This is a genomic window from Mycobacterium sp. SM3041 (assembly GCF_039668335.1).
Classification (GTDB): Bacteria; Actinomycetota; Actinomycetes; order Mycobacteriales; family Mycobacteriaceae; genus Mycobacterium.
This window is the reverse complement of sequence record NZ_JAYXBQ010000055.1, coordinates 112,401-169,839: the sequence shown is the minus strand read 5'-3', so window position 1 is coordinate 169,839 and position 57,439 is coordinate 112,401. Positions and strand designations below refer to the sequence as shown.

Annotated in this window: 53 protein-coding genes and 1 riboswitch (2 of these 54 only partly in view); of the genes, 30 read left to right on the top strand and 23 right to left on the bottom strand. The window is 68.3% G+C overall.

Annotated features, from left to right (window positions below; all coding sequences use genetic code 11):
* Window positions 1-279, top strand: partial view of a SigB/SigF/SigG family RNA polymerase sigma factor gene (locus VXD91_RS20620; RefSeq protein ID WP_346416246.1) — the end only. It extends 657 nt beyond the left edge of the window; 279 of the gene's 936 nt are visible here — the last part of the coding sequence; its start codon lies off the left edge, out of view; the stop codon is at window positions 277-279.
* Window positions 280-390: 111 nt separating this feature from the next.
* On the opposite strand, the gene VXD91_RS20615 is transcribed toward VXD91_RS20620, so the two are convergent.
* Window positions 391-741 (bottom strand): PE-PGRS family protein, encoded by a 351-nt coding sequence (locus VXD91_RS20615; RefSeq protein WP_212814784.1) that lies wholly within the window; start codon window positions 739-741, stop codon window positions 391-393.
* A gap of 248 nt (window positions 742-989) precedes the next feature.
* Here VXD91_RS20615 and VXD91_RS20610 point away from each other — a divergent pair, with 248 nt between their 5' ends.
* From VXD91_RS20610 to VXD91_RS20600, 3 genes are read left to right on the top strand one after another with little or no spacing between them, the layout of a single operon-like run.
* Window positions 990-2,180: a globin domain-containing protein gene (locus tag VXD91_RS20610; RefSeq protein ID WP_346416245.1), complete on the top strand. Its 1,191-nt coding sequence runs from the start codon at window positions 990-992 to the stop codon at window positions 2,178-2,180.
* Between the two features lie 11 nt (window positions 2,181-2,191).
* Entirely contained in the window at window positions 2,192-2,611 is a 420-nt protein-coding gene (locus tag VXD91_RS20605) for a hypothetical protein (RefSeq protein WP_318984934.1), read from the top strand.
* A gap of 45 nt (window positions 2,612-2,656) precedes the next feature.
* Window positions 2,657-3,085, top strand: coding sequence for a VOC family protein (locus VXD91_RS20600; RefSeq protein WP_318984935.1), 429 nt, complete (start codon window positions 2,657-2,659; stop codon window positions 3,083-3,085).
* Window positions 3,086-3,091: 6 nt separating this feature from the next.
* Here VXD91_RS20600 and VXD91_RS20595 read toward each other — a convergent pair whose 3' ends face one another.
* Together VXD91_RS20595 and VXD91_RS20590 are read right to left on the bottom strand one after the other, a co-directional pair.
* Window positions 3,092-5,050: a YhgE/Pip domain-containing protein gene (locus tag VXD91_RS20595; RefSeq protein WP_318984936.1), complete on the bottom strand. Its 1,959-nt coding sequence runs from the start codon at window positions 5,048-5,050 to the stop codon at window positions 3,092-3,094.
* Window positions 5,051-5,052: 2 nt separating this feature from the next.
* Entirely contained in the window at window positions 5,053-5,745 is a 693-nt protein-coding gene (locus VXD91_RS20590) for a hypothetical protein (protein WP_318984937.1), read from the bottom strand.
* Window positions 5,746-6,011: 266 nt separating this feature from the next.
* Here VXD91_RS20590 and VXD91_RS20585 point away from each other — a divergent pair, with 266 nt between their 5' ends.
* A complete protein-coding gene (locus VXD91_RS20585; RefSeq protein ID WP_318984938.1) occupies window positions 6,012-7,298 on the top strand; it encodes a lipase family protein in 1,287 nt (428 codons plus the stop codon).
* A 9-nt stretch (window positions 7,299-7,307) separates the two neighbouring features.
* Here VXD91_RS20585 and VXD91_RS20580 read toward each other — a convergent pair whose 3' ends face one another.
* On the bottom strand, window positions 7,308-8,474 hold the full coding sequence (locus tag VXD91_RS20580) for a GGDEF domain-containing protein (protein ID WP_212814327.1): 1,167 nt from the start codon (window positions 8,472-8,474) through the stop codon (window positions 7,308-7,310).
* 113 nt (window positions 8,475-8,587) lie between these two features.
* Here VXD91_RS20580 and VXD91_RS20575 point away from each other — a divergent pair, with 113 nt between their 5' ends.
* Window positions 8,588-11,029 carry a Tex family protein gene (locus VXD91_RS20575; protein WP_212814329.1) on the top strand — a complete coding sequence of 814 codons (2,442 nt, stop codon included), beginning with the start codon at window positions 8,588-8,590 and terminating at the stop codon, window positions 11,027-11,029.
* A 127-nt stretch (window positions 11,030-11,156) separates the two neighbouring features.
* Window positions 11,157-13,532: an excinuclease ABC subunit UvrA gene (locus VXD91_RS20570; RefSeq protein WP_346416244.1), complete on the top strand. Its 2,376-nt coding sequence runs from the start codon at window positions 11,157-11,159 to the stop codon at window positions 13,530-13,532.
* Between the two features lie 65 nt (window positions 13,533-13,597).
* Here the strand turns inward: VXD91_RS20570 and VXD91_RS20565 are convergent, their stop codons facing one another.
* A complete protein-coding gene (locus VXD91_RS20565; RefSeq protein WP_212814333.1) occupies window positions 13,598-14,167 on the bottom strand; it encodes a peptidoglycan endopeptidase in 570 nt (189 codons plus the stop codon).
* Window positions 14,168-14,517: 350 nt separating this feature from the next.
* On the opposite strand from VXD91_RS20565, the gene VXD91_RS20560 reads away from it, so the two are divergent.
* Both VXD91_RS20560 and VXD91_RS20555 read left to right on the top strand, forming a co-directional pair.
* A complete protein-coding gene (locus VXD91_RS20560; protein ID WP_212814335.1) occupies window positions 14,518-14,979 on the top strand; it encodes an SRPBCC family protein in 462 nt (153 codons plus the stop codon).
* Window positions 14,980-15,143: 164 nt separating this feature from the next.
* Window positions 15,144-16,547, top strand: coding sequence for an HNH endonuclease signature motif containing protein (locus VXD91_RS20555; protein WP_212814337.1), 1,404 nt, complete (start codon window positions 15,144-15,146; stop codon window positions 16,545-16,547).
* A gap of 323 nt (window positions 16,548-16,870) precedes the next feature.
* Here the strand turns inward: VXD91_RS20555 and VXD91_RS20550 are convergent, their stop codons facing one another.
* Window positions 16,871-17,293, bottom strand: a complete 423-nt coding sequence (locus tag VXD91_RS20550; RefSeq protein ID WP_212814341.1) for a hypothetical protein — start codon at window positions 17,291-17,293, stop codon at window positions 16,871-16,873.
* Between the two features lie 94 nt (window positions 17,294-17,387).
* A complete protein-coding gene (locus VXD91_RS20545; RefSeq protein ID WP_212814785.1) occupies window positions 17,388-17,801 on the bottom strand; it encodes a hypothetical protein in 414 nt (137 codons plus the stop codon).
* 95 nt (window positions 17,802-17,896) lie between these two features.
* Between VXD91_RS20545 and VXD91_RS20540 the strand changes: the two genes are divergently transcribed.
* The 3 genes from VXD91_RS20540 to VXD91_RS20530 are packed head-to-tail and all read left to right on the top strand — an operon-like array spanning window position 17,897 to window position 19,750.
* Entirely contained in the window at window positions 17,897-18,709 is an 813-nt protein-coding gene (locus VXD91_RS20540) for a nuclear transport factor 2 family protein (RefSeq protein WP_212814343.1), read from the top strand.
* Window positions 18,710-18,760: 51 nt separating this feature from the next.
* A complete protein-coding gene (locus VXD91_RS20535) occupies window positions 18,761-19,324 on the top strand; it encodes a hypothetical protein (protein ID WP_212814345.1) in 564 nt (187 codons plus the stop codon).
* Between the two features lie 51 nt (window positions 19,325-19,375).
* On the top strand, window positions 19,376-19,750 hold the full coding sequence (locus tag VXD91_RS20530; RefSeq protein ID WP_318984945.1) for a DUF732 domain-containing protein: 375 nt from the start codon (window positions 19,376-19,378) through the stop codon (window positions 19,748-19,750).
* Here the strand turns inward: VXD91_RS20530 and VXD91_RS20525 are convergent.
* A complete protein-coding gene (locus VXD91_RS20525; protein ID WP_346416243.1) occupies window positions 19,733-20,530 on the bottom strand; it encodes an SGNH/GDSL hydrolase family protein in 798 nt (265 codons plus the stop codon). The genes VXD91_RS20530 and VXD91_RS20525 overlap by 18 nt on opposite strands.
* 45 nt (window positions 20,531-20,575) lie before the next feature.
* Window positions 20,576-21,370, bottom strand: coding sequence for an LmeA family phospholipid-binding protein (locus VXD91_RS20520; protein WP_346416242.1), 795 nt, complete (start codon window positions 21,368-21,370; stop codon window positions 20,576-20,578).
* Between the two features lie 94 nt (window positions 21,371-21,464).
* On the opposite strand from VXD91_RS20520, the gene VXD91_RS20515 reads away from it, so the two are divergent.
* Window positions 21,465-22,241, top strand: coding sequence for a class I SAM-dependent methyltransferase (locus VXD91_RS20515; protein ID WP_346416266.1), 777 nt, complete (start codon window positions 21,465-21,467; stop codon window positions 22,239-22,241).
* Here the strand turns inward: VXD91_RS20515 and VXD91_RS20510 are convergent.
* The 7 genes from VXD91_RS20510 to malQ form a co-directional block, all read right to left on the bottom strand.
* Complete coding sequence (locus VXD91_RS20510) at window positions 22,231-22,686, bottom strand: nuclear transport factor 2 family protein (RefSeq protein ID WP_346416241.1); 456 nt, start codon at window positions 22,684-22,686, stop codon at window positions 22,231-22,233. The genes VXD91_RS20515 and VXD91_RS20510 overlap by 11 nt on opposite strands.
* Window positions 22,677-23,564, bottom strand: coding sequence for an LLM class F420-dependent oxidoreductase (locus VXD91_RS20505; RefSeq protein WP_346416240.1), 888 nt, complete (start codon window positions 23,562-23,564; stop codon window positions 22,677-22,679). Before VXD91_RS20505 ends, VXD91_RS20510 begins: the two co-directional genes overlap by 10 nt.
* Window positions 23,564-24,886, bottom strand: coding sequence for a serine/threonine-protein kinase (locus VXD91_RS20500; RefSeq protein ID WP_346416239.1), 1,323 nt, complete (start codon window positions 24,884-24,886; stop codon window positions 23,564-23,566). Before VXD91_RS20500 ends, VXD91_RS20505 begins: the two co-directional genes overlap by 1 nt.
* A gap of 22 nt (window positions 24,887-24,908) precedes the next feature.
* Window positions 24,909-25,970, bottom strand: coding sequence for a PDR/VanB family oxidoreductase (locus VXD91_RS20495; protein ID WP_346416265.1), 1,062 nt, complete (start codon window positions 25,968-25,970; stop codon window positions 24,909-24,911).
* Between the two features lie 41 nt (window positions 25,971-26,011).
* Window positions 26,012-26,911, bottom strand: a complete 900-nt coding sequence (locus VXD91_RS20490) for a metal-dependent hydrolase (RefSeq protein WP_212814360.1) — start codon at window positions 26,909-26,911, stop codon at window positions 26,012-26,014.
* A 161-nt stretch (window positions 26,912-27,072) separates the two neighbouring features.
* On the bottom strand, window positions 27,073-27,528 hold the full coding sequence (locus VXD91_RS20485) for a hypothetical protein (RefSeq protein WP_212814362.1): 456 nt from the start codon (window positions 27,526-27,528) through the stop codon (window positions 27,073-27,075).
* Window positions 27,529-27,584: 56 nt separating this feature from the next.
* On the bottom strand, window positions 27,585-29,732 hold the full coding sequence (gene malQ / locus VXD91_RS20480) for a 4-alpha-glucanotransferase (RefSeq protein WP_346416238.1): 2,148 nt from the start codon (window positions 29,730-29,732) through the stop codon (window positions 27,585-27,587).
* A gap of 149 nt (window positions 29,733-29,881) precedes the next feature.
* Here malQ and VXD91_RS20475 point away from each other — a divergent pair, with 149 nt between their 5' ends.
* From VXD91_RS20475 to VXD91_RS20450, 6 genes are all read left to right on the top strand, one after another.
* On the top strand, window positions 29,882-30,748 hold the full coding sequence (locus VXD91_RS20475) for a sterol desaturase family protein (RefSeq protein ID WP_346416264.1): 867 nt from the start codon (window positions 29,882-29,884) through the stop codon (window positions 30,746-30,748).
* 160 nt (window positions 30,749-30,908) lie between these two features.
* On the top strand, window positions 30,909-31,523 hold the full coding sequence (locus VXD91_RS20470; protein ID WP_212814366.1) for a LysM peptidoglycan-binding domain-containing protein: 615 nt from the start codon (window positions 30,909-30,911) through the stop codon (window positions 31,521-31,523).
* A gap of 243 nt (window positions 31,524-31,766) precedes the next feature.
* A complete protein-coding gene (locus tag VXD91_RS20465; RefSeq protein ID WP_167526452.1) occupies window positions 31,767-32,396 on the top strand; it encodes a hypothetical protein in 630 nt (209 codons plus the stop codon).
* Window positions 32,397-32,458: 62 nt separating this feature from the next.
* Complete coding sequence (locus tag VXD91_RS20460; protein WP_293019117.1) at window positions 32,459-32,794, top strand: metalloregulator ArsR/SmtB family transcription factor; 336 nt, start codon at window positions 32,459-32,461, stop codon at window positions 32,792-32,794.
* Window positions 32,791-33,432, top strand: coding sequence for an SRPBCC family protein (locus VXD91_RS20455; RefSeq protein WP_346416237.1), 642 nt, complete (start codon window positions 32,791-32,793; stop codon window positions 33,430-33,432). The genes VXD91_RS20460 and VXD91_RS20455 overlap by 4 nt, the downstream gene beginning before the upstream one ends.
* A 130-nt stretch (window positions 33,433-33,562) precedes the next feature.
* Window positions 33,563-35,041 (top strand): FAD-binding protein, encoded by a 1,479-nt coding sequence (locus tag VXD91_RS20450; protein ID WP_135355706.1) that lies wholly within the window; start codon window positions 33,563-33,565, stop codon window positions 35,039-35,041.
* Here the strand turns inward: VXD91_RS20450 and VXD91_RS20445 are convergent, their stop codons facing one another.
* Window positions 35,042-36,964: an ABC transporter ATP-binding protein/permease gene (locus tag VXD91_RS20445; RefSeq protein WP_135355707.1), complete on the bottom strand. Its 1,923-nt coding sequence runs from the start codon at window positions 36,962-36,964 to the stop codon at window positions 35,042-35,044.
* Between the two features lie 136 nt (window positions 36,965-37,100).
* Between VXD91_RS20445 and secA2 the strand changes: the two genes are divergently transcribed.
* The 11 genes from secA2 (at window position 37,101) to gcvP (ending at window position 48,740) form a co-directional block, all read left to right on the top strand.
* Window positions 37,101-39,458 carry an accessory Sec system translocase SecA2 gene (gene secA2, locus VXD91_RS20440; RefSeq protein WP_135355708.1) on the top strand — a complete coding sequence of 786 codons (2,358 nt, stop codon included), beginning with the start codon at window positions 37,101-37,103 and terminating at the stop codon, window positions 39,456-39,458.
* 52 nt (window positions 39,459-39,510) lie between these two features.
* Window positions 39,511-40,107, top strand: a complete 597-nt coding sequence (locus VXD91_RS20435) for a CDP-alcohol phosphatidyltransferase family protein (protein ID WP_029118769.1) — start codon at window positions 39,511-39,513, stop codon at window positions 40,105-40,107.
* Window positions 40,104-41,045, top strand: a complete 942-nt coding sequence (locus VXD91_RS20430; protein WP_020100153.1) for a DUF881 domain-containing protein — start codon at window positions 40,104-40,106, stop codon at window positions 41,043-41,045. Before VXD91_RS20435 ends, VXD91_RS20430 begins: the two co-directional genes overlap by 4 nt.
* Before the next feature lie 10 nt (window positions 41,046-41,055).
* Window positions 41,056-41,388, top strand: a complete 333-nt coding sequence (locus tag VXD91_RS20425) for a DUF1290 domain-containing protein (RefSeq protein ID WP_053856224.1) — start codon at window positions 41,056-41,058, stop codon at window positions 41,386-41,388.
* Between the two features lie 39 nt (window positions 41,389-41,427).
* Entirely contained in the window at window positions 41,428-42,228 is an 801-nt protein-coding gene (locus VXD91_RS20420) for a DUF881 domain-containing protein (protein ID WP_135355710.1), read from the top strand.
* 73 nt (window positions 42,229-42,301) lie between these two features.
* A complete protein-coding gene (gene gcvH / locus VXD91_RS20415) occupies window positions 42,302-42,697 on the top strand; it encodes a glycine cleavage system protein GcvH (protein WP_061002587.1) in 396 nt (131 codons plus the stop codon).
* Between the two features lie 200 nt (window positions 42,698-42,897).
* Window positions 42,898-43,374, top strand: coding sequence for a glycogen accumulation regulator GarA (gene garA / locus VXD91_RS20410; RefSeq protein ID WP_020100157.1), 477 nt, complete (start codon window positions 42,898-42,900; stop codon window positions 43,372-43,374).
* A 15-nt stretch (window positions 43,375-43,389) separates the two neighbouring features.
* Window positions 43,390-44,124, top strand: coding sequence for a MerR family transcriptional regulator (locus VXD91_RS20405; protein WP_061002590.1), 735 nt, complete (start codon window positions 43,390-43,392; stop codon window positions 44,122-44,124).
* 52 nt (window positions 44,125-44,176) lie between these two features.
* Complete coding sequence (locus VXD91_RS20400) at window positions 44,177-44,671, top strand: bifunctional nuclease family protein (protein ID WP_061002591.1); 495 nt, start codon at window positions 44,177-44,179, stop codon at window positions 44,669-44,671.
* Between the two features lie 243 nt (window positions 44,672-44,914).
* Window positions 44,915-45,541: a MerR family transcriptional regulator gene (locus tag VXD91_RS20395; protein WP_020100160.1), complete on the top strand. Its 627-nt coding sequence runs from the start codon at window positions 44,915-44,917 to the stop codon at window positions 45,539-45,541.
* Window positions 45,542-45,642: 101 nt separating this feature from the next.
* Window positions 45,643-45,740: riboswitch (glycine riboswitch) on the top strand.
* 129 nt (window positions 45,741-45,869) lie between these two features.
* Window positions 45,870-48,740 carry an aminomethyl-transferring glycine dehydrogenase gene (gcvP, locus tag VXD91_RS20390; protein WP_061002594.1) on the top strand — a complete coding sequence of 957 codons (2,871 nt, stop codon included), beginning with the start codon at window positions 45,870-45,872 and terminating at the stop codon, window positions 48,738-48,740.
* A gap of 110 nt (window positions 48,741-48,850) precedes the next feature.
* Here gcvP and VXD91_RS20385 read toward each other — a convergent pair whose 3' ends face one another.
* The 6 genes from VXD91_RS20385 to VXD91_RS20360 form a co-directional block, all read right to left on the bottom strand.
* Complete coding sequence (locus VXD91_RS20385; RefSeq protein WP_346416236.1) at window positions 48,851-50,947, bottom strand: hypothetical protein; 2,097 nt, start codon at window positions 50,945-50,947, stop codon at window positions 48,851-48,853.
* A 98-nt stretch (window positions 50,948-51,045) separates the two neighbouring features.
* Window positions 51,046-53,259, bottom strand: a complete 2,214-nt coding sequence (locus VXD91_RS20380; RefSeq protein ID WP_346416235.1) for a malate synthase G — start codon at window positions 53,257-53,259, stop codon at window positions 51,046-51,048.
* 101 nt (window positions 53,260-53,360) lie between these two features.
* Window positions 53,361-54,716, bottom strand: coding sequence for an alpha/beta hydrolase-fold protein (locus VXD91_RS20375; protein WP_346416234.1), 1,356 nt, complete (start codon window positions 54,714-54,716; stop codon window positions 53,361-53,363).
* Window positions 54,713-56,080 carry a lipase gene (locus tag VXD91_RS20370; protein ID WP_346416233.1) on the bottom strand — a complete coding sequence of 456 codons (1,368 nt, stop codon included), beginning with the start codon at window positions 56,078-56,080 and terminating at the stop codon, window positions 54,713-54,715. Before VXD91_RS20370 ends, VXD91_RS20375 begins: the two co-directional genes overlap by 4 nt.
* The gene (locus VXD91_RS20365; RefSeq protein WP_346416263.1) at window positions 56,077-56,955 is read right to left on the bottom strand and encodes a 3-methyladenine DNA glycosylase; all 879 of its coding nucleotides are present in this window, start codon (window positions 56,953-56,955) and stop codon (window positions 56,077-56,079) included. The genes VXD91_RS20370 and VXD91_RS20365 overlap by 4 nt, the downstream gene beginning before the upstream one ends.
* 16 nt (window positions 56,956-56,971) lie before the next feature.
* Window positions 56,972-57,439: the end of a hemolysin family protein gene (locus VXD91_RS20360; RefSeq protein ID WP_346416232.1), read on the bottom strand. Its footprint extends 582 nt past the window's final position; 468 of the gene's 1,050 nt are visible here — the last part of the coding sequence; its start codon lies beyond the right edge, outside the window; it ends in the stop codon at window positions 56,972-56,974.

Below are 57,439 nucleotides of genomic sequence, written 5' to 3'. Positions count from 1 at the left end.
CTCGACACGCCCGTCGTCGACAACGAGGACAACCCGCAGTCGCTGTCCGACCTGCTCGGTGACGTCGATGAAGGTTTCGAGCGCATCACCGATCGCGAAGCGGTCAAACCGGTGCTGCAATCGCTGCCGGTGCGCGAACAGCGGATTCTGTACCTGAGGTTCTTCAAATCCAAGACCCAGCGCCAGATCGCGGAGACGATCGGCGTCTCGCAGATGCACGTCTCGCGCATCCTGGAGCGGACGCTGCGGGAGATTCGCATGCAGGTCGCACAAACCTGACGGCGACCGCGGCCGCCCAGCCGCTCGACGCGCTGGTGCACCAAGGGCTTTCGCCCGAGAGCACCAGCGTCGTCGATCGTCTGCTGTCGGGGGAACCGGGCTCACCGTCGGTTAGCCGTGTCCGCCGCCGCAACCCACTCCGGGAATGCAGCCGCTACCACCGGGGACTCCGCCCGGCCCGGCGTTCGTGCCGCCGGAACCGCACGCCGTGCCCCATTGGGTGGGTACGCAGCCGGCACCTCCCGGGCCGCCTCCGGGACCACCATTCACACCACCGGAACCACACTGGCCGTTGACACAACCGCCGCCGCCCGGGCCGGGACCGGGATCATCGACGGGCTGCAGCGGGTAGCTGGTCAGCACGGGGTGGGCTCCGACGGTGCTCGGCACGATATCGGCTGACACGAACGAGGCGGCGACGCCGGCCGCTGCGAACGCTCCGGCCGCCAACAGGGGAATCATTTTGTCAGTGAACATATCTCGTTCATTGCCGTCTGACGGCGGAGTCAAACCTCTGGCCGCCGGATTCGCGGGATCGGTCGTTCCGACTGCGGACCGGTGCTTACTACATGGTGGCGTAGGTCACGCGGCGTAATACTTGCATCGATCATGCTTATTTAAATAGCCTGCTGGCAGGCGGCGGGCCGGCATCGACGAATCGTCGATCCGGGTGGCGCCGACGCATTCACGACGAAGTGAGAGGTTCTGCCATGTTGTCCATGTCCACGTTGGCTCCGGCCCACGCCGAGGTTGTCAAAGCCACGTTGCCGGTGGTCGGCGGTGCGATCGGCGAGATCACCCCGGTCTTCTACCGTCGCCTGTTCGCGGCGCATCCGGAGTTGGAGCGCGACCTGTTCAACCGCGGCAATCAGGCGAACGGGTCGCAGCAGAAGGCATTGGCGGGGTCCGTCGCGATGTACGCCACGCTGCTCGTGGACCCTGACGCCCCCGGGGCGGACGTCATCGAGCGCATCGCACACAAGCACGCGTCCCTCGGCGTGGCGCCGGACCAGTACCCGGTGGTCTATGAACACCTGTTCGCGGCGATCGTCGAGGTGCTCGGTGCCGATGTCGTCACTGCCGATGTCGCCGAGGCGTGGACGGCGGTCTACTGGTCGATGGCGGACCTGCTGATCGGCCGTGAACGGGAGTTGTACGAGGCGGCCGGCACCAGTCCGGAACACGTCTGGATGCCGGTTCGGGTGGTCGAACGGGTGCAGCAGTCGCCACTCACCGTGGCCTTCGGACTGGCTGCCGCCGATGGTGTCAAGTTGCCCGATTTCGCTCCGGGACAGTACGTTTCGGTGGCGGTGCAGCTGCCCGACGGCGCGCGCCAGATTCGTCAGTACAGCCTGTCGCACGCCGGTGCCGAGGATCGGTGGCGCATCTCGGTGCGCCGCGACGGCGCAGTGTCGTCGCACCTGCACGAGTACGTTTTCGAAGGTGACGTGCTGCAGGTGTCGCACCCCTTCGGTGACATCACGCTGGACAGTCCGGCCGAGACGCCGCTGTTGCTGATCTCGGCGGGCATCGGGATCACGCCGGTGCTGGGGATGCTGTATTTCATCGCGGCCGAGCAGCCGCAACGGCCCGTGACCGTCGTGCACTGCGACCGCACCCGCGCCAGTCACGCCCACCGTGCGGAACTGGCCGATCTGGTCGCGCGGATTCCCGGCGCTGCACTGCACACCTGGTACGACGGGCTGCCCGACGGCTATCCGCTCACCGAACCGGACCGGCATGGCCGAATCGACTTGAGCGCCATCGCATTTCCGCCGGATGTCAACGTCTACATCTGCGGTCCGGCGCCCTTCATGGCAGAGGTGGTCCGGCAGCTCGGGACCGCCGGTGTGGCGCGTGACCGCATCTGGTTCGAAGCGTTCAGCCCGCTGGCCGTCTAACCTCGCCGCTGATGAGTACACCGACTGCGATCCAGGTCGCCATCACCTTCGTCTGGTTGGGGATGGTGCTCGCCATCTCCTTCCTGGAGGCGCCGCTCAAATTCCGCGCGCCGAACGTCACCCTTCCGATCGGTCTCGGCATCGGGCGCCTGGTGTTCCGCGCGCTGAACACCGTCGAGCTGGTGTTCGCCGCGGCAATCGTGCTCGCAGCCTTGATGAATCGGCCGTCGGTCACCGTCATGGTCGCGCTCGCCGTGGCCGTGGGGGCATTGGTCGTGCAGCTGGTCGCTGTCCGGCCCGGGCTCAATCGCCGGTCGGACGAGGTGCTCGCCGGCCGCGAAGGTCCGCGCTCCCGCGGTCACTACGCCTATGTCGCGCTCGAGATGATCAAGGTCATCGCGCTCCTGGTCGCCGGTGCGGGTTTGCTCTAGTCGCGCCGCGTGAGCAGTGTCGGTGGGCCTACGTAGCCTGGGGCCATGAAGCAGCAAGTGCACTTCTTCACCCTGGCCACGGTCGATCTCGACGCCACCCGGCAGTTCTACGGCGCGCTCGGGTGGACCCCGGCGCTCGATGTGCCGGGGGAGATCATCTTCTACCAGACGGCGCCGGGCCAGCTGCTCGGATTCTTCCTCGCGGAGAAGTTCAATGCCGACCTCGCGCAGGCTGCCGACCATTCGCAGGTCAGCGGAATCACGTTGGCGCACAACGTCGACAGCCCGGACGCAGTCGTCGAGCTGGCGAACGCCATGACCGCCGCGGGCGGCACCACACTCAAGCCGCCGCAACCCGGTCAGTTCGGTGGCGTGTTCCACACGCACGTCCAGGATCCGAACGGCGTGATCTGGGAGATCGCGCACAACCCGAACTGGCGCATCAACCCGGACGGCACCGTCAGCCTGGGGTAGAAGCCGCTACATCTTGATGGCAGGCAAGAGCCGGATCAGGTTCCAGGTCCGGTTGCGGCGGGCGCACAGGCTGGAAATGCCCAGTGCGCCGAGCCAGATGCACACCAACACGATGATGGCCTGCCACAGCCGGCCGTCGATGCCGCCGAGGATCAGCTGGCGAAGTCCGTTGACGCCGAACGTCATCGGATCGAACTTGTGCATCACCTGGAACGGCCTGGACGTCGTCTCGACCGGGTACATGCCGCCGGCGCTGACCATCTGCAGCATCAGCAGCGCCATGATCAGCACGCGGCCGACCGCCGGCCCGACCAGTGCGTTGATGGCCTGCGTCGCGGCGACGAAGGCCAGCGAGATCAGCATCATGAAGCCGAGCATCGCCACCGGATGCGCCACCTGCATGCCGAGGGCGAACCGCACCACGCAGTACAGGATGATCGACTGGCCCAGTGCGAGGACCGCCGCGGGCAGATAGCTGGCGAACACCACGCGAATGGCCAGCACCTCAGCGGCGATCGGGCGGTTCTGCAAGGGCCGCAACACCATCCACAGGACGAGCGCACCGAAGAACAGGGCCAGCGTCAGGAAGAACGGGGCCATGCCGGTGGCGAAGTTGGGGGCACCGTTCTCGTGTGAGGACTCCAGGTTCACCGGACCGCCGATGGTGTCGGCGATGGCCTGCTTCTGCTGCTCGGTCCACGTCGGCACCTGCTTGGCGCCGTCGGCCAGCTTGGTGGCCAGTTCGTGGTTGCCGTCCTTGAGCTGGACGGTGCCCGACTTCAACTGGCGCGCCCCGTCATCGAGTTGCACGATGCCGCTTGCCAATTGCGCGTTGCCGGTGGCCAACTGCTGGGCGCCGTTACGCAACTGGTTCAGTTTGTCGGTGAGCTGCTGGCCGGTGCCGCCCACCTGATCGAGAGCAGTCCGCAGCGGGCTGCCGGGGGACCGCAGGTTCTCGGTCATCGAGATCGCGGCATTGCGTCCATCGGTGATCTGCTGGCGGATCTGTGGCGTGAACTGGTGGCCGTTCAGCTGGTCCTGGACGCCGCGCAGGGTGTTGACCGCGCCGACCGAAACCGGGTCCTGGTTCACCGAAAGTTGTTGGATCACCGAACCGATCGCTGCTGCCGCGGTGTCCTGCGCGGTGGCGAGCGCGCCGGCCTGATCGGCGGCCTGCTCCAGCGCCGTCGCGCTCTGCTGCAACTGCTCGGTGCTCCCGCCGACCTGCGACAGGGCCTTGGTCACTTTCAGCAGCGGATCGGTGGCCTGGTTGATCCCCGCGGAGAGTTGTTTGGCGCCGGCCGACAGCTTGGCCGAGCCGTTCCGGGCGTCGTCGAGGCCGCCGACCAGCTTGCCCGCGCCGGCGTCCACCTGCGCTGCGCCGTCGGCCAGCTTCTGCGCTCCGTCGGCGGCCTGCTTGATGCCGGCTCCGGACGAAACCACCACGGACAGAATCTGATTCACCGCCTGGCCGGAGATGCGCGTCGACACCGCGTTGAGCACCTGGCTGGTGGCCGTGCGGCCGATGGTCGAGGAGATGTAGTTGTTGGCGTCGTTGTACACCGCGATCAGCTGGGCCTTCTGGGGATCGCCGCTGACGGGCGAGGCAATGGCCTCGCTGAAGTTCTCCGGCAGCTCCAGCATGAAGTAGAACTTGCCGTGCTCGACGCCGTCGCGCGCCTCCTTTTCGCTCACCACATGCCAGTCGAGGCTGTGGTCCGCGGTCAGGCTCCGGGCGATCTCGTCGCCCGCGTTGACGTGGACGCCCTCGACGACGGCACCGCGGTCGGCGTTCACCAGGGCCACTGGCATCTTGTTGACCTGGCCGAACGGGTCCCAGAACGCCCACAGGTACAGCGCGCCGTACACCAGCGGCAGCAGCATCAGCACCACGATCGCGGCGCGCGTCATGCGGCTGCGGCCGAATCGCTTGATCTCCGAGCCGAATGCGAGTCCAGCAAGCATGGTCAGGCCTTTCCGGTCAGCATGCGGCGGTCATGCAGAACGTGGTCGGGGGCGTCCTCGCCCAGCGGGTTGGTCACTCCGACGACGACGGTGCGGTGCTCGGCGAGGGCGCCGAGCCGCTGTACCGCGAGGGCACGGCGTTCGTTGTCGCGGACCTGCTCGAGGTCGCCGACGATCAGCACCGGCCGGTCGGACATCAGGGCCAGGGTGATGCGCAGCAGAAAGAGCTCGAGATCGGACAGCTCGATGATGAAGCTCTTTGGCGACAGCAGCGGAAGGTCGTCGCCGAAGACCGCCGTCATCTCCGGGACGTCCGACTGGACCGGAACCCAGGCCGGGAACGGCGACACCCAGCGGCGCTGCTCGGTGATGACCGTCTGGACCGTCACCATGTCTTCCAGGTCGTCGATGTCGGCGAACGCGGCGATAGCACAGTGCTTCCGGATGCCGCGGGGCCCCGTCGCGCCATTGACGGTGACGGTGCCGCGCGTCGGCTTGAGCCGGCCTGCCAGCGACAGCAGGAGCGTGTGCTGCGCCGGACCGCCCGGCATCTGAATGGCGTGGAATCCCGGCCGCAACTCCAGGTCGACATCAGAGAAGAGCGGGCCGTGCTCGCCGATGACAGCGAGCCCCTGCGCGGTGATCACCGGCGGGCTGTCCGCTGCGTCGGGGGCGGCCGTCGTCTCGTCGTCCATTGCTGCTCATCTCCGGGGTCGAAGTAACGATGGCCAGTAAATCAGCGCGCCGGGGCAGAAACTCCGATAGCGGCGTTCTCGCAGGTGTGATGTCACGCGGAATCGCCCGCGATATGCCGTGGCGGACACATCGGGCTCGCCGACTTCGTGGATCGCTTCCAGGTAATGTCTGTGCGGCCTGTCACTCGACGTCTGTCAAGAATTGAATTCTTGATTTCAGGTACTTCTCATTTCGTGTACGAGATTCCCATTGTTATTGTCCCGTTATGCATCGTTTCGGGGGCGTTCTGGCAGCGTGTCTGCTCATCGGTTCAGTGCTCGCGGGAGTGCCCGCAGCCCACGCGGACGGCGACGAGCCGCAGTACGCCGAGTTCTATCTACCCCCGGACCCGCTGCCGCCCGGCCGCCCCGGGGACCTGATCCGCACCGAACCGTCGCGCCTGGTGCTCGAACCGTCCGGCCAGCTCGGCGCCATCATGGCCACCGGCACGCGAATCATGTACCGCAGCACCGATGCCCGCGGAAACCCGGTCGCCGTGACCGGTACCTACTTCGAGCCGTACAACGACTGGCCGGGCAAGGGGCCGCGGCCACTGATCAGCTACGCGGTCGGTACGCAGGGCCAGGGCAACCAGTGCGCACCGTCGCGCCAGTTCAACCAGGGCATCCATTACTCGGGTGGCTGGGACATCATGGTCAACTACGAAGAGGCGTTCATCGCCACGATGGTCGCGCGCGGATTCGCGATCGTGATGACCGACTACGAGGGCCTCGGTACTCCCGGGATGCACACGTACGTCAACCGCGTCGCCGAGGCCGCCGCGGTGCTCGACGCCACGCGTGCCGCCAAGAAGCTGCCGGGCACCTCGCTGGATCCCGATGGGCCCGTTGCTTTCTGGGGCTACTCGCAAGGCGGAGGCGCGGCGGCGTCGGCGGCCGAGCTGGCGTCGTCCTACGCGCCTGAACTGCACGTCGTCGGCACGTACGCCGGGGCGCCAGTGGCCGATCTCAAGGAACTGTTCCCGTACACCGACGGCAGCGCGCTGGTCGGCGTGGTCGGTTACGCGCTCAACGGCGAAATCTACGCCTACCCCGAGTTCGCCGACCTGATCCGCTCCAAGCTCACCCAGCGCGGCAAGGACATGCTCGAGAGCGTCTCACGGCAGTGTGTCGCTCAGACCATCGTCGACTTCATGTTCCGGCATCTGCAGCCGTACTTCACCGAGGACATCAACGTGCTGGTCGAGGAAGAGCCCTTCAAGACGCTGTTCGACATGCAGAAGCTCGGCAAGTACAAGCCCAACGCTCCGGTCCTCATCAACAGCAACCGCTACGACCCGCTCGTGCCGTGGACCGCGGCCAACCAGCTCGGGCGGGACTGGTGCGACAAGGGGGCCGATGTCGAGTTCCGCACCAACGAGGAGCCCCCGTTCCTGAACAAACTGGTGATCAACCATGCCCTGCCGATGCTGGTCGACGGCGAGCCCGCCATGCAATGGATCGCGGCGCGCTTCAACGGTGAGCCCACGTCGCCGAACTGCGGGACGTACTGAGTCGAGAGCTCAGTCCCTGCCCGCCGCGGAGGCGCGGATCACGCGGTCGCGGCCCCGGCTCTTCGCTTCGTACATCGCCACGTCGGCGCGGCGGATCGCCGACCGCAACCCCGCCTTGTGCCCGAGCTGCGATACCCCGATGCTCACCGTTCCGGCGAGCACCGCGTCATTGTGGCTGAACGTGGCGGCGGCGAACGCCACCCGGAGCCGGTCGGCGATGACGGCCGCCTGACTTTCGTCGACACCCGGCAGCATCGCGCAGAATTCCTCGCCGCCGATCCGCGCCAACAGGTCGCCGCTGCGCAGATTCGACCGTGCCACGCATGCGAACTCGGTCAGCAGCCGGTCGCCGGCCTCGTGCCCGAAGACGTCGTTGACGGCCTTGAACTCATCCAGATCCATCACGATGACCGAGCACCGCAACTGGCGCGCGACGCACTCCTCGGCCAGCCGCTGCGCCTGGATCATGAAGCCCGCGCGGTTCAGCGTCCTGGTGAGAGAGTCGAGCATCGCCGCGTCGGCCAATTGATCCTCGAGCCGCTCCCAACCCATCAGCGACAGGCACAGGTTGATGGCCATCACGGCGAAAGCGAAGAAGAGCATCGGCACCGACACGGCCGCGCTGGTGGTGGCGAACTGCACCGCGCCGGCGTCCAGATGGAGGCTGACCGAACGCGCGACGGTCGCCGCGGCCGCGACGACGTACAGGCCGATCAGGATGCGCCGCGACGCCAGGCGCTCGACACGCTGGGCTTTGATGCCGTCGACGACGCTGAGCGCGAAATATCCGGCCAGCACGAGAGCCGTCAGGGACACCCGGGCCGGGATGCTGACGTTGAACGGCGGTATCAACTCGAACGCGGCCAGCACCACCAGCGGCCCGGCAGCCATCACCCGGCCGCGGACCGGCTGGCCGTTGAAGGCGCACAGACCACCCCAGATCAACGACCAGCACATGACGATCAGGACGTTGGAGACCGTCACCGACAACACCTCGGGCACCAGCCCGCGGGCGCTCAGCAGCCCGGCTCCGAGGGCACCCAGGAAATTGCCCGCGCCCCACAGCTGGACCGCCGGATGTCGCCGCCTACCGGCCCCCACCCAGACATGCAGCAACCCGAACAGCAGGGCGGTCATGGAGACGACCATCCACAGGGTGCGCACGTCGGGATTCATGTCGCGCTACCGGGTGCGCCCAGGGGCGTGGTGCGTCGGGATCGGCTGAGGCATAGCGCAAACTTACTCGCCGCTGCCGACGACTGTCGGCAGCATTGGGTAGGGTCCAGCCCGTGAATTTGAGCGTCAAGTCTGTCGTCAAGTCCGTGAACGCCCGCCTGGCCGAAGAGTTGGCCGTCGCCGAAGGTCAGGTCGACGCCGCGGTACGGCTGCTGGACGAAGGCGCGACCGTGCCGTTCATCGCGCGGTACCGCAAGGAAGTCACCGGCAGCCTGGACGACGGTCAGCTCCGCACCCTCGAGGAGCGGCTCCGGTATCTGCGTGAACTGGATCAGCGGCGCGACGCTGTGCTGGCCTCGATCGAAGAACAGGGCAAGCTCACCGACGACCTGAAGGCGGCGCTGCTGGCCGCCGAGACGAAGTCCAGGGTCGAAGACATCTACCTGCCGTACAAGCCCAAGCGCCGCACCAAGGCGCAGATCGCCCGCGAGGCCGGCCTGGAGCCGCTGGCGGACCGGCTGCTCGCCGACCCCACGCTCAACCCCGAGGACGTGGCCGCCGAGTTCCTGGGTGAGGAGGTGGCCGACGTCGCCGCCGCACTCGACGGCGCGCGCCACATCCTGGTGGAGCGGGTGTCCGAGGACGCCGAACTGGTCGGTGCCGTGCGCGAGAAGTTCTGGTCCGACGGCACCCTGACCACCAAGCCGTGGTCGGAGGAGGCGGCGAAAAGCCCTGCCGCCCAGAAGTTCCGCGACTACTTCGAGTACTCCGAGCCGCTCGAGGACATGCCGTCGCACCGCGTGCTGGCGGTATTGCGAGGTGAGAAGGAAGAGGCGCTGTCGCTCAACTTCGACGGCGGCGACGAGACGCTGTACCAGGCCATGATCGCGCAGTCGCTCGGTGTGGACATGGCTGCCGGGGGCGCCGCCACGCCGTGGCTGACCGCGACGGTCGGCTGGGCCTGGCGCACCAAGCTGATGTTCTCGGCGGCCGTCGACGCCCGGATCCGGCTGCGGCAGCGCGCCGAGGAGGACGCCGTCGCGGTGTTCGCCAAGAATCTCAAGGACCTGCTGCTGGCCGCGCCGGCCGGAACCCGCGCCACGCTGGGACTCGATCCCGGGTTCCGCACCGGTGTGAAGGTCGCGGTGGTGGACGGCACCGGCAAGGTCGTCGACACCTGTGCCATCTACCCGCATCAGCCGCAGAACAAGTGGAACGACGCCAAGGCGACGCTGGCCGCCCTCGTCGCGCGGCACAACGTCGAACTGATCGCCATCGGTAACGGCACCGCGTCCCGCGAAACCGATGCGCTGGCAACCGAACTCATCGCCGACCTGAAGGCGGCGGGCGCGTCCGGTCCCAAGCGGCTGCCGACCAAGGCGATCGTCAGCGAGGCCGGCGCCTCGGTGTACTCGGCATCGGCCTATGCCGCCCACGAGCTGCCCGACCTGGACGTGACGCTGCGCGGCGCGGTCTCGATCGCCCGTCGTCTGCAGGACCCGCTCGCCGAACTGGTCAAGATCGAGCCGAAGTCGATCGGCGTCGGGCAGTACCAGCACGACGTGACGCCCGGAACCCTGGCCCGCAGCCTCGACGCGGTGGTCGAGGACGCCGTGAACGCGGTCGGTGTCGACCTCAACACGGCCTCGGTGCCGCTGCTGGCCAAGGTCTCCGGCGTCACCGAATCGCTGGCCGAGTCGATCGTGTCGTACCGCGACAAGACCGGACCGTTCCGCAGCCGCAGCGGTCTGCTCGACGTTCCACGTCTGGGCCCCAAGGCTTTTGAGCAGTGCGCCGGCTTCCTGCGCATCCGGGAAGGCGACGACCCGCTGGACGCCTCGGGTGTGCATCCCGAGGCCTACCCGGTGGTGCGGCGCATCCTCGACCGCGCCGGCGTCACCCTCGCCGAACTGATCGGCGACGAGCGGAAGCTGCGCGCGCTCAAGCCGGGCGACTTCGCCGACGAACGATTCGGCATCCCGACCGTGACCGACATCCTGGGCGAGCTGGAGAAGCCGGGCCGCGACCCGCGCCCCGCGTTCTCCACCGCGACCTTCGCGGCCGGCGTCGAGAAGGTGTCCGACCTCAAGGTCGGCATGGTGCTCGAGGGCGTCGTGACGAACGTGGCCGCGTTCGGCGCTTTCGTGGACGTCGGCGTGCACCAGGACGGTCTGGTGCACGTGTCGGCGATGGCCGACCGCTTCGTCTCCGACCCGCACGAGGTGGTCAAGTCCGGCCAGGTCGTCAAAGTCAAGGTGCTCGAGGTCGATGTCGAGCGGCAGCGCATCGGACTGAGCCTGCGGCTCAACGACGACCCGCAGCGCGCCCGCGACGGCAAGCGGCCCGAGCAGGGCGGCGGAGCCCGGCGCGACGGCGGCGGGCAGCCGCGCGGACGCGATGGCGGCAACCGCGGCGGTAACGGTGGCGGACAGAACCGCGGCAATGGCCAAGATCGCGGACGTAATCCGCAGCGCGGCAATGGCGGTGGCCGCCGCGAGTCTGTGCCGTCCGGCTCGATGGCCGACGCCCTGCGCAAGGCGGGCTTCGGCAAGTAGCGGTGTTCTCGCGAGGAGACATAAAACTGTCGATATCCCAGTGATTTTCGACAGTTTTATGGCTGCTCGCGAGAAGTGATCAGGAATCGAGAAGCGACCCGGCTCGAGGCCCGGTTAGCGTGTGGGTATGCCCAGCAGAACGCATGCCGCTGACAGCCATGACCTCATCCGCGTGGTCGGTGCCCGGGAGAACAACCTCAAGGACATCAGCGTCGAGATCCCCAAGCGGCGGCTGACGGTGTTCACCGGGGTGTCCGGCTCCGGCAAGAGCTCGCTGGTGTTCGACACCATCGCCGCCGAATCGCAGCGGCTGATCAACGAGACCTACAGCGCATTCGTGCAGGGCTTCATGCCGTCGCAGGCCCGCCCCGACGTCGACGTGCTCGAGGGTTTGACGACCGCGATCATCGTCGACCAGGAGCGGATGGGCTCCGACCCACGCTCCACGGTCGGCACCGCCACCGACACCGGTGCGCTGCTCCGGATCCTGTTCAGCCGGATCGGTGAACCGAACATCGGCTCGCCGCAGGCGTTCTCGTTCAACGTCGCCTCGATCAGCGGGGCCGGGGCGGTGACCATGGAGCGCGCCGGACGCACCGTCAAAGAGCGTCGCGACTTCAACATCGTGGGCGGTATGTGTCTGCGGTGTGAGGGTCGTGGCGCCGTCAACGACATCGATCTCACCGCGCTGTACGACGACAGCAAGTCGATCAACGAGGGCGCCATCACCATTCCCGGCTTCAGCATCGACGGCTGGTACGGCCGAATCTTCAACGGCTGCGGCTTCTTCGACCCCGACAAGCCGATCAAGAAGTTCACCAAGAAGGAACTGGACGCCCTGCTGCACAAGGAGGCGACCAAGATCAAGGTCGACGGCGTCAACCTCACCTACCTGGGGCTGATCCCGCAGATCAAGAAATCGTTCCTGAGCAAGGACGTCGAGGCGATGCAGCCCCATATCCGGGCGTTCGTCGAGCGGGCGGTGACGTTCACGACTTGTCCCGAGTGCGACGGCACCCGGTTGTCGGAGCTGGCTCGCTCGTCAAAGATCAAGGGCGTCAACATCGCCGAGGCCTGCGCCATGCAGATCACCGACCTCGCGGAGTGGGTCGGGGCGCTGGCCGACGACAAGCGCCTCGGCGCCGGCGTGGCGCCCCTGTTGGCGACATTGCGGCACACGCTCGACTCGTTTGTCGCGATCGGTCTGGGCTACCTCTCCCTGGCGCGCCCCGCCGGCACACTCTCCGGCGGAGAAGCGCAGCGGGTCAAGATGATTCGCCACCTCGGCTCGGCCCTGACCGACGTCACCTACGTGTTCGACGAGCCGACCATCGGACTGCATCCGCACGACATCACCCGCATGAACGACCTGTTGATTCAGCTGCGGGACAAGGGAAACACCGTGCTGGTCGTCGAACACAAGCCGGAAGTGATCGCCATCGCCGACCACGTGGTGGACCTCGGTCCCGAGGCGGGCTCGGGTGGCGGCCAGGTGGTTTACGAAGGCACGGTGAAGGGGCTGCGCGGTAGCGGCAGTATCACCGGACGGCATCTCGACGACCGGGCGGCGCTGAAGGAGTCGGTGCGAGAAGCCAACGGGGCGTTGGAGATTCGTGGCGCAAACACCAACAATCTGCAGGACGTCGACGTGGACATCCCGCTCGGCGTGCTCGCCGTGATCACGGGCGTGGCGGGCTCGGGCAAGAGCTCCCTGATCGACGGGTCGGTGGCCGGGCGCGACGGCGTCGTCACCATCGACCAGGCGCCGATCCGGGGATCGCGACGCAGCAACCCGGCCACCTATACCGGACTGCTCGACCACATCCGCAAGGCGTTCGCCAAGGCCAACGACGTCAAACCCGCACTGTTCAGCTCGAATTCGGAAGGCGCCTGCCCGGCATGCAACGGAGCCGGAGTCATCTACACCGACCTGGGAGTGATGGCGACCGTCGAGTCGCGCTGTGAAGAGTGCGAAGGCCGGCGGTTCGGGGCCTCGGTGCTCGAATACACCCTGGGCGGGCAGAACATCGCCGAAGTGCTCGCCATGCCCGTCGCCGAGGCCGAGCAGTTCTTCTCCGACGGTGACGCGAAAGTGCCGGCCGCACAGAAAATCCTCGCCCGGATGGTGGACGTCGGGCTGGGCTACCTCACGCTCGGGCAGCCGCTGACCACACTGTCCGGCGGGGAGCGACAACGACTCAAGCTCGCCACGCAGATGGGGGAGAAGGGCGACATCTACATCCTCGACGAGCCGACCACCGGCCTGCACCTGGCGGACGTCGAGCAACTGCTCGCGCTCTTGGACCGGATCGTCGACGGCGGCAAGTCGGTCCTCGTCATCGAACATCACCAGGCCGTCATGGCGCACGCCGACTGGATCATCGACCTGGGTCCCGGCGCAGGTCACGAGGGCGGCCGGGTCATCTTCGAGGGTTCTCCGGCCGACCTGGTCGCGGCCGGGAACACCCTGACCGGAACCCACCTTGCCGAAGACGTCAGATAGCAGTCAGGGCTGCCATCGCTGAGCGGTGGCAGCCCTGACTGTGAAACAGAGGGGTCGTCGAACGGTTAGACGGGCATCTCCGGGCCCTCAGGAGCCGGGGCAGGCGCCTCGGGGGCCGGCGCCGGGGCCTCGGGAGCGGGCGCGAAGTTGGCCGCCTCGATGATTTCCGGGGCCGGGAGGTCGGCCGGGTCGGCCGGAGGCGCCAGGGGCGCGTCCAGCGGGCCGTCGAGAGGCAGGTCGGCGGGGATGTCCTCACCCGGGGCCATCGGCAGGTGCATGTGGTGGGTGAACTGGCGCTGGAAGGCGCCGCCGCCACCGATGCGGACGCCACCGCCCTCACCGCTGGACACCGGAGTGCCGTCCGGCAGCGTCACGGCCGTGTGGCCGCCGTTCCAGCCGATGTTCAGGGCGCCGGGCGCGGTGCCGGGCAGGAAGCCACGAGCCCGCAGTGCGGCCTCTTCGTTGCCGGTGTTGAACCGGTTGCCGTAGATGGGGCGGCCGGTGGCCGCGTTGGCCACCCAGGAGGCCAGTCCGGAGCAGTCAGTGCCGCGTGCCGTGTCTCCGCCGGAGACGTACGGCGTACCCGAAACCTGGTTGACCAAAGCCAGCAGCGAGGCGGTCGCAATAGCAAACATGGCGATGAACGCTAGCAACGGAAAATCGCGACGGTCAAAATACTGTGTCTGCCATCACGTTTCGCGAATCCTGTGGTGTGCGTTACATCGGTGTGTATTCGCATCGTTTGGGGCAGAAGCGATTTCACGTCTTCGCAGGTGAATGCGCAAAACATACTGCCATACACAGCTTTTGCGCAAATGCAAGGTCGTGACGGTCGTTGCGAGGTCGTGACCAGCTAATTCCGAGACCGGCGTGACCGGCCTCTGCGCGGCTTTTGCGTCGGTTTCGACGTCCTGTCGGGCAGCTCATGCCGCCGATTCGGCGGATACTGGCTGACCATCTGAAACGGTCAAGTTACGGTGGGTCGATGTGGCTGTCGCGGTCCCGGTTCGAACTCAGGGAAGAGGTGCCGGGGACGCCCGACGAAGTCCGCACCTTCTATACAGATCTGGCGAATATGAAGCTGGTTCATCCGCTCGTGGTGGCGGTGGACTGTCTGGCCGATCAGCAGGATGTGCGGGGCCGCCGCCGTGACTATCGGGTGCGGGATCGCATCCCATTCGGCCCGTTGAGTCTGCGCGTGACCTACCGGGCCACGGTGCTGATCGCGCCCGACGGCGTCGTGCACACCGAGGCGCGCCAATTTCCGTCCGTGCGGCTCAGTGGCACCGTCACCTTCGCGCCTGCCGGCGCAGGCACCGCTCTCACCGAGGTAGTGGATATAGAGGCACCTTCTCCGTTCATGGCTTTCACTGCTGCGCAGGCGGAGAAGGCGCACGCGGCGATGCTCGCTGCCATTCGGCGTCATTTTGAGAAAAGCTTGGGCTGATCCAGGCTGCCGGATGGGGTGCCGCGCTGGATGGCCGGGTTTCCTTGCCTTACCGGCGACGCTCTCGAAAAAACTTTGGTCACTTTGTTAGCGCTGGTTGCAGGAGGTAACTAGTGGCCCATTCGTCACAGCGCCTTGTCGGTGATTCGAACTAATGTTCGAGTATGGCCATCGACTCCGCTACTGTCCTCAACGCCTACGCGGCGCTTGAGGATGCGATCGCCACGGTCAACGGCCTGGACTACAGCGGGTTGCCCATCAAAGTCCTGTTGGAGCTGCAGTCCCGCCGCGAAACCCTGAAGTGCGCGGCCGAGGCGGTCGACCATCAGATCCTGGCCGCGGCACAAACCCAGGCCACCGCCAAGGGGATCGGGGCCAAGGATTGGCCTGAGGTGTTGCATGTGCGGTTGCGGATCAGCCGGGAGGAGGCCCGCCGGAGGGTGCGGGACACGGATAATTTGGGTCCGCGCTCGGCGATCACGGGCGAGGCGTTGGGTCCGGTGTGGGAACTGGTGGCCGCCGCGTTGGCCGAGGGTGCGATCAATAGTGAGCACGTGCAGGTGATCGCCTGGTTTTTCGGCAAGGTGCCGTTGTGGGCGGCCGACCCGGTCACGTTGTTGCAGTGCGAGACGGATCTGGTGGCCGATGCCCGGGTCAAAACCCCCGAAGACCTCCGCAAAGTCGCGGCGGATTTGTTGTACAAGCTGGATCAGGATGGGCCCGAACCCAACGACGATGAGCCGGATCCGAAGCGGTCGTTCGTGATGGGTAAGCAGCGGCCTGACGGGCGCACCGACGTCACCGCTCAACTCGATCCGGAAGGGCGGGCTTACTGGGAGGTGTTGTTCGACAAGTACGCCGCCCCGGGCATGTGCAACCCGGCCGATCCGGAACCCTGCTTCTCCGGGACCCCGACGCAGGAGCAGATCGACAACGACACAAGGACTGTGGCGCAGCGGCAGTACGACGCCTTCAAATTCGTGGGCCGGATGATGCTGGCCACCGGAACCTCCGGGGTGCACAACGGGTTCCCCGTCGCGGTGGTCGCCACCTGCACCGTCACCGAGCTGGAAAAGCGCGCCGGGATGGCGCTCACCCACACCGGTACCAAGCTCCTGGTGAAGGATCTGGTGCGGATGGCAGCCCAGGGCTCGGACAACTACCTGGCGGTGTTCGATGAGCACACCGGCCAACCGCTCTACTTGGGCCGGGCAGCGAGAACCGCCAGTACAGCCCAACGCCTGGCGTTGTTCGCCCGCGACCACGGCTGCACCCGCCCCAACTGCATCGCCCCCGCCTCGCGCTCGCAGGCTCATCACGTCAACACCAACTGGCGCGACGACGGCCCCACCGACATCACCAACCTCACCCTGGCCTGCGGCCGCGACAACCGTCTGGTCGACACCGGCGGCTGGCACACCACCATGGGCCCCGACGGTCGCACCCAATGGACCCCACCACCCCTGCTCGACGTCGGCCAACCACGAACCAACCACTACCACCACCCCACGCTCTACCCGCCCGAGAGCGGAGATTCCGATGGTGAAACAGACAGTCCCGCAACCTGATACGACGCCCCGATGCGGCAACCCAGCCTCACCGGCGATGTCCTATGGGCGAATATCGGCCGTCCGTTCGAATCGGTCGGCTGGTCCGAAACAGAAGGCGGGATCGGGGCGCGGTGCGGGTCGCGGCGATGACGGTCAGCAGCGCGGCGGATCGCAGCGACGGCGGTCGGCAGCGATGGCGGTCAGCGACCGCGGCACTTGAGGCTACCGGTGACCCACAACCATGGAAGGCGAAAGTGCTGCGCTGCAAACGAATTGAATGCGCACTACCGCCAGTGACGAATGTCGACACCCGGCCAGCGGCTCGCGGTGCAGTGTGGGGATCAGCTCGGGAAGAACCCGTCGCCGGTCTTGAAGCCGGGCTGCCAGCCCTGCGCTCCCAGGCACAGCAGCGGTCGGCCGTCAGGAGCCTGCGCCGCGGTCTGCGGGCCCGGGCACGGAGAACCGATGTCCTTGACGCCCTGGATCGCATAGGAGTAGCCCCAGAATCCGGTGTCGACGGGCGGCCACTGGTTGGGAATCCAGTGGCAGGCCATGGATGCGCCGCCCGGACCGCGGCCGAAGATGAAGATGTCGTGGTTGTCGCACGGCGCGCCGTTGACGGCCTGGTAGTTCATGCCGGGGACGTCAGTGGGGTAGCGGCCGGGATCGTCGCTGCCGCCCAGCGCCGGATCGGCGCTCGCGAAGGGTGCCAGCCCGATGGCGGTTCCGGCGATCGCTGCGGCCACCGTCAGTACCCGAAACATCCTGGTCATCTCCCCTCGCACTACTGCCACACGACAATGTGGCAAAGCGTAGCGTGTCAGCCGCGTCGCCGGGGATATAGTCGGCAGGTCAATATCAGCGGGGTTCGTGCCCCGCCGTCTGATCGTCGTCACGCTGCGGTGCGCCGGCCTGTTCAGGCGCGTCCAGCACGCTCACCCCGATGCCGTAGGGCAGGAACCTGACCTTTCGGGACGGGTCGGTGTTGTTCTTGTTGGCCCGCAGGGCCTCCAGTTCGGAGGGGTAGACCTCTTCGACGTGCGCTCCGCCGTCCGCGGCGACGGTGTACACCACCCACACGCCGTCGCCGGTGTCGCCGGTGGTCTCGGGCTGCGTCGCGTGCCGCGGCGTCCGGGTCAGGTCGTTCACCACGTTGGCCCAGGCGGCACCGCGGCCGAGGCGGTCGAATACGCCCCGGATGCCCTCGCCCGTCTCGCGCAGGACGCGATCGAACTCTTCCGGATCGATGCCGAACGGGCCGTTGTTGCTCATACCGACCAGTGTGCGCGACATCGGCGACATCTGCCACGACGATCCGACAGGCCATCCCCTCGCAGCCGAACTCGGCGGTGGTGGACGATGGAGACATGCCGGTACCACAATCGCCGACCCGCGACGACCTCCTGGCCACCGTCGAGCGCTCGCCTGCCGCCACGGCAGCGCACGACAAGGCGGCCTGGGTGGATCTGTTCAGCGCCGACGGACGCGTCGAGGACCCTGCCGGTTCCCGGCCGCACGTCGGTCACCGTGCCATCGCACAGTTCTACGACACCTTCATCGGGCCGCGCACCATCGTGTTCCACCGCGACGCCGACATCGTGCTCGGCAACACCGTCGTGCGTGACCTCGAGCTCGAAGTGCACATGGGCACCCAGGTGCAGCTGCGCATCCCGGTCTATCTGCAGTACGACGTGGTGGCAGAGGGCTCCGACGCGTCGCTGAAAATTTCTCGGCTGCAAGCATTTTGGGAGCTGCCGGGCATGGTCGTGCAGTTCGTCCGGTGCGGCGCCGCGGCGCTGCCGGCGGGTTTGGGGCTCTCGGCGGCGCTGTTGCGCAACCAGGGCCCCGGCGGCGCGGTGGGTTTTCTCGGCGGGCTGCGCACCGGAGGGACAAGAGCAAAGCGTGCGTTGACGGGGCTGCTGGCCGATGCCGCGACGGGCGACGAGCTGGCGGTCAAGCGCCGGCTCAGTGAGCCGGTGCAGATCACCCGCGGCCCTGACGCCCGGCTCAGCGTGTCCGAACTGGTCGAAGAACTCGCCGGAACGCGCGTGCAGAAGGTCATTGCCGCAGGCCGGTACGTCCTGGCCGGCGTCCGACGGGACGGCTACCGCGGTGTGGTCATCGCGGAGCTGGGTATCGGGGGCCGGGGCATCGTCGGCCTGCGACTCTTTGCCGAATGAAGCCGCCAGTTGCCGCTGCTTCCGTCCCCGACATGAGAACGTAGTCACACCATGCCAGTGCAACCACAACACGAATACATGTCCTACGAGGAATTCGGTCGACGATTCTTCGAGGTCGCGGTCAGCGAGGAACGTGTCGCGGACGCGATCGGCGGCATCGCCGGTGAAGCCTTCGACATGGGTCCCATCGCCCAGGGCCCCGGCGGGCTCGCGAAGGTCACCGCGCGCGTGCAGATCAAACACCCCGTGGTGGCCAGGACGCTCGGTGAAGAAATCACCTTCGCAATCCGCATCCCGCTGGAAATCGACATGACGCTGGACCTGCGCATCGACCGGCCCCGGTTCATGGTGTTCGGCGAGATCAACCTGACCGCGACCGCGCGGGCCGCCCACCCGCTGCTCCTCGTCATCGACGTCAAGACGCCACGGTCGTCGGACATCGCCATCCACGTGACGTCGTCATCGATCCGGGCGGAGCTGTTGCGCATCGTTGCCAACGTCGACGGCGAGATCCGGCGCTTCATCGCCCAGCATGTGGCAGGCGAGATCAACAGCGCAGATGCCAAGGTCATCGACATCGGAACCCGGATTGCAAGCGCCTGGACGGGCGTCTGAGACGGCCGCGAGGCGGTAGCGGCAACCTGCTTCCCCTATGATGAGGACATCATGAAGAGCACATTCGGCGCCGCCATCGCAATTGCAGCTACCACCGTCGGAATCGTGGGCAGCCTCGTCGCAGCCGCTCCGGCCAGCGCCGATGCGGGCGTCGATGCCTTCAACAACGCGCTCAGCAACGCCGACATGATGCTGCCGAACGGGTCTGATCCGGTCGCGCTGGGCCAGTCGGTGTGCCCGATGCTCGCGCAGCCCGGCCAGACCCTGGCCGACGCGGCGGCCAAGGTCGCCGACACCTCGGGCATGTCGCTGGGCCCGGCCACGATGTTCACCGGCTTCGCGATCTCGTCGTTCTGCCCGGGCGTCGTCGGTGCGCTCGGACGCGGTGAATCGCCGCTGCCGCTCGGACTACTCGGCCTCGGATAACGCCGGGCTGGCGTCGAGCGGCGCCAGCACCGGGCGCTTCGGCTCGAGCCCCTTACCTCGAGAACTGCCCAGCGTGTGCCGCCACACCCACGGCATCAGCATGTTCTGGGCCCACATCAGCTGCGAATACATGCGCTCGCGCAGTCGCGGCAGCACGAGTTCACCCTCGACCTCGGCCCAGCGGTGATCACTTCCGGGCAACTCCAGCGCCTCGGCGGCGGCGTCGGCGAACAGTTGATGGCCGTGCGGGGAGCCGTGCACCCGGTCGACGGCCCAGGTCGCGGGGTCCAGCATCGAGGTGGCCGTCGACAGGTCGACCAGCCGGAAGCCGAAACGGGTCGAGTCGGCCCGGATCACCTCATTGATGCGGCGCAGCCGGCCGCTGAGCACCCGTCCCACCGGCAGGATGCGGGCGATGTCGGGAAACGTCGTCGTGACCACGGTCGCGCCGGTGGCGGCGAGTTCGATGTGCACACGGCGCATGTCCTCCAGCGCCTTGTCGAAGCTGCGCACCGGCCGGGTGACGTCGTTCATCCCGATGCAGCTGGTGATCAGATCGGGGTTCATGTCCCGGGCCAGCGGCAGTTGCCGGTCCAGTACGTCACTGATGCGGCGGCCCCGCACCGCGAGGTTCGCGTACTGGAGTCCAGGCTGTAATGCGTTGAGTCGCCAGGCCAGGCGGTCGGCGAAACCCTGGATGCCGGTGTTGTCGTCGCCATCCAACAGGCCCTCGGTCTGGCTGTCGCCGAGCGCGACGTATCGGGAGTAGCCGATGGTCACGACCGTGACTGTAATGAAGGATCGGCGGATCTTCAGCGCAGCGGATCAGCCCGGCCAGATCACGTCGAGCGGGCGGCCCACCACACTGAGTTGGTTGATCAGCTCGTCCAGGACGGCGCGCGGCAGGTCGAACCGCCATTCCGGCAGTGTCGCGCCGACACGTACGACGCCAGGACCGACCTCCACCGAGGTCAGGGTCATGCCGTACGGCAGCTCGGGCAGCCGCACCGGGTACGCCGGGGCGAGCCCGGGCACCGGCACCCGGGCGGCGCCCAGCGTCAGGCCACGGGGCTTGAGCCATAGCGTGTTGCCGTGCAAATGGGGATCGACCTCGATGACCCCCGAGCGGAAGCGCGACAACCGGATTCGGGCGACCCCGTCCTCGCCGATCTCGGTGCGCACACGCGGTTCGGCGGCCCGGATCAGCTCGTCGAGCGAGTCGGACGGCACCTCCACCGTCACCTCGACGGGAGTGGCGGCCAGCATCGGTGGCACCGAGGGCCGGATGTGTAGGTTGTTCAGCTTCGCCGAGACCGAATTCAGTTCGGTTCCCGCCCATTTCACCTTGTCCGCGGCGATCTTGACGGTGCCGATGTGGCCGACGGCGAAGATGCCGGCATCCCACCGGGAATCGAACTTGGTCACGGTGAAGGCCAGGTCGCTGGTGCTCATGCGGACGGTGATCCGGCGCCCGATCACCAGCGGCCGCACCGTCAGCAACGCCGTCCGATAGGCCGCGGCCGCCCCGGTGCTCACCGGCAGCACCGCGGCGGTCGACACCACCGAGGTGAACAGATCGAGCGGTCGGAGCGGGTCCCACCGGCGCGGCGGACGCGTCATGGGGTCCAGCATGCCCGTAGCTGCCGCCGGTGCACCACTCGGCATCCGGGGAACGGGCTCCCGGTAGCGTCGAGTCGTGGCTGAGTCTGATGAGCTGTACCGGCAGCGTGACCGAGCTGATTCGTTCGGCGGTGCCGCCCGGTCGTATGACCGGCACCGGCCCCGCTACCCGGAGGCCATGCTCGACGAACTGGTCGGGACCGGTCCGGTCCGGGTGCTCGACGTCGGCGCCGGAACCGGGATCGCGTCCCGGCAGCTGATCGCCCGCGGGGCGGAACTGGTTGCGCTGGAACCGGATCCGAGGATGGCCGAGATCGCCGCCGAGCACGGCGTCACCGTCGAGGTGGCCACTTTCGAGGACTGGGACGACGCCGGCCGGACCTTCGACGTGGTCCTGTTCGCCCAGTCGTTCCACTGGGTCGACCCGGCGGCGGCGCTGCCGAAGATTCGCCGGTTGCTCGCCCCGGGCGGCCGGCTGGCGCTGGCGTGGAACCGGCTGTTCCCGGTGCAGCCGTCGCGCCAGGATTTCGCGGAGGTGTACCGCGACTTCCTCGATGCCGCTTCACCTTTGGTGACCGGGACCCCCACCGGCGGGACCGGCTCGGGCATGGACAGCGCCGACGTGGTGGCCGACCTGGAGACCGCCGGATTCGCCGTGCAGCAGCTGACCTACGCCCGCGGTGAGCAGTACACCCGCGAGCAGTGGCTGGACCTCGTGTTCACCTACTCCAACCACCTGGTGCTGCCCGCCGACCGCGCCGCCGAACTGCGGGCCCGGCTGGCGGCGGTGATCGGCGACGGCGGCGTGCAGGTCGGCGGAGACACGCTGCTGATCGTGGCGCGGCCGACAGAGGCCACCGCTAGTCCCTGAGGCGGCGGACGGGCCGGGTCTCGATGGCGTTGAGCGTCAGGGCGCGGCGCCGGATGCGCCAGCCGTCGCCGGTCGGGGCGTACTCGTCGTCGTACCGCAGGTGCCACACCAGATCGGTGACGTCCGAGTTGGCGCCGCGGGTCCAGTGGTGGGCGACGCACGTGATGCGGCCACGAGCGTGGTCCACGGCGTCGGTGTAGACCTCGCCGACGATCTCGTGCTGGGTGCGGGCGACGCCCGACAGGGCGGCCATCGCGGCCCGGACCCCGTCGGGCCGGTGCTCGGGCCGTACCGGGTCCAGCGATCGGGGCGGGTCCGGGAGGACCAATTCCGCTGTGCTGGTGAAGAGTTCGACGACATCGTCGAACCGGCGGTCGTCGACGGCCGCGGCGTAACGGTGCACCAGGTCGGTCAGCGCCAGCCGGTCGGCCACTGTCAGCGGCACGGCGTGAGCCCGAGCCGTTCGGCGCACGCCGACAACATGTCCCTGGCCTCGTCGATGTCGGTGACGGGCGGCATCGCCAGCACGATGCGGTCGGCGCCGAGCTCCGCGAGCCGGTCGGCACGATCGGCGTCGACCTTGGGCACCAGGTGTCCGAGGGAGAGTTCGAGGGCGTCGGGGTCCCGGCCGGCCCGCTCGGCCGACTCCCGCATCAGCGCGATCAACGCCGACAGTTCCGCGCCGGCGACGCCGAGCGGCTGCAAGCCGTCACCGCGCTGGCCGGCGCGGCGGGCCGCGGCCCGGCTGTGCCCGCCGATGTGGATCGGGATCGGCGAAACCGGCTTGGGATAGCAAGCGGCATGGGCGAATTCGAAGAACTCGCCGGAATGGGTGGCGCCGTCCGGCTGATCCGACCACAGCAGCCGCAATACGTCGATCTGCTCGTCGGCGCGGCGGCCACGGGCGTCGAACGGGGCGCCGCACGCCTCGATCTCCTCGCGCAGCCAGCCCATGCCGACGGCCAGGCGAACACGACCGCCGGACAAGGCGTTCAAGGTGGCGACGCGCTTGGCCAACACCACCGGGTGATGGTTCGGCAGCACCAGCACGCCCGTCGCCAGGCCCAGTGTGCTCGTCTGCCCGGCGAGGAAAGCCAGCAGCTCCAGTGGATCCGGGACCGCACAGTCGGCGGGAATCTCCACGCGGCCCGAGGCGTCGTAGGGATACACGCTCGAGTACTCGGTGAGCAGCACCGTATGTTCCACGGCCACAATGGATTCGAAGCCACAGCTCTCCACGTGGCGGGCGAACTGCGTCATCCAGACCGGATCGGCGGTGACTCCGGCCGCGACCGGTGCGACCACGGCGAACTTCGGTGACATCAGCGCCTCCGCTCGCCGCGGCGAATCTCTTCCCAGCACTGCAGCCGTGTCATCCCGGTCCGGTCCATGCATTCGCGGATCGGCGTCTCCTGTTCTGGCGCAGGCGCTTCGGTGGTGGCCGGGGTGGTCGGCGGTGCGGCGGTGGTGGTCTCGACCGTGACCGTGCTGGTGACCGTCGCCTCGGTCGGTTCGGCGGGAGGCTCGGTGGGCGCGACGGCCGATGTCGGGCTCGGTGGCGCCTCGGTGGCCGACGGTGTGGTGGTCGCCGGGGGAGCCGTGGTGGTCGTCGCTGCGGGACGCGGCGGTGCCGGCTGTTCATCCTTGGCGCGGGTGAACTCGATGGCCGCGAAGACCAGTGCGGCGATCAGCAGCACCGTGAGCACGACGGGCAGGATCAGCGACCGGCGGGACCGCGTGGATTTGTCCGGCTGCAGGACCTGCGTCCTGTCCGCCGCCGCGGGAGCCAAAATGGTGGCACCCGCGCCCGTCACGCCCAGCCCGTGCTGAAGGGCGCGGGCGAAATCGGCGCACTTGTCGAACCGGTCCTTGGGATCCTTGGCGAGTGCCTTGGCCAGCACCGGGTCCAGGGCGCCGAGATCGGGCCGGCTTTGTGAGAGCGACGGCGGGGGAGCGCTGAGGTGCTTGCCGATGATCACCGCGGCATTGGAGTTCTCGAACGGCGGCGCCCCGGTGAAGAGCTGAAAAGCGCTGGCCGCCAACGCATATTGGTCGGCGCGGCCGTCGATGACGCTGCCGGTCAGCTGCTCCGGAGCGGCGTAGAACACGGTGCCGACGGTCATGTTCGTCGCGGTCAGCCCGGCGGAGTCGTTGGCGCACCGCGCAATGCCGAAGTCGGCCAACTTGATTCGGCGGCTCGCCGGATCGGTGTCGCTGATCAGGATGTTGGCCGGTTTGACGTCGCGGTGCAGCAGATCGTGCTGGTGCGCGTAGTCGAGCGCGTCGGCGACGGCGCTGATGATCGCGACCGCCTGGTCGTCGGATACGCCGCCGGCGCCGCGCAGCAGGCGGCCGACGTCGATGCCGTCGACGTACTCCATCGAGATCCACAACTGGCCGTCGAACTCGCCGCGGTCGTACACCCCGACGATGTTCGGATGCGACAACGCAGCGGTCAGGTCCGCCTCACGCAGGAACCGCTCGCGGAACTCCTGATTCGTGGACATCTCGGGACGCAGCACCTTGAGCGCGTCCTGCCTGGGCAGTCGCGGATGCCGGGCGACATAGACCTCGCCCATGCCACCGGAACCCAGGCACCGGACGATGGTGTAGCCCGCGAAATCGGTCCCCTCGGCCATTGGCATTGGGGCATCGTAAACCGGACGGCTAGAGGTCCAGGGTCAGCGGTCCGTCGCCCTGCGCGCGCGACACACAGATCAGTGCCTGACCGGCCTCGCGTTCGGTCTCGGTCAGCAGGCCGTCCCGGTGGTCGACGGCGCCGGCGAGCACCTTCACCCGGCACGTACCGCAGAAGCCCTGCTGGCACGAATACGGTGCGTGCACACCGGCTTTGATCAGCGCCGTCAGCAACGTCTCGTCGGCCGCGACGGCAACGGTCTGGCCCGTCGAGGCGACCTCGACCTTGAACTCCTGGCCATCGGTCACCGGAGGCGCGGCGAAGCGCTCGAAGTGCAGCTCGATGTCGTCCGCCCCGACCAGCCGGGTACGGATCGCATTGAGCATCGGCGCCGGGCCGCACGTGTACACCGAGGTGCCCGGCCGGCAGTCGCCCAGCAGATCGTCGGCCGTCGGCAGGCCGTCGACGTCGTCGGTGCGGATCTGCACCTTGTCGCCGAATCGCGTCAGCTCGTCCAGGAACGGCAGGCTGTCTCGGCTGCGGCCGACGTACAGCATCGACCAGTCGATGCCGAACTGTTCGGCGCGCGCCAGCATGGGCAGGATCGGCGTGATACCGATACCGCCGGCGATGAACCGCAGCGTTCGGGTCGGCGACCCGAAGCCGGGCACCGCCAGCGGGAAGGCGTTGCGCGGTCCGTTGGTGGTGATCACGTCCCCGACCGCCAGCTGGTGCGCCTCGATGGAGCCACCGCCGCCATCGGGTATGCGCCGCACGGCAATTCGGTAGGCGCCCTGCTCGTCGGGATCGCCGCACAGCGAGTACTGGCGGATCAGACCGCTGGGCAGGTGGATGTCGAGATGCGAACCCGGGTGCCAGCGGGGAAGTTCCGACCCGTCGGCGCTGACGAACGTCAACGCCACCACGTCCTGGTCGTGCGCGACGACCTCACGGCCGGCGATCTTGAGCGCGATGGTGCGTTCGACGACGGCCGGTACCGGGGGCTTGCGCACCCGCGTCGACACCCAGAACGTGCTGCTGACGACGGCGTCGGCCACGGTTACCAGCAGGTCGTGCGGCAACAGGCCCATCACGCTGGGCGGCGCCAGACGTGACCGGAAGCGGCGCGCCCTCACAGGTGTGCGGCGCGGGCAGCGGGCGAGGCGGCCAGATACGCCACGGCCTGCGCGGTCGAGCCCATGTCTTCCGGGCTGTAGTTCGGCTTGAAGTACACCAGCGTCTGGGTCAGCAGCAGGTTCCGGTACTTCGGCAGGAGCCCCAGCTTCGAGTCGCGCATCCGCAGGCGCTGCGACTTCCACCAGCCGAGCTTGAGCTGCGGGTCGCTCTTGACCAGGAACCGCATGCCGCGCTGGAAGAACACGTACATCAGGACCGCCACCACGCTCATGGCGCGGATGCGGTCGAAGTAGCTGTTGCGGAAGTACACGGCGACCTCGTGGGCCACCGAGCGGTGCTCGACCTCCTCGGCGCCGTGCCAGCGGAACAGGTCCACCATGACGGGGTCGGCGTCGTAGTTGTCCCACGTGCAGTTCAAGACGAAGTCGCCGAGTACCGCGGTGTAGTGCTCGACGGCCGCGATGAACCACAGCCGCTCGATGAGGTTGTTCATCTTGCGGCGCGGGTCGTCCGTCTTGGCCGGAGCGAGGATCTCTTCGAAGACGAACTCGACCTGATCGAGCAACGGCGTGACATTCATGCCACTGCGCACCAGGTAGTCGTTCATGACGGTGTCGTGGGCCTCGGCGTGCATGGCCTCCTGGCCGATGAAGCCGCGGACGTCGTCGGCGAGCTTCGGATCCTTGATGAGCGGCAGCGCCTCGTTGAACGTCTCGATGAACCAGCGCTCACCCGCCGGAAGCAGGATGTTCAGCAGGTTCACCACATGCGAGGCGACAGGGTGGCCGGGAATCCAGGACATCGGCTTGTCCGCGGTCTCGAAAGCCACGTTGCGGGCCTGGATCTGCACCGGACCCGGGTCTACCTCATGGGCGAAACGTTGTGGTCGCAGCATGGAACAGCTACCTCCGGATCCTCAAGCATCGTTGCGAGTGGACTCAGTGTAAGCGTTTTATGTGGGAACGGCGGTACTGGGTTTTGCCGTGAGACGACGAAACGGCATCCCAGCAGCCAAAAACTGTGTCTTGACCTGCTGGAATGCCGTCTCGGCAAAAGTTACATACCGGGGACCGACATGCCCGGCTGCGGGCCGACAGGCGTCGCCTGCACGGTCGTCACGCCGTTGGCGCCGACGTGCGGGCCCTGCGGAGCACCGGGCGCCCCGGCGGGAGCGCCGCCACCGGCCGCCGGCGCGCCGGCGGAGGCGTTCTCGACGGCCTTGGTGGTGCAGTTCAGCATGAGGATGACGCGGCCGTGGCTGCCCATCTTCTCCTGATCGACGATGCACTGCGCCTGCGGCACATCGCTGCCGACCGAGCCGCCGAACGTGGCCCGCACACCCTGGCTCTTGAGTATCGAGACGGCGCGGGCGTAGGACTCGCCCACCACGTTCATCGAGCTCGAACCGCCCGGATCCGACGCGGCCACCGACGAGCCGAACATCGCGGTGGCACCCACCGCCACCGCACCTGCTGCCACGGCGCCTGCCGTCAGCATCTTCAGCTTCTTCACCTGACCTCCTCGAGTACAGCGAAGATAGCGCAGATGGCGGGGTGGAGAAACTCGAATCAACTCAATCCCGGTGTCACCGCGTCGGCCATCACCTGCGCCAACGCAGCCGCACGAGCATCGGAAAACAGGTCTTCGAGGAGGATCTTCCGGCCGTCCGGACCCGCCAGCGGGACCCGCCAGTTCGGATATTCGTCGGTGGTGCCCGGCTGATTCTGGGTCCGCACGTCACCGACGGCATCGGGCAGCGCCAGTGCCAGGAGCCGCGACGGGGTGCGGGTGAGATAGCGGTACAGGGCGAGGACGGTCTGCTCGGGGTCGATCGCATCCGGGGCGTTCGGCGGCAACAACCCCGCCGCGCGCAGGACGTCCAGCCAGCGCTGCTGATCGGCGCGGTCGGCCGCGACCTCTTCTTTGTAAGGGCGGGTCAGCAGGCCGAGATCGCGGCGCAGCCGCAGATGCGCGCCGGCCAGGTAACCCGCCGTCGGTGGCAGGTCATGCGTCGTCACCGCCGACAGGCAGTATTCGCGCCACCGCGGCGCTGGCAGTGGTCCGCCGTCCTGGTCGGCCTCGAACCACAGGATCGAGGTGCCGAGCAGACCGCGGTCGTGCAGGTAGTCGCGAACCCATGGTTCGACGGTGCCCAGATCCTCGCCGACCACCACCGCGCCGGCCCGCTGCGCCTCCAGCGCCACGATGCCGATCATCGCCTCGTGGTCGTAGTGGACGTAGGTGCCGTCGACCGGCGTCGCGCCGTCCGGAATCCACCACAGCCGGAACAGGCCGATGATGTGGTCGATGCGGACACCGCCCGCGTGCCGCAGCACGGCCCGGACCACGGCGCGGAACGGCTCGTAGGCCCGCTCCACGAGCTCGTCCGGACGCCACGGCGGCTGCGACCAGTCCTGTCCGAGCTGATTGAACTCGTCCGGCGGCGCCCCCGCCGACACGCCGGTGGCCAGCACGTCCTGCAGGGCCCAGGCGTCGGCGCCGCCCGGGTGCACGCCGACTGCCAGATCGTGGACGATGCCGAGGGACATCCCCGCCTGCACCGCGGTGGCCTGCGCGGCGGTCAGCTGGTCATCGAGTTGCCACTGCAGCCACCGATGGAAATCGATACGGCTGCTGTGCTTTTCGGCGAACGCCCGCACCGCCGGATGGTCCGGGTGCTGAAACTCCGCCGGCCAGTCGCGCCAGTCGTCGCCGTGCTTCTCGGCCAGCACGCACCACGTCGCGAAGTCGTCGAGCGTGCGGCCGGTCCGTTGCCGGTAGCCGTCGTATGCGACGGCCCGCCCCGCCGAGCGGTGGGCCCGGTAAACCTCCTTGAGCGCATTGCGCTTGGACTTCCACGCGGCGTCGCGATCGATGAACTCGTTCTTGTCGGCGCGGGACTGGGCGTCGGCGCGGGCCTTGCGCAGCGTGGCCGGGGTGCGGACGGCGGTGTACTCGGGAACGGCCTGCACGCGCAGGTAGAGCGGGTTGGCGAACTGGCGCGACGTCGGCAGATACGGCGACGGCTCCATCGGGGCCACCGGGCCGGCGGCGTGCAACGGGTTCACCAGGATGAAGTCGGCCTGGTGCCGGGTGGCCGACCACACGGCGAGGTCGGTGAGGTCGGTGAGATCGCCGGTACCCCAGGAGTCCCGAGACCGCACGCTGTAGAGCTGGGTGGCCAGGCCCCAGGCCCGGCCGCTGCCCAGACGGCTCGGCAGCGTCAGCGCGTCGGGGGTGACGATCAGGACGGCGTCGGCGTCCGCGGCGGCGCCGGCCTGGACGTGCAGCCGGTGGTAGCCCAGCGGAAGATCGGCGGGCAGTTCGAAGCTCGCCTCGCCGACCAGGCGGCCATCGAGATCGAAGGGCGGCCGGTTGTTCTCCAGCTGGCGCAGCCCGGCCCGCACCGAACCGTCCTCCAACCGGATCCACACGCCGACGGGCGCGCCGTGGGTGACATGCACCCAGAAGCTCGACGGCTGACCGGCCCGGGCGACGATCGTGGGGGACAGGGTGCGCTGCCAGTACGCGCGCTCGTGGTCGGCCAGGGCAGCCGCGCGTGCGTCCTCGGAATCGGCCGGTACGCCGAGCGCCGCGAGCACGGCGACCAGCGTGGACGCGGCGACGGCGTGTTGCGTGCCGCTCCAGTCCAGGTACTCGGTGGCCACACCGTGGCGTCGGGCGAGCTCGACGAGCGACGCGGTGCGATCAGTCATGCGCGCCATCTTGCCGCGATTCGGAGCACGATGGGAGCTGAGTGGAGGGTGCGGGCGCATTTCCGGCCGGCGGACGGTGCGTGCCCGGATACGCTGCGCCCGGAGGTGTCGACGTGAGTTCCGATCTGCTGTCCGACGTGCTGCCGACGATGCTGCACGACCCGGTCTCGTACGCCATTCCGTTCTTCGTGGTGGCGCTGCTGCTGGAGTGGGGCGCGGCCCGCAAGCTCGCGTACGACGAACAGCGGCCGCCGTCGGGCGCCTACCTGCGCGCCGATGCCTGGGCCAGCATCTGGATGGGCGCGGTGTCGCTGTTCACCAGCGGTGTACTGAACTTCCTCGCGCTGGTCGGCTACGCGGCGCTGTATGTGTACGTCGCGCCGTGGCACCTGCCGGGTGACGCCTGGTACACGTGGGTGATCGCGATCCTCGGCGTCGACCTGATCTATTACACCTACCACCGCATGGCCCACCGGGTGCGGCTGTTCTGGGCCACGCACCAGGCGCACCATTCCAGCGAGTACTTCAATCTGTCCACCGCACTGCGGCAGAAGTGGAATCCCTCCGGCGACCTGGCGATGAAGGCGGTACTGCCGGCGCTGGGCGTGCCGCCGTGGATCGTGTTCGCCAGCTTCTCGCTGAACCTGGTGTACCAGTACTGGATTCACACCGAACGAATCGGAAAGCTCTGGCGGCCAATCGAATACATTTTCAACACGCCGTCGCACCACCGCGTGCACCACGGCCGGGACCGGCAATACCTCGACAAGAACTACGGCGGCGTCCTGATCATCTGGGACCGGATGTTCGGCAGCTTCACGCCGGAGGCCGCGCGGCCGAACTATGGTCTGACCAAACCTGTTGGTACGTACAACATCTGGAAACTTCAGACGCACGAGTATGCGTCGATTGTCCGAGATGTGCGCCAGGCCAACGGGTTCGGTGACCGAATGGGCTACGTCTTCGGCCCGCCGGGATGGCAGCCGGCGGGACCGGAGGCCGCGCCGGTTCACTGACAGGGGCGTCAACGCTGACAGAACGCTGTGATTCCTTCGCGATAACTCATTGTTCGCCAACTGTTTTGATTTCAGCGAGCGCAAACACTGGCGTTCCCCGGAACCGTCGGTACTGTCGTTGCTCGACAGGGGTGAATCGAACCAAAGGAGCTGGACTTTCATGGGTGACACACTTCAGAAGGGCGAGAAGCTCGAGGTCGGCCAGTCGCTGACGTCGAACAACGGTGCGTACCGGCTGGTGCTGCAGGACGACGGCAACCTAGTGCTGTACGCAGGGGAGCAGTCCGTGTGGGCCACCGCCACCGACGGCCAGGACGTCAAGCGCGCCGAGGTGCAGGAGGACGGCAACTTCGTGCTGTACACCCCGGACAAGCCGGTGTGGGCCAGCCAGACCGCCGGCGCCGACAACGTCCGTCTCGTGCTGCAGGACGATCGCAACCTCGTGCTCTACAGCGGCGACGACGCCAAGTGGTCGTCCGAGACCCACACCGACGAGGTGCCCCCGGCGCCGGTCGAGGCGGCTCCGGAGCCCGCGCCCGCACCCGAGCCCGAGGTGGCTGCCGAGCCGGTCGCCGAGGTCGCGCCCGAGCCCGAGCCCGCCCCGGTGCCCGAGGCGCCGGCGCCGCGCACCTACACCGTGCAGTCGGGTGACACCCTGTGGGCCATCGCCGAGCAGTTCTACGGCGACGGCAACCGCTACCCGGAGATCGCCGGGGCCAGCGGTATCGACAACCCGGACCTGATCCAGCCCGGTCAGCTCCTGACCATTCCCTGACCTGGACGGACGTTGGCGGCCTGGATCGAAAGATCCGGGCCGCCAACGCGTTTCAACGCCCGGTTCGAGGGGCAGTTTGTTTGCTGGTGCGGGGCGGCCGCCGGTCGCCCACGGCGGGGCCTTTCCCGTCCCGGGTTGGGGTTTGCGGGGTAGGCTGGCGCGACGTCCGTCCCGAGGTGATGGGAGCAAGTCATGTTTGTGGGGGGTTTGCGGGCTGCGGCCGTAGCCGCGGTCGCCGTGCCGATGTTCGCCGTGGGCGCCCCGGCGCCGATCGCGTCGGCTGATCCCGGAGTGCTCGTGTACCCAGGCATGGAGATTCACCAGGGCACCACGCGCTGCACGCTGGGTTATGTGGACCCGGTCGCACGGACCGGCTACACCGCAGGTCACTGCCGTGGCAACGGCCCGGTGACCGACAAGGACGGCCGCTTCATCGGCACCATGATCACGTTCCGGGACAACACGCCGGACGGCGCCACGATCGCCACCGATCACCAGATCTCCGACTGGGAGTCCATCAACATCGCCGGCGACGTCATGGTGAACAACATTCTGCCGGGCGGGCGGATGCTCGTCACCGATCCCGCGGTGAATCCGCAGCGCGGCGCTCCGGTGTGCCACTTCGGCGTCGTCACCGGTGAGACGTGCGGCACCGTCGACGCCGTGAACAACGGCTGGTTCACCATGTCCAACGGCATCGTCAGTCAGAAGGGTGACTCCGGCGGGCCGGTCTACACCGTGACCCCGGACAACCGCGCCGTCCTCGTCGGCGTCTTCAACAGCACGTGGGGCCATTTCCCCGCGGCCGTCTCGTGGAGCGCGACAGATCAGCAGACCAACGACGCCGTCGTGCAGCAGGCCTCCGACGGCTGATGCGCTGCCCGCGTTGATGTGTAACCGTTGACTTATATAAGTCGCGGCTATAGCTTGGCGTGGTGCACGCCTTCGACGTCCTGGGGGACCCGGTTCGCCGCCGGATTCTGGAACTGCTGGCGCACGGTGAACTGACCGCGGGCGCCATCGGGACGACGATTCAGGCGGAGTTCTCGATCAGTCAACCGGCGGTATCGCAGCATCTGAAGGTGTTGCGCGACAATGGTTTTGCCAGTGTGCGCCCGGACGGTCAGCGGCGGCTGTATGCCGTGGACGGCCGGGGCATGCAGGACATCGACAACTGGCTGGCCGGGTTCCGCCAGTTCTGGCGACCGCATCTGGACGCACTGGCCACCGAGGTGGCGCGCGGGAAACGCAACCGCAAGGGGGAGTCATGATCGATGTCACCGCACAGATCAACGCCGTGGAGCGCACCGTCGGCACGCGGACGTGGCAGGCGGGCGAGGCCCGCGTCGTCACGATCAGTCAGACGTATCCGACCGACGTGGCCGATCTGTGGGACGCCTGTACCAATCGGGACCGGATTCCGCGGTGGTTCCTGCCGGTCACCGGCGACCTCGTGGTCGGCGGCGCGTTTCAGCTGGAGGGCAACGCCGGCGGCACCGTGCTGACATGCGATCCGCCGCGCACCTTCACCGCCACCTGGGAGTGCAACGGCCAGGTCAGCTGGATCGAGCTCCGAATCCTCGACGCGGGCAACGGTTCGGCGCGTCTGGAGCTCGACCACATCGCTTCCGCCGATGACGACGAGTTCTGGGCGCAGTACGGTCCCAGCGCCGTCGGCATGGGCTGGGACGGGGCGCTTCTCGGGCTGGCCATCCACACGTCGACGGGGGCGGACATCGATCCGTCGTTCGGTCCGCAGTGGACCGTGAGCGACGAGGGCCGCCGTTTCACGCGCGAATCCGGCGCGGCCTGGTGTGCGGCGGATATCGCCGGTGGTACCGATTCGGGGCAGGCGCGCGCCGCGTCGGCCCGGTGCATCGCGGCCTACCTCGGTGTCGAAAGCGGGTAGAAACTAGAACACGTTCTAGCCATGGTCTCGTCTCGACGTTATTGTCTAGTCGATCACTGATCAGACACGTGTCCAGGTTGCCGGATTCGACCGTGCCGGACACCACCGAGAGACCGGCCCAGGAGAGACGATGCAAACAGTGCCCGAGACCGTCAACGCCGCAGACGTCACCGAATGGTCCGACGAGGCCGACGTCGTGGTGATCGGCTTCGGTATCGCCGGTGGCTGTGCCGCGGTCAGCGCTGCGGCCGCGGGCGCCAAGGTCCTCGTGCTGGAGAAGGCCGCCGGCGCGGGCGGTACCACGTCCATGGCCGGCGGCCACTTCTACCTGGGTGGCGGCACGGCGGTGCAGCAGGCCACCGGCCACGACGACACCACCGACGAGATGTACAAGTACCTGGTCGCCGTCGCCCACGACCCCGAGCACGACAAGATCCGCGCCTACTGCGACGGCAGCGTCGAGCACTTCAACTGGTTGGAGGACTTGGGTTTTCAGTTCGAGCGCAGCTACTACCCGGGCAAGGTGGTGGTGCCGCCGGGCACAGAGGGGCTGTCCTACACCGGCAACGAGAAGGTGTGGCCGTTCTGCGAGCAGGCCAAGGCCGCGCCCCGTGGCCACTCGGTGCCGGTGCCGGGTGAGCTGGGCGGCGCGGACATGGTCATCAAGCTACTGCTGAAGCGGGCGGACGAGCTCGGCGTCGAGATGCGTTACGAGACCGGCGCGACGAACCTCGTGCTCGACGACACCGGCGCTGTCGCCGGGGTGGCATGGAAGAACTTCGGCGTGACGGGCACCGTGAAGGCCGGTGCGGTGATCATCGCCGCGGGCGGTTTCGCGATGAACCCGGAGATGGTGGCCGAGCACACGCCGGCGCTGGGTCAGAAGCGAAAGACCAAGCACCACGGCGAAGTTGAGCCCTACATCCTGGGCAACCCGAACGACGACGGGCTGGGCATCAAGCTCGGCGTCTCGGCCGGCGGCGTGGCCAAGAACCTGGACCAGCTGTTCATCACGGCTGCCGCCTACCCGCCCGAGATCCTGCTCACCGGCGTCATCGTCAACCAGGACGGCGAGCGCTTCGTCAACGAGGACTCCTACCATTCGCGCACATCGGCTTTCGTGCTCGAGCAGCCCGACCAGGTGGCCTACCTGATCGTCGACGAAGCGCACACCGAGATGCCGGCGATGCCGTTGATCCGGTTCATCGACGGCTGGGAGACGATCGCGGAAATGGAAGCGGCCCTTGGTATTCCGGCCGGCAACCTGGCCGCGACGCTGGAGCGGTACAACGCCAACGCTGCGGCGGGCTCAGACCCCGACTTCCACAAACAGCCGGATTACGTTGCGGCCCAGGACAATGGACCCTGGGCGGCGTTCGACCTGTCGCTCGGCCGGGCCCTGTACTCCGGGTTCACCATGGGCGGACTGTCGGTCAGCATCGACGGCGAAGTACTGCGCGCGGACGGCAGCGCGGTGCCGGGCCTCTACGCCGCGGGCGCCTGCGCGTCGAACATCGCGCAGGACGGCAAGGGCTACGCCAGTGGCACCCAGCTGGGCGAAGGATCGTTCTTCGGCCGCCGGGCCGGAACCCACGCCGCCACACGCTGATCAGACGCGGGCGGGGGTGCCGTCCTCGTCCTCGATCCGGGTGAGCCGCCAGGTGCCGTCGCCCAGCAACTCCAGCTCCTGCTGGTGGTGCTGTTCGACGGTGCTGCGGTGGCTGACGCTGACCACGGTGGTGTCCGGCAGTTCGGTCCGAACCAGTTGGTACAGCATCATTTCCAGGCCCTCGTCGAGTGCCGACGTGGACTCGTCGAAGAAAACCGCCTTCGGCCCGGTCAGCAGGACGCGGGCGAAGGCGACGCGCTGCTGCTCGCCGGGGGACAGCACCTTGGCCCAGTCGTCCACCTCGTCGAGACGGTTCGCCAGGTGCGGCAGCGCGACCTTGCGCAGGACCTCCTGCAGGTCCTCGTCGGTGTGGGTCCCCACCTTGCTGGGGTAGGACACCACCGCACGCAGATCGCCGAGCGGCACATACGGCAGCTGGGACAGGAACAGCGTCTCGTTCGCGTCCATCGGGAAGTGCATGGCGCCGTGACAGAAGGGCCACAGCTTGGCCAGGCTGCGCAGCAGGGTCGTCTTGCCGCTGCCGGACGGGCCGGTGACCACGAGCGCTTCACCGGGGTACAGGCACAGGTCGAGTGGCGCGATGAGCTCGCGGCCGTCCGGGGTGCTGACGGTGACCTTCTCGAGCGTGATGGTGTCGTCGGGGCAGTCCTCGGTCGCGAGCTCGGGCAGGTGCCGGGCCGCGTCGTTGGCCGTCACCAGGCCGTGCAGACGGATGATGGCGGCGCGGTAGCCGGCGAACTGGTCGTAGACGTTGCGGAAGAAGGACAACCCGTCCTGGATGCTGCCGAACGCCGACGCCGTCTGGTTCATGTCGCCGAGCTTGATCTCGCCGGCGAGGAAACGCGGGAACTGCAGGACGTACGGCAGCGGCACGATGATCTGGCTCATCGAGAGGTTCCAGCCGTTGAGGCCGATCATCCGGTTCACGTAGCGCTTGTAGTTGTCGACGACGGGCGCGAACAGCCGGCGCAGGCCCGACCGCTCGGCGAGCTCACCGTGGTAGAACGCGACGGCCTCGGCCGCGTCGCGCATGCGCACGAGCGCGTAGCGGAACGCCGCGTTGAAACGTTCGTTGTCGAACGACAGCCAGATGATCGGACGGCCGATCCAGAACGCGACGACCGACGCGATCAGGACATAGCCGAGCCCGATCCAGAACATCGCCTTGGGGATGGTGAGCCCGGCGATGGTCAGGGTGCCGGACAGGTTCCACAGAATCGCGGTGAACGAAAGCATCGAAGCGATGGCGTTGATGGCACCGAACAACAACGTCGAGGTGGTCATGTTGTTGGGCGTGTTGGGCAGTGGCCCCACGCCGGCGGTGAAGATGTCGATGTCGCTCTGGATGCGCTGGTCCGGGTTGTCGATGGTGTCGTCGATGAACCGCGACCGGTAGTACGCCTTGCCGTCCAGCCAGTCGCCCGTGAGCCGGTCGGTCAGCCACGCGCGCCACCGCAGGATGAAGCGCTGCGTCATGAACAGGTCGAGCATGATGCGGCAGACGTGCAGCACGGCCAGCAGCGAGAAGATGCCGATCGACATCCAGAAGCCATGGGCGCCCGAGTCTTTGACCGCCTGGTCGTGACCGGCCAGGCCGGAGGCCACCACCTGGAAGCTCGTCATCAGATCGTTGCTCTGATAGCTGAAGAGCACGGTGAGCCGCACGCCCGTGATCACCGACAACAGCAGTGCCGCCAGCCACAGCCACACGATGATGCTGTCGCGGCCGACGAAGTACGCGCCCGTGATGCGCCAGAACTGCCTACCCCAGACCGTGAACCGGCCGATGGCGGTCACCACCACCAGCGTCGATACCGCAGCGATCAGCCAGGCTTTCGCGATCCACCACAGCGAGGTCGTGAGCTCACTGCCCCATTCGAGGGTCGGGGTGAACAAATCCATCCCCGCAAGATACCCGTGCTCTGTTGACGTGCGCGCTGCGACAGGCATGGACGTGAGACGCCGGTCACCTTCTGCGGGTCTCCGGCAGGTGGATGGTTGCAGAAGTGCCGCCGGACCGGACCGGTACCTTTGACCTGTGGCGAAAACGAGCACCGCGAAATCCGGCCGGCTGAGCAGCAAGTTCTGGAAGCTGCTCGGTGCCTCCACCGACAAGAACCAGAACCGATCGATGAATCAGGTTCGGGCGTCGGCCGAATTCGACGACAAGGCCGCGGGGCTGGACGACGAGCAGATCACCAAGGCCGCCAAGCTGCTCGAGCTGTCCGAGCTCGCCGATGCCGCCGACATCCCGCAGTTCCTGGCGATCGCCCGCGAGGCCGCAGAGCGCACGACGGGCCTGCGCCCGTTCGACGTTCAGCTCTTCGGCGCGCTGCGCATGATGGCCGGCGACGTCGTCGAGATGGCCACCGGTGAGGGCAAGACCCTGGCCGGCGCCATCGCCGCTGCCGGTTACGCGCTGGCGGGACGGCACGTGCACGTCATCTCGGTCAACGACTACCTGGCCCGCCGTGACGCCGAGTGGATGGGACCGCTGCTGGCCGCCATGGGCCTGACGGTCGGCTGGATCACCGCCGAGTCGACGGCCGCCGAGCGGCGCGCCGCCTACGAATGCGACGTCACCTACGCCTCGGTCAACGAGATCGGGTTCGACGTGCTGCGCGACCAGCTCGTCACCCACGTCGACGACCTGGTGTCGCCGCGGCCCGACGTCGCACTCATCGACGAGGCCGACTCCGTCCTGGTCGACGAGGCGCTGGTGCCGCTGGTGCTCGCCGGCACCACGCACCGCGAGACCCCGCGCATGGAGATCATCCGGCTGGTCGGGGAGATGACCTCCGAGAACCGGGTCGACGACTCGCTGCAGTACTACGACACCGACGCCGACCGCCGCAACGTGCACCTCACCGACGCCGGCGCGCGCAAGCTCGAGAAGGCGCTCGGCGGCATCGACCTGTACTCCGAGGAGCACATCGGCACCACCCTGACCGAGGTCAACGTCGCCCTGCACGCCCACGTGCTGCTGCAGCGCGACGTGCACTACATCGTGCGGGACAACGCCGTTCACCTCATCAACGCCTCGCGCGGCCGCATCGCGTCGCTGCAGCGCTGGCCCGACGGCCTGCAGGCCGCCGTCGAGGCCAAGGAAGGCATCGAGACCACCGAGACGGGCGAGGTGCTCGACACCATCACCGTCCAGGCCCTCATCAACCGGTACCCGACGGTGTGCGGCATGACCGGTACCGCGCTGGCCGCCGGTGAGCAGCTGCGCCAGTTCTACCGGCTCGGGGTGTCGCCGATTCCGCCGAACACGCCGAACATCCGCGAGGACGAGGCCGACCGCGTCTACATCACCGCGGCTGCCAAGAACCAGGCCGTCATCGAGCACATCCAGGAGATCCACGCGACCGGTCAGCCGGTGCTGGTCGGTACCCGCGACGTCGCCGAATCCGAAGAGCTGCACGCGAAGCTGGTCAAGGCCGGCGTGCCCGCCGTCGTGCTGAACGCCAAGAACGACGAGGAAGAAGCCGCCGTCATCGCCGAGGCCGGCAAGCTCGCGACCGTCACCGTGTCCACCCAGATGGCCGGCCGCGGCACCGACATCCGCCTCGGCGGCTCCGACGAAGCCGACCACGACGCCGTCGCCGAGCTGGGCGGCCTGCACGTCATCGGCACCGGCCGGCACCACACCGAGCGCCTCGACAATCAGCTGCGCGGCCGCGCCGGCCGCCAGGGCGACCCGGGTTCGTCGGTGTTCTTCTCCAGCTGGGAGGACGACGTCGTCGTCTCGCACCTGGAGCCGGAAAAGCTGCCGATGCAGACCGATGAGGACGGCCGGATCATCAGTGACCGCGCCGGCCAGATGCTCGAGCACGCGCAGCGCGTCGCCGAGGGCCGGCTGCTGGACGTGCACGCCAACACCTGGCGCTACAACCAGCTCACCGCGCAGCAGCGCGCGATCATCGTGGAACGCCGCGAGACCCTGCTGCGCACCACCACCGCGCGCGACGAGCTCAAGGAGTTGTCGCCGGACCGGTACCAGGAACTGGTCAGCCAGATTGGGGAAGAGGGCGCCGAGGACGAGCTCGAGCGCATCTGCCGGCTGATCATGCTGTACCACCTGGACCGCGGCTGGGCCGACCACCTGGCGTACCTGTCCGACATCCGCGAGAGCATCCACCTGCGCGCGCTGGGACGCCAGGATCCGCTCGACGAGTTCCACCGCATGGCGGTCGACGCGTTCGCATCGCTGGCGGCCGACGCCATCGAGGCCGCGCAGCAGACCTTCGAGACCGCCAACGTGCTGGAGGACGAGCCCGGCCTGGATCTGTCCAAGCTCGCCCGCCCGACGTCGACGTGGACGTACATGATTCACGACAACCCGCTGGCCGACGACACGATGGCAGCGCTGAGCCTGCCCGGGGTATTCCGTTAGGTTTAGCCCTATGGACCCCCAGCGAGAAGCCGGAGGCGGATCGCGTACAGACGTGGAAGCCGAGTCGGGCGACCGTGTGCTGACGATTCCCAACGCGCTCAGCGCGTTGCGGTTGCTGCTGGTCCCGGTGTTCCTCTACCTGCTGCTGTCGGCGCATGCCAACGGTTGGGCCGTCGCGATCCTGATGTTCAGCGGCTTCTCCGACTGGGCGGACGGCAAGATCGCGCGCCTGGTGCCGAACCAGTCGTCGCGGCTGGGCGAGCTGCTGGACCCGCTGGTCGACCGGATCTACATGCTCGTCGTGCCGGTCGCGCTGGCGATCGCGCACGTCGTGCCCTGGTGGTTCGTGCTGACCCTGATCGGCCGCGACGTCGTGCTGGCGGCCACGCTGCCGCTGCTGCGCGGCCGCGGGCTGACGGCGCTGCCCGTCACCTATATCGGCAAGGCCGCGACGTTCGCGCTGATGTCCGGCTTCCCGCTGGTGCTGCTGGGACAGTGGCCCGACGCCTGGAGCCGCGTGGTGCTGGCCTGTGGTTGGGCGTTCCTCGTCTGGGGGATGGCCATGTATCTGTGGTCGGCGGTGCTGTACCTGATCCAGGTGGCCATGGTGCGCCGGGAGCTCCCGCCGGTCGCGAGGTCGGCGGCGTGACGGAAGCCGGGACGCCCCGGGACCGGGCGCTGGGCGGCTACTGGCCGGAGGCCGGCCGTAACAGCCACGTCGCCGACGAGCCGGTCCGGATTCCGGTGCCGTCACTGCTGCGCTCGCTGCTGACCGACCATCTCGATCCGGGCTACGCCGCCGCGGCCGAGCGCCGCGAGGCGGCCGGTGACGGTGCCCGCCGCGGCTCCCGGCGGTTCGTCGACGGCGCCTGGCTGCTGGTCGGCGTCGCCGCGGTGTCGGTGGTGTTCGTGACGGCGGCACAGCACGCGGTGTCGATGGCCCCGGCCAATGACCAGACCCAGCATGTCCTGTCGGCCAATGCGCGCACCGCCGAAGAGCGGACCCGCGACAGCACCGCCACCCGCGATGCCCTCGCGGGCCAGGTGGAGGCCGCGCGCCGCAGCCGGCTGGCCGGCGACGAGAAAGGCCGTGAGCTGCTGGCCGCCCTCGAGCAGGCCGAGTTCGGCGCGGGCGTGACCGCGGTGACCGGGCCGGGTCTCACCGTCACCGTCACCGAGCCGCCGCCGAGCCCGAACCTGTCCGATGTCTCGAAGCAGCGCGTTGCCGGCAGCCCGCAGATCATCCTGGACCGCGACCTGCAGCTGGCCGTCAACTCGTTGTGGGCGGCCGGTGCCGAGGCGGTCTCCGTCGGCGGCGTGCGGATCGGGCCGAACGTGACCATGCGGCAGGCCGGCGGTGGCATCCTCGTCGACAATCAGCCGGTGGCCAGCCCGTACGTCGTCGTCGCCATCGGGCCGCCGCACGCCATGCAGGAGGTGTTCGAGCAGACCCCTGCCATGCAGCGGCTGATGCTGCTCGCCCAGTCGTACGGCGTGGGAATCAGCGTCCAGACCCGCGACCGGCTGACGGTGTCGGCCGCGTCGGTACGAGATGTCAACTTCGCCAAGGAGATCGGACCAAAGTGAGCAGGGCTACATGATCGGGATCGCGGCACTGGTGGTCGGCATCGTGGTGGGGTTGATCTTCCACCCCAGCGTGCCCGAAGCGGTCCAGCCGTATCTGCCGATCGCCGTGGTGGCGGCGCTGGACGCGGTGTTCGGGGGACTGCGGGCCTACCTGGAACGCATCTTCGATGCGAAGGTCTTCGTGATCTCGTTCGTCTTCAACGTCCTGGTCGCCGCGGTGATCGTGTACGTGGGCGACCAACTGGGCGTGGGCACGCAGCTGTCCACCGCGATCATCGTCGTGCTCGGTATCCGGATCTTCGGCAACGCGGCGGCGCTGCGCCGAAGGTTGTTCGGGGCGTGACGGTGCTGGGGCGAGCGGAGCGACGGGGAAAACGACAGCATGGCTGACGAACAGCACGCGAACGAGCACCACGCGGACGAGGAACACCACGGGCGCCACGAACTGCCCGACGGCGTCCCGGCCCGGCTGCCGCGCACCCGGTCGCAGTTGATGTTCGGCGCGCTGGCCGTACTGCTCTGTGTGCTGCTCGGCGTGGCCATCGCGACCCAGGTGCGCCAGACCGAATCCGGTGACGCCCTCGACACCGCCCGGCCCGCCGACCTGCTGGTGCTGCTCGACTCGCTGCAACAGCGCGAGGCGTCTCTCAACACCGAGGTGGCCGACCTGCAGAAGACGCTGTCGTCGTTGCAGGCGTCGGGCAACAGCGACCAGGCCGCCATCGAGAACGCGCAGGCGCGGCTGCGCGCGCTGTCGATCCTGATCGGCACCGTCGCGGCCACCGGCCCGGGCGTCACCATCACCATCGAGGACATCGCACCCGGCGTGTCGCCCGAGACCCTGCTCGATGTCATCAACGAGCTGCGCGCCGCCGGCGCCGAGGCCATCGAAATCCGGTCCGGCGGCGGTGACCAGCAGACCGCGGTACGGGTCGGTGTCGACACCTGGGTGACCGGCACCGCGGGCGCGCTGGTCGTCGACAACGTGACCATGAACCCGCCGTATTCCATTCTCGCCATTGGTGATCCGCCGACGCTGGCGGCCGCGATGAACATCCCGGGCGGGGCGATGGACAGTGTGAAACGGGTTGGCGGCACAATGACCGTGCAACAGGCCGACACGATCGACGTGAGTGCCTTGCGGCAACCGAAACCGCGCCAATACGCTCAGCCCGTCAAGTAGACGCCGGGTCTGATCGTGGAGCCGTATCGTATGTACCCCATCAACACACTGACCTGAAACTGCAAGGAGCGTCGTGAGCGAAACGCCAGCCGATCTGCTGTACACCACCGAGCACGAATGGGTGCGCCGTACCGGCGAGGGCACCGTGCGGGTCGGAATCACCGATTTCGCGCAGGGCGCGCTGGGTGACGTGGTCTACGTCGATCTGCCCGAGGTCGGTACCACCGTGGCCGCCGGCGACGTGTTCGGCGAGGTCGAGTCGCCCAAGACGACCTCGGAGCTGTACGCCCCCATCGCCGCGAAAATCGTTGCGGTCAACGGTGATCTGGAAGGCTCGCCCGACCTGGTCAACTCCGATCCGTACGACGCCGGCTGGCTCATCGAACTGCAGGCCGACGCGGCCGAACTGGACGGCCAGCTCGCCGGTCTGCTCGACGCGGACGGCTACCGGGCGACCCTTGACGACTGACCCTTTTGTTAGGGTGCTGCGGTCCGGTTCGGCCGCGGCGACACCAAAGTCGGCTCGGCGGATCCGGCGGTGGCGGGCACACTGGCCCGCGCCGCGCGGTACGGTCAATAGTGAGACCTACGCGACATCGATGACTGCTGGCAGCACCTGCCGGCTGGTCGTGCAAAAGAGCGCCACAGCAGCCAGTAGAGGAGCAGCGCGTGACGGATAACGACAGCGGTTCGGGGACTGATTTCGGGTCCGAGGAGGCAACGGTGGAGACCACATCGGTCTTCCGTGCGGACTTCCTCAATGAGCTCGACGCCCCGGCTTCGACGAGCGGCACGAGTGCCGTCTCCGGAGTTGAAGGACTGCCGGTGGGCTCGGCCCTGCTGGTGGTCAAGCGCGGGCCGAATGCCGGCTCGCGATTCCTGCTGGATCAGCCGAGCACCTCGGCGGGCCGTCATCCCGACAGCGACATCTTCCTCGACGACGTGACGGTGAGCCGTCGCCACGCCGAGTTCCGGCTCGAGTCCGGCGAGTTCCAGGTGGTCGACGTCGGCAGCCTCAACGGCACCTACGTCAACCGCGAGCCCGTCGACTCGGCGGTGCTGGCCAACGGGGACGAGGTCCAGATCGGCAAGTTCCGCCTGGTGTTCCTGACCGGCCCCAAGACCGACGACAGCTCGGCTGGTTAGACCGGCGGTCAGTCCATGACGCAGCCCGACCGCAGTGCAGTGGCCGGGATGTCGATCGGAGCAGTGTTCGATCTGCTCCGGCCAGACTTCCCGGATGTGACCATCTCCAAGATCCGGTTCCTGGAGGAACAGGGTTTGGTCACGCCCGAACGCACTGGGTCGGGCTACCGTCGTTTCACGGCCTATGACTGTGCGCGGCTGCGGTTCATCCTGTCCGCGCAACGCGATCAGTACCTGCCACTCAAGGTCATCAAGGCCCAGCTGGACGCCCAGCCCGACGGCGCGCTGCCGTCGAACGGATCCGCTTACGGCGTACCGAAATTGGTTCCCGATCCCGACAGCGATCAGGCCGGCGGCCCGGCTGACGTCGCGCCCGCGCAGGTCCGGCTCAGCCGGGAGGATCTGCTGCAGCGCTCGGGCATCACCTCGGAGCTGCTGGCCGCGCTGGTCAAGAGCGGCGTGATCATCCCCGGCCCGGCGGGCTTCTTCGACGAACATGCCGTGGTCATCGCACAATGCGCCCATGCGCTGGGCGAATACGGTGTCGAACCGCGGCACCTGCGGGCCTTCCGGTCCGCCGCCGACCGGCAGTCGGACCTGATCGCCCAGATCGCCGGCCCCATCGGCAAAGCCGGCAACGCCGGGGCCCGCGACCGGGCCGACGAACTGGCCCGCGAGGTCGCGGCGCTCGCCATCACGCTGCACACCTCGCTGATCAAGTCCGCGGTGCGCGACGTTCTCGATCGCTGAGGACTAGACTCGAATTCGTTGATGGCACACGGATTGCGGAGGGCAGACGCAGATGGGCGAGGTTCGTGTGGTCGGCATTCGGGTGGAACAGCCGCAGAACCAGCCTGTGCTCCTGCTCCGCGAATCCGACGGTGACCGGTACCTGCCGATCTGGATCGGCCAGTCCGAGGCTGCGGCCATCGCGCTCGAGCAGCAGGGCGTGTCGCCGGCGCGGCCCCTCACGCACGACCTCATCAAGGATTTGATTGCCGCGCTTGGTCATTCGCTGCGCGAGGTGCGCATCGTCGACCTGCAGGAAGGCACCTTCTACGCCGACCTGGTCTTCGACCGCGACATCACGGTGTCGGCGCGGCCGTCGGACTCGGTGGCCATCGCGTTGCGGATGGGCGTGCCGATCTATGTCGAGGAAGCGGTGCTCGCCGAAGCCGGTCTGCTGATCCCGGACGAGGCTGACGAGGAATCGTCCGGCCCGGTGCGCGAGGACGAGGTCGAGAAGTTCAAGGAGTTCCTCGACAGCATTTCCCCGGACGATTTCAAGGCGACTTAGGTCGGAGTGCGCTGTCCCGGAGGGCCCTTGTTACGGATGCATCTCAGTTAGGTCAGCGCGTGTCGACACTCGGTGCGCCGTTTGCGGATTCGACGAATCCGCGCCACATACTTTCCTCGTTCTGGTGACAGGCTGAAGAGGCCCGGCGGGAAGCGTATGCTCGACACATTCGAGCAGCGGACATGCCCGCCGAGCAGCAGTGGCCGCCAGGCAGGTTAGTTCGATCGGCGAGAGGATCAGGCAGTGGGCGACGAGACGCCACGTCAAGAGCAGTTGGACCTGACGACCAACGGCGCGCCTGAGCAGGCCGCCCCGACGCCGGCTCCCGTGCCGGTGCAGGCAGGCCTGTTCCCTGACGAGTCTGTTCCCGACGAACTGGTCGGCTACCGCGGGCCGAGTGCCTGCCAGATCGCCGGCATCACCTACCGTCAGCTCGACTACTGGGCCCGCACCTCGCTGGTGGTCCCGTCGATCCGCGGCGCCGCAGGCTCCGGCAGCCAGCGCCTGTACTCGTTCAAGGACATCCTGGTCCTCAAGATCGTCAAGCGGCTGCTGGACACCGGCATCTCGCTGCACAACATCCGCGTCGCGGTCGACCACCTGCGCCAGCGCGGTGTCCACGACCTGGCCAACATCACGCTGTTCTCGGACGGCACCACGGTGTACGAGTGCACGTCCGCCGAAGAGGTCGTCGACCTGCTGCAGGGCGGTCAGGGCGTGTTCGGCATCGCGGTCTCGGGTGCGATGCGTGAGCTGACCGGTGCCATCGCCGACTTCCCGGGTGAACGGGCCGACGGCGGCGAGTCCATCGCGGCACCCGAGGACGAGCTCGCATCGCGGCGCAAGCAGCGCGACCGCAAGATCGGCTGAGCCCACCAACGCACGAGCAACGGCCCCTTTCCGCGCGGAGAGGGGCCGTTTGCTGTCCATTCGTGGCTGTTGGTGACCGACCGGTAGACTGGCGCGCGCATCGTCCCGACGCGGGAGAGTTCTGTGGCCGCCAGCCATGGACGCCGAAGGAGCAATACCTCTCCATCAACCTCTCAGGCCCCCGGACCGCGCCGGAGCCCGATGCCTCTGGAAAGCGGCGAGCTGCGACTCGCCCGCCCATGGGGAAAGGCCGACCACTGTCGGGCCGAATCTCTCAGGCACCGACGACAGAGGGGGAGGGAACGCCCCAACGTCTGGAGAGGCCGTCATGACCGACAGCACGTCCCGTTCCTCTGCTGAGCACCACCAGCTTCGCTTCGTCGACCGGCACATCGGCCCGGATGCCGACGCGGTGGCCACCATGCTCGGGGTCATCGGCGTCGACTCGCTGGAAGAGCTTGCCTCCAAGGCGCTGCCCGCGGGCATTCTCGACGCGCTGTCCAGCGCCGGCCTGGCCCCCGGCCTCGACGAGCTGCCGGCCCCGGCGTCCGAAGAGCAGTCGCTTGCCGAGCTGCGCGCGCTCGCCGAGACCAACACCGTCGCGGTGTCGATGATCGGTCAGGGCTACTTCGACACGCTGACCCCGGCGGTGCTGCGCCGCAACATTCTCGAGAACCCGGCCTGGTACACGGCCTACACGCCGTACCAGCCGGAGATCAGCCAGGGCCGCCTGGAGGCCCTGCTCAACTTCCAGACGATGGTCACCGACCTGACGGGCATGGAGATCGCCAACGCCTCCATGCTCGACGAGGCCACCGCCGCGGCCGAGGCCATGACGCTGATGCACCGCGCCGTGAAGGGCGACTGCCGCCGCCTGGCCGTGGACATCGACATCTACCCGCAGACCGCCGCCGTGCTGGCCACCCGTGCCGAACCGCTGAACATCGAGATCGTCACCGCCGACCTGCGTGACGGCCTGCCCGAGGGCGAGTTCTTCGGCGTCATCGCCCAGGTTCCGGGGGCGAGTGGCGCGGTCAACGATTGGTCCGCGCTGGTCGCGCAGGCCCATGAGCGCGGCGCGCTGGTCGCCATCGGCGCGGACCTGCTGGCGCTGACGCTCGTCACCCCGCCCGGCGAGATCGGCGCCGACGTCGCCTTCGGCACCACGCAGCGGTTCGGGGTGCCGATGGGCTTCGGCGGCCCGCACGCCGGTTACCTGGCCGTGCACGGCAAGCACGCCCGTCAGCTGCCCGGCCGTCTGGTCGGTGTCTCGGTCGATGCCGACGGCGCCAAGGCGTACCGCCTCAGCCTGCAGACCCGTGAACAGCACATCCGTCGGGACCGGGCCACCAGCAACATCTGTACCGCCCAGGTGCTGCTCGCGGTGATCGCCGCGATGTACGCCAGCTACCACGGGCCGCGCGGGCTGACCGCGATCGCGCACCGGGTGCACGGCCACGCCCTCGCGGTGGCCATGGGCCTGAAGGAGGCCGGCGTCGAGGTGGTGCACGGTGGATTCTTCGACACCGTCCTGGCTCGCGTGCCGGGTAAGGCCGAGCAGGTGCAGGCGGCCGCCAAGGAACGCGGCATCAACGTCTGGCTGGTCGACGCCGACCACATCTCGGTGTCGTGCGACGAGGCGACGACCGCCGACCACGTCGACGCGGTGCTCGCGGCGTTCGGCGCCACCCGCGGCGGACATCACTGGGACGGGCCCGAAATCCACACCCGCACTTCGGAATTCCTCACCCACCCGGCGTTCTCGCGGTACCGCACCGAGACCGAGATGATGCGTTACCTGCGTTCGCTCGCCGACAAGGACATCGCGCTGGACCGCAGCATGATCCCGCTGGGCTCGTGCACCATGAAGCTCAACGCGGCCGCCGAGATGGAGCCCATCACCTGGACCGAGTTCGCGCAGCAGCACCCGTTCGCCCCGGCCTCGGACACCCCGGGCCTGCGCAAGCTGATCGCTGACGTCGAGTCCTGGCTGGTCAGCATCACCGGCTACGACTCGGTGTCGCTGCAGCCCAACGCCGGCTCGCAGGGGGAGTACGCCGGTCTGCTGGCCATCCGCGCCTACCACGAGGCCCGCGGCGAATCCGGCCGCAACATCTGCCTCATCCCGTCCAGCGCCCACGGCACCAACGCCGCGTCGGCCGCCATGGTCGGCATGAAGGTCGTGGTCGTGGCGTGCCGGGAGAACGGCGACGTCGACCTGGACGACCTGCGCGTCAAGGTCGCCGAGCACGCCAGTGACCTCGCCGCGCTGATGATCACCTACCCGTCCACGCATGGGGTCTACGAGCACGACGTCGCTGACATCTGCGCCGCGGTGCACGACGCCGGCGGTCAGGTGTACGTCGACGGTGCCAACCTCAACGCGATCGTCGGGCTGGCCCGGCCCGGCAAGTTCGGCGGCGACGTCAGCCACCTGAACCTGCACAAGACGTTCTGCATCCCGCACGGCGGTGGCGGCCCGGGCGTCGGCCCGGTGGCCGTCCGTTCGCACCTCGCGCCGTACCTGCCCGGCCACCCGCTGGCGGCCGAGCTCACCGATGACCACACCGTGTCGGCGGCGCCGTATGGTTCGGCGTCCATCCTGCCGATCACCTGGGCCTACATCCGGATGATGGGCGCGGCCGGCCTGCGCGCGGCGACGCTGACCGCGATCGCGTCGGCCAACTACATCGCCCGCCGCCTCGACGAGCACTACCCGGTGCTGTACACCGGCGAGAACGGCATGGTCGCCCACGAGTGCATCCTGGACCTGCGGGCCATCACCAAGGCCACCGGCGTCACCGTCGACGACGTGGCAAAGCGCTTGGCGGACTACGGTTTCCACGCGCCGACCATGAGCTTCCCGGTGGCCGGCACGCTGATGGTCGAGCCCACCGAGAGTGAGAGCCTCACCGAGGTCGACGCCTTCATCGCCGCGATGATCGCGATCAAGGCCGAGATCGACCAGGTCGGTTCCGGTGAGTGGCCGGCGGACGACAACCCGCTGCACAACGCGCCGCACACCGCCGAGTGCCTGCTGGTCGACGAGTGGAAGCACCCGTACACCCGCGAGCATGCCGCCTACCCGCTGGGCAAGGGCTTCCGGCCGAAGGTGTGGCCGCCGGTGCGCCGCATCGACGGCGCGTTCGGTGACCGCAACCTCGTCTGCTCCTGCCCGCCGATCGAGGCTTTCGCCTAGTCACGGTCTGTGCAGAAACGTCCCGCTCAGAGCTTCTGAGCGGGACGTTTTTGCACATCTGCTGCGGCGTGTCGCGGGCAGACACGGCCGCTCGCGGTGATGAAAACTAGCTAGGGCAGGGCAGCGGCGACGGCGTTGACCAGTTCCGGCGCCGCCGAGGTCGGCATGCCGGTGAACGTGCCGCCGGTGAGCTGCGCGACGGCCTGCCACGTCGAGCCGTCGGAGTCGCTGCCGATGTCGATGACGTTGACCGCGACCGGGCGGGCCGGATCGAACGCCGACTTGATGTAGTCCTGCAGGCCCTGGCCGTCCAGTGACTGGTCGGTGTGCGGGCCGGAGGTGATCAACAGGATCGAATTGGCCTGGCCGTCCACATACTTCGACATTGCGTCGCCGTAGAGCATGCGTAGCGTCGTGAACGAGACGTGACCGCCGCCCGACGAGCTCTGGTTGTTCAGGTTCGAGATCAGCTGCGACGCATGCGCTTGGTCGCTCAGCGGCGCCGCCGGAATCTCGTTGCGGCCCGACACTCCGTCGAACGTCCACAGCCCCACCGAGCTGTTCGGCGACATCGCCTTGAGCCGGTCCATCAGCGCTGTGGTCACATTGCCGAGGCGGGTCTTCGCGCCGTCGCTGGTCGGCATCGACTGGTCCAGCATGATCGTCACGGCGCCGGCCTTGGACGTGCCGCCGACGGCATTGGCCAGCGTGGCGCGCGTGCCCGGATCGCCGACCGACAGGGCGTCGGGCAGGGAGCCGAGATTCACCACGTCGTTCTTCGGGGGATTGCCACCGTCGACGCGGAAGCCGGCCTTGGACAGCTCGGCGAGCTGCTCTGGCTTGCGCAGGAAGCGTTCGAACTCGCTGGCCGCGGTGACCGCCTCGTGCGACAGGCCCTCGCCGGCGAGCAGCACGGCCGGGTAGTCGGCGACCGCGGGCGCGCCGGGCGGCAGCCAAGCTGCCAGCTTGCCCTTGGCATTGTCGGTGTGTTGCGACCGCTGGTAGAGCTGCTGTTCGGTGGTGACGACCGCGTGCACCGGCGCCGTGGCCGGGTCACTCGCGGAGATCAGCGCGTCGAGCGCCGTCGAGGCCTTGGGGTCCGCGAGCTTCGGCTGCGCGGCCGTCAACCGGTGTACCGCACCGGCACCGGCGTTGACGGGCCCACCATTGGCCGCGGCGGCGGCGACGGCCTCGGCGGCCAGATACGCCGCGTCACTGTTGTCGGCGGTCGGCACGGCGAGCCGCAGCGAACCCCAGCCCGGCAGGCTCAGGCCGTCCAGCGCCGTCGGCGTCGTCTGCAGTGCGGGCAGCGTGCCCCAATTCTGCTGCGACAGTGCATCTTTGAGCTGCGGCCGGACCGCCAACAGCACCGGCGAGGTCGCCAGCGACTTGGCGTCACCGCTGACCGCCTGCTCACCGGCGCCGGCCACCAGCCGGGCTGCCGACACCGAGCTGGCCGGAATCCACAACGCGGGCCGGGGCCCGAGGTTCGACGGCCACTTGTTCACCACGCCGTCGACGACGGTGGTCGGATCGCTGGCCTTGACCTCGACCTTGACGCACTTGTCGCCGATGGGGGCGGCGGACTGGCTGTACTTGCCGGCCAGCGAGTTGAGCGCATCGGAGATCGACGGGTCGGCGAGCACGGGGACACTGACCGAGCCGGACACGCAGCGCGCCGAGGCCTCGCGGCTGCGGTCGGACAACACGCTGCCGAAAAAGCGCCACAGGATCACCGCGGCGACGACGACCACGACGGTAACGAGCGCGGCGATGACGCCGACGCTGACGCCGCGGCGCTTGGTCTGAATGGCCCGGTGGCTGCCGGTCCATTCGCCACCCTCCCAGTCGCCGCCGTGCGAGCGCACCGAAGCCCGGCGCGGGACGGACGGGAACGCCTGGGTGACGCTGTCGGTGCCGGTGAGGTCGGGCTGGTCCGAGTAGTCGGGATCGCCGTAGTCGGGCTCGGGCTCATCGGTCTCGTACCGATCGCCTGTGCCGGCGGGCGGAGCAGCAGGTGGCGTGGCGGCAGGCGGGGTGGCGGCAGGCGGCATCCCGTGCATCTCGGCCCAGTCGTCCGGCACCCGGAAACCCATCGCTCCGGTGGCGGAGTCGTCGGCTTCCGGGATGTCCGGCGACAACGCGTCGTAGTCGGAAATCTCGTCGGCGTTCGATTCGTCGTCGTCGGGAGCTCTGTGCCTACCCATTGGTGTCTGCTCCTGGTGTCGGCGTGCAATCGGCGGACCCGTGTCGAGTGACGCGGGCCCGCCGAATTTTAATCAACGATGATGGGAGAGTTGACCGTTCACGAACCGGCGTGTGCGGCCTTGAACTCCCGCCGGCGCCGATGCAGGATCGGCTCGGTGTAACCGTTGGGCTGTGCGCAACCCTCGAGGATCAGCTCCTGCGCGGCCTGGAAGGCGATGCTGCCCTCCGGGTCCGGGGCCATCGGCAGGTATGCCGGATCGCCCGCGTTCTGCTCGTCGACCACCGCGGCCATCCGGCGCAGGCTCGCCTTCACGTCGTCCTCGGTGATGACGCCGTGCCGCAGCCAGTTCGCCAGCAGCTGGCTGGAGATGCGCAGCGTCGCGCGGTCCTCCATGAGGGCGATGTTGTGGATGTCCGGCACCTTGGAGCAGCCGACACCCTGGTCGATCCAGCGCACGACGTAGCCGAGGATCGACTGGCAGTTGTTGTCGACCTCTTCGTGGATCTCTTCGGGCGCCCAGGCCAGTTCCTTGGCCAGCGGGATGGTCAGCAGTTCGGCGCGGGTGGTGCGCTTCTTGCCGGCCAGCTCTTCCTGCACCTCGCGCACGTCCACCTGGTGGTAGTGCATGGCGTGCAGGGTGGCGCCGGTGGGCGACGGCACCCACGCGGTGGTGGCGCCGGCCTGCGGCTGGGAGATCTTCTGCTTGACCATCTCGGCCATCAGGTCGGTCATGGCCCACATGCCCTTACCGATCTGGGCGCGGCCGGCGAGGCCGTCGGCCAGACCGGCGTCGACGTTGGCGTCCTCGTAGGCCTTGATCCAGGTCTGGGACTTCATGGCGCCCTTGCGGACCATCGGGCCCGCCTCCATCGAGGTGTGGATCTCGTCGCCGGTGCGGTCCAGGAAGCCGGTGTTGATGAACACCACGCGGTCGGCGGCGGCCTTGATACAAGCGTTGAGGTTGACCGTGGTGCGGCGCTCCTCGTCCATGATGCCGACCTTGATGGTGGCCGCGGGCAGGCCAAGGACGTCCTCGACACGGCTGAAGAGCTCGCAGGTGAACGCGACCTCTTCGGGGCCGTGCATCTTGGGCTTCACGATGTAGATGGAACCGGTGCGGCTGTTGGTCAGCTCGCCGTTCTCCTCGGACGACTTCAGGCCGTGCATGGCGATCAGGCCGGTGAACAGCGCGTCCTGGATGCCCTCGGGGATTTCGTTGCCGTCGGCGTCCACGATGGCGTCGTTGGTCATCAGGTGACCGACGTTGCGGACGAACAGCAGGCTGCGACCCGGCAGGACCAGTTCGCCCTCGCCGTCGGGCGTGGTGAAGACGCGGTCCGGGTTCAGGGTGCGGGTGAAGGTCTTGCCACCCTTGCTGACCTCTTCGGCCAGGTCGCCCTTGTTCAGGCCCAGCCAGTTGCGGTAGCCCAGCACCTTGTCGTCGGCGTCGACGGCCGCGACGGAGTCCTCGAAGTCCATGATCGTGGTGATCGCGGACTCCAGCACGACGTCCTTGATGCCGGCCTTGTCGGTCGAGCCGATGGGCGACGACGGGTCGACCAGAATCTCGATGTGCAGGCCGTGGTGGACCAGCAGCACCGACCACGCCGAGTCGCCGAGCTTGCCGGTGTAGCCGACGAACTCCTCGGGGCTGGCCAGCCCGCTCGACAGCCCGTCGCCAAGTTCGGCCTGCAGTTGGTGCTCGTCGTCGATCTTCAGACCGGTGACGTCGGCCCACGAGCCGGACGCCAGCGGGACGGCCTGGTCCAGGAAGCCGCGGGCGTAGGCGATCACCTTGTCGCCGCGCACCTTGTTGTAGCCGCCCTTGCCGGCCTCGGCGCCGCCCTCGTCGGAGATGACGTCGGTGCCGTACAGCGCGTCGTACAGCGAGCCCCAGCGGGCGTTGGCGGCGTTGAGCGCGAACCGGGCGTTCAGGATCGGCACGACCAACTGCGGTCCCGCGGTGCTGGTGATCTCCGGGTCCACGCCCGAGGTCCGGATGCAGAACTCGCCCGGCTCCGGCTGCAGGTAGCCGATCTCGGTGAGGAATTCCTCGTAGGAGTTCTTGAACTCATCGGTGTCGACGGGATCGATGACCCGGGCCCGGTGCCACTTGTCGATCTGCGCCTGCAGATCGTCGCGGCGGGCCAGCAGCTCCTGGTTCTTCGGGGTCAGGTCGGTGACGACCTTGTCGACACCCGCCCAGAAGCTGTCCGGATCGACCCCGGTGCCGGGGAGAGCCTCGTTGGTGATGAAGTCGTGCAGTACGCGGGCCACCCGCAGATTTCCCACCGTCACACGATCAGTCATTTTCTTCTTCCTCCTAAGCAGCCCACACGGCGACCATCCACTTTACCCGTGGGTAACCGCAGCTCACCGGCGTGTCGGCCAATGAGAACCCGGTCACACCGTCATTGCGGTGCCGAGCCGGGCAAACCGATGGCCGGGACACCGGGCGTGTGCAGGCGTCCGGCCAGCCACGGCAGGGCCGCCGCGAATACCTCTGCGGCACTGGGGAACGTGTGGTCACCGCCGTGCGGGACCACCGAGCACTCGATACCGGCGACGCTCACCAACGCGCACATGTAGGTGGCGACGGCGGTATGGCTTTCCGGATTGTCCGGCGGCTGCACATTCGTCGGCGCGCCGGCCTGCGCGGGTTGATGCACCACCGGCCCGTTCTCCGACACCGCGAACCAGCCGGCGACGCCGGTGTACGGGCCGTGCGCCCGCACCACGGTCGCCGGATCGAAATGGGCGAATGCCGCCGCGTCACCGCCGAACAGCCGCGCGATGGTCTGGGGTTCCGAGCCGGCATTGGGCCCGACCTGGCCGTCCATGTCGACGAAGGTCTGGAACAGCTCGGGGTGCATGACCGTGGTCATCACCGCGCACGTGCCACCGGCGGACCAGCCGACGATGCCCCACCGCGACGGGTCCGGGCTTGCCGAGAACGTCGAAGTGACAAACGGCACAACATCTTTGGTGAGATGATCGGCGGCCATACCGCGGGGCCCGTTGACGCATTCGGTGTCGTTGGAGAACTGGCCGCTGGTGTCGACGAAAACCAGGATCGGCGCGTTGCCGCCGTGGGCGGCCGCGAAATCATCGGCGGTGCGCTGGGCGCCGCCTGCCGTCGGCCAGTCGGCAGGCCACCCGAACTCGCCGCCCACCATGACCACCGCCGGCAGCTGCGGGGCGTCCTTGGCGAACCAGGCAGGCGGCAGGTAGACCAGCTCCGGACGGCTGCGGAAACCCGACGCCGTGGTGGGGATCTGCACCGACACCAGGACACCGCGGTCCGGATGTTCGCCGGAGCGGCGCATGTTCAGAGCGGTCTCCAGGTCGATCTCGCCGCGCAACTCGGCGCCGGTGGCGCGCTGCCACAGGGCCTCGACCGTCGGCAGGTATCCGGTCCAGGTGTTCACCGCCAGGCCCGCGCACACCGCGCACAGCGGAACCACGGCGACCGCAACCGCCCGGCGCCACCAGTGCAGGCCCGGCCACCCCGCGATGGCCACGACGAGTGCGACCCCGGTCAGCACGATCCACACCCACAGGGACGTCGGGGCCGGCCCACCCGCGAGGCCCTGGTCGGAGATGAACCAGCTGCACGCCAGCGCCAGGACGACGCCGGTGCCGACGGCCACCGGGAGCCACAGCCGCAGCCAGCGCGGAGACCGCCGCCCGACGGCGACGACGAGGGCCAGCACCGTCACCACCTGGATCAGGGTCGGCAGCCAGCCGTCGAGCAGGCCGATGTTCATTCGGCGTCTCCGGTCTCCACCGGCGGCGGGGGCGCGGGCTGCTGGTGGTGCGGCGCCTCGGTCTCGGTCGCTGTCTGTTCGGCGGTCTGGGTCACCTCGTCGCTGCCCGAGCCCGACTGGTCGGTGTCGGATTCGTCCGAGCGCGAACTGGCCGTCGACGTCGGTGTGGTGGAGGTCGGGGTCGCGCCGGGGCAGGTGTTCGGCGCGGGTACGCCGTTGAACCGGTCGGTGATCCAGCCCAGCGCGTCGGCTTCGTCGGGCTGGACGTAGTCGATGACGTCGCCCATGGCGCAGGCCCGGTCGACGGCCGCCGCGGTCTGTTCCGGCGGCACCAGCCCGTCGGGTGGTCCGGGGGTGATCAGCATCGGCGCGGCGGCCGGCGCCTGCGGCAGCGTCGCCTTGCGCAGGTAACCGCGCAACGCGTCGGCAGCCGCCGGTGTGGTGGGGCCGAGGTCGTTCGGCCCCAGCGAATCCAGCACGCCGGTGCGGTCGGCGACCGCCGGGCCGCGACAGGCCGACAGCGTGTCCCAGTGGTCGCGGGCGGCGCCGCGGCGGTAGTCCTCGATGGGGAATCCGGGGTAGGCCTGCGGCATGATCGCGAGGTACTGCTGCAGCATCAGCTGCTGGTCGCGGTTCAGGTTCCCGGCGGCCGACGCGTCGGCCAGCCATTCGAGCGCCGCGGTCGGGGCCAGCGCGACGGCGCCCTGCGGAGGGAGGCCGCCGCCGTAGTCGGTGGCCAGCTCCGAGGCCGCCCAGGCCGCCTGACCGCCCTGCCCGGTGCCGACGGCGACCCAGCTGGTGGACGCGGCGGAGACCAGTTTGCGCGTCGCGCGTGCCAGGTCGATCAGGTTGAAGCCCTCGGTCGTGGAGTCCAGGTACGGGTGGTAGGTCTCGTCGAGGCCGATGCCCTGATAGTCGGTGATCGCCACGAGGTAGCCGGCGCCGACCATGAGCCGCACGGTCGGCAGCAGGCCCAGCAGGCTCGGCGACGACGACGGCGCGCAGTCGGACTTGATGCCGCTGCCCGGGTTGGCCAGCGCGATGATGCGCCAGCCGCCCTCGGGCGGCTTGCCCTTCGGCAGGAACACCGAGCCCGTCACCTTCGGGTGGCTGTCGTTGATGCCCGACGTGGAGACGTAGGTGATCCGCGCGGAGATGGCGGTCAATCCGGCCAGTTCGGGGTCGACGGTCGTCAGCGGCTGCGCGGCGACGAGCGTGCCGGGGCCGGCGCCGCTGTAGTCGCCCGGCAACACCTGACCGCTGCGCTGCGTGCCGCGCCCGGGCGCCTCGTCGGAGCAGCCGGCGACGGTCAGCACGGCAGCCAGGGTCGCGGCCGCGATGCGCAGCACCATCCGGGCCGTCACAGCAGGCCGCCGTCGGTGTCGTATTCGAGCAATGTCCGGCACGCGGCCAGTAACGAGTCCCGCAGCGGCACAGCGAGATTGGCGATGACCTGCTGACGGCGCACGTACTCGGCGCGGCCCGCGGGGTCCTCGATGGCGATGGGCTCGATGCCGTAGTCGCTCAGGTCGTACGGGCTGGCCTGCATGTCGAGGACGCGTGCGTCCGCCGCGAGGTCAAGGCAATCCATCAACAGATTCGACTCCAGCAAAGGTCCGAGCTTGTAGCTCCATTTGTACAGATCCATGTTCGCGTGCACACAGCCCGGCTGCTCGGTGGCCGTTTGGGCGTGTCGCGTCAGGGCATCGGCGTTGCGTGGAACAGCGGCGTCGGTGAAGAACCGGAAGGCATCGAAATGGGTGCACCGCAAGGGCATCGACTCGACCACGGCATCGGTGTCCGCCGCGCTCAGCCGCAGCGGCACCTGGGTGTGCCGTACCTCGGGAGCGCGGTACACCATGGCCCATTCGTGCAGGCCGAAACAGTTCAGCCGCGCCGGGCGCGCGGCCGTCGCAGCCAACAGGTCGGCGACGAAGACGACGGTCTCCCGGCGCCCGGTGAGGTAGCCGTCCGTCACGGTGACGGCGCCGTGGCGGCGGCCGTACCCGGCCCGGTCGGCGAACCGCAGCGCGCCGGGGCCGGTCAGTGCTCGGCCGAACCCCGGGTGCCAGCGTCGCAGCTGCCGGGGCTTGAGGCTGTAGTACGTGAACAGGAAGTCCCACACCGGGTGCGGCTCGCCGGCCCGCATCCGTCGCTCGTGTGGCGCCAGGAAGCCGTCGACGCGGTCGAGGTAGCGCTGTTCTTGCGGTGCCCAGTCGTCCTCGCCCAGGACCCGCAGCGGCGCGCACACCGTGTCAGACACGGTGGGTACCGTCACGCACCACGCCGACGAGGTCCTCGACCAGGTCTTCCAGCGCCACCATCGCGGTGACGTAACCGTCGGTGGTCACCAGCGACAGGTGACTGTTGTTGCGGCGCAGCCACGACAGCGCGTCGGCCACCGGCAGCGTCGAGGCCACCATGGGCAGCGGGCGCACCATGGACCGGTCGAGCACCGCGTCGTTGTCGTCCATGCACGGCAGCACGTCCTTGATGTGCAGGTAGCCGAGGTAGGCGCTGTGCCCGTCGGTGACCGGGAACCGGGAGTAGCCGGTCTCGCGCAGTGCCTGGGCCACCGCACCCACCGTCGGGCCGGTACCGGGCGCGGCGATCGGCACCGCGCGGATGTCCTGCAGCGGTATCGCGACGTCCTTGACCGTCCGGGTCCGGATGTCCAGCGCGCGCTTGAGCCGGACGTGTTCCTCGGCGTCGAGCAGCCCCTC

Excerpts from the sequence above, each read along its gene's own strand:
- gcvP (WP_061002594.1), top strand. The coding sequence starts at position 45,870 with ATGACCGACAGCACGTCCCGTTCCTCTGCTGAGCACCACCAGCTTCGC.
- VXD91_RS20470 (WP_212814366.1), top strand. The coding sequence starts at position 30,909 with ATGGGTGACACACTTCAGAAGGGCGAGAAGCTCGAGGTCGGCCAGTCG.
- VXD91_RS20595 (WP_318984936.1), bottom strand. The coding sequence starts at position 5,050 with ATGCTTGCTGGACTCGCATTCGGCTCGGAGATCAAGCGATTCGGCCGC.
- VXD91_RS20540 (WP_212814343.1), top strand. The coding sequence starts at position 17,897 with ATGCCGGTACCACAATCGCCGACCCGCGACGACCTCCTGGCCACCGTC.
- VXD91_RS20565 (WP_212814333.1), bottom strand. The coding sequence starts at position 14,167 with ATGTTTGCTATTGCGACCGCCTCGCTGCTGGCTTTGGTCAACCAGGTT.
- VXD91_RS20615 (WP_212814784.1), bottom strand. The coding sequence starts at position 741 with ATGATTCCCCTGTTGGCGGCCGGAGCGTTCGCAGCGGCCGGCGTCGCC.
- VXD91_RS20560 (WP_212814335.1), top strand. The coding sequence starts at position 14,518 with ATGTGGCTGTCGCGGTCCCGGTTCGAACTCAGGGAAGAGGTGCCGGGG.
- VXD91_RS20405 (WP_061002590.1), top strand. The coding sequence starts at position 43,390 with ATGACGCAGCCCGACCGCAGTGCAGTGGCCGGGATGTCGATCGGAGCA.
- VXD91_RS20570 (WP_346416244.1), top strand. The coding sequence starts at position 11,157 with ATGCCCAGCAGAACGCATGCCGCTGACAGCCATGACCTCATCCGCGTG.
- VXD91_RS20400 (WP_061002591.1), top strand. The coding sequence starts at position 44,177 with ATGGGCGAGGTTCGTGTGGTCGGCATTCGGGTGGAACAGCCGCAGAAC.
- VXD91_RS20380 (WP_346416235.1), bottom strand. The coding sequence starts at position 53,259 with ATGACTGATCGTGTGACGGTGGGAAATCTGCGGGTGGCCCGCGTACTG.
- VXD91_RS20530 (WP_318984945.1), top strand. The coding sequence starts at position 19,376 with ATGAAGAGCACATTCGGCGCCGCCATCGCAATTGCAGCTACCACCGTC.
- VXD91_RS20610 (WP_346416245.1), top strand. The coding sequence starts at position 990 with ATGTTGTCCATGTCCACGTTGGCTCCGGCCCACGCCGAGGTTGTCAAA.
- VXD91_RS20385 (WP_346416236.1), bottom strand. The coding sequence starts at position 50,947 with ATGGGTAGGCACAGAGCTCCCGACGACGACGAATCGAACGCCGACGAG.
- VXD91_RS20445 (WP_135355707.1), bottom strand. The coding sequence starts at position 36,964 with ATGGATTTGTTCACCCCGACCCTCGAATGGGGCAGTGAGCTCACGACC.
- VXD91_RS20545 (WP_212814785.1), bottom strand. The coding sequence starts at position 17,801 with ATGAGCAACAACGGCCCGTTCGGCATCGATCCGGAAGAGTTCGATCGC.
- VXD91_RS20585 (WP_318984938.1), top strand. The coding sequence starts at position 6,012 with ATGCATCGTTTCGGGGGCGTTCTGGCAGCGTGTCTGCTCATCGGTTCA.
- VXD91_RS20490 (WP_212814360.1), bottom strand. The coding sequence starts at position 26,911 with ATGCTGCGACCACAACGTTTCGCCCATGAGGTAGACCCGGGTCCGGTG.
- VXD91_RS20425 (WP_053856224.1), top strand. The coding sequence starts at position 41,056 with ATGATCGGGATCGCGGCACTGGTGGTCGGCATCGTGGTGGGGTTGATC.
- VXD91_RS20475 (WP_346416264.1), top strand. The coding sequence starts at position 29,882 with ATGCTGCACGACCCGGTCTCGTACGCCATTCCGTTCTTCGTGGTGGCG.
- VXD91_RS20550 (WP_212814341.1), bottom strand. The coding sequence starts at position 17,293 with ATGTTTCGGGTACTGACGGTGGCCGCAGCGATCGCCGGAACCGCCATC.
- VXD91_RS20555 (WP_212814337.1), top strand. The coding sequence starts at position 15,144 with ATGGCCATCGACTCCGCTACTGTCCTCAACGCCTACGCGGCGCTTGAG.
- VXD91_RS20420 (WP_135355710.1), top strand. The coding sequence starts at position 41,428 with ATGGCTGACGAACAGCACGCGAACGAGCACCACGCGGACGAGGAACAC.
- VXD91_RS20520 (WP_346416242.1), bottom strand. The coding sequence starts at position 21,370 with ATGACGCGTCCGCCGCGCCGGTGGGACCCGCTCCGACCGCTCGATCTG.
- VXD91_RS20500 (WP_346416239.1), bottom strand. The coding sequence starts at position 24,886 with ATGCCAATGGCCGAGGGGACCGATTTCGCGGGCTACACCATCGTCCGG.
- VXD91_RS20465 (WP_167526452.1), top strand. The coding sequence starts at position 31,767 with ATGTTCGCCGTGGGCGCCCCGGCGCCGATCGCGTCGGCTGATCCCGGA.
- VXD91_RS20605 (WP_318984934.1), top strand. The coding sequence starts at position 2,192 with ATGAGTACACCGACTGCGATCCAGGTCGCCATCACCTTCGTCTGGTTG.
- VXD91_RS20455 (WP_346416237.1), top strand. The coding sequence starts at position 32,791 with ATGATCGATGTCACCGCACAGATCAACGCCGTGGAGCGCACCGTCGGC.
- VXD91_RS20600 (WP_318984935.1), top strand. The coding sequence starts at position 2,657 with ATGAAGCAGCAAGTGCACTTCTTCACCCTGGCCACGGTCGATCTCGAC.
- VXD91_RS20535 (WP_212814345.1), top strand. The coding sequence starts at position 18,761 with ATGCCAGTGCAACCACAACACGAATACATGTCCTACGAGGAATTCGGT.
- VXD91_RS20495 (WP_346416265.1), bottom strand. The coding sequence starts at position 25,970 with ATGGGCCTGTTGCCGCACGACCTGCTGGTAACCGTGGCCGACGCCGTC.
- VXD91_RS20375 (WP_346416234.1), bottom strand. The coding sequence starts at position 54,716 with ATGAACATCGGCCTGCTCGACGGCTGGCTGCCGACCCTGATCCAGGTG.
- VXD91_RS20505 (WP_346416240.1), bottom strand. The coding sequence starts at position 23,564 with ATGTCACCGAAGTTCGCCGTGGTCGCACCGGTCGCGGCCGGAGTCACC.
- VXD91_RS20580 (WP_212814327.1), bottom strand. The coding sequence starts at position 8,474 with ATGAATCCCGACGTGCGCACCCTGTGGATGGTCGTCTCCATGACCGCC.
- VXD91_RS20590 (WP_318984937.1), bottom strand. The coding sequence starts at position 5,745 with ATGGACGACGAGACGACGGCCGCCCCCGACGCAGCGGACAGCCCGCCG.
- VXD91_RS20450 (WP_135355706.1), top strand. The coding sequence starts at position 33,563 with ATGCAAACAGTGCCCGAGACCGTCAACGCCGCAGACGTCACCGAATGG.
- malQ (WP_346416238.1), bottom strand. The coding sequence starts at position 29,732 with ATGACTGATCGCACCGCGTCGCTCGTCGAGCTCGCCCGACGCCACGGT.